Raw genomic sequence first — 57,671 nt, 5'->3', positions numbered from 1 at the left:
AATGTAGTTAAAGCATATGAGGGAGATTGGCAACCGGTTGGAACCGAACAAGAAGGACCTCATACTGTAAATTATTCAGAAGGGTCACAAGATCGAAAAGAGATGACAGATGCTATTCAATCCGCTACAGGATTGGTAGATGGTAATTATCAAGAATGGTGGATAGCAAATGGTGGCGATCAAAAAGTGGTTGCTACTGTTTCGGATTCAAATCAGTCAGAGGTATATCGTGTATATCTATCTTGGAAAGATGGGGAAGGTTGGCAACCTACAAAAATTGAATTATTAAAAGAAAATGACTGGAAAAAATATCAGTAAACGAATGTAAAATGGAGGTAACATTTTTATGACAATCGGCATAATAGGAGCGATGGATGAAGAAATAAGTTTATTACTAGAAAACATGACTAACAAAAGTGAACATACTGTTGCTGGTTGTTTCTTTGTTGAAGGTCAATTACAAGGAAAAAAAGTTGTATTATTAAAATCCGGAATTGGTAAGGTAAATGCGGCAATGGCGACAACCATCATGCATGAAAGATTTTCTCCAACTACTGTTATCAATACTGGTTCAGCGGGTGGATTTTCGGAACAATTAGAAGTTGGGGATGTTGTTATTTCCAATAGAGTTGTACATCATGATGTGGATGTTACTGCATTTGACTATGAGTATGGACAAGTTCCTGGTCAACCACCAATGTTTGAAGCTGATCAAAATTTAGTTCAATCGGCAATAGAAGCCATCAAAGAAATCGGATTGAATTATGCGGAAGGGATTATTGCAACGGGAGATTCTTTCATGGATAATTCTAAAAGGGTAGAACTCGTAAGGGAAAAATTTCCAACAATGATTGCTGCAGAAATGGAAGCTGCTGCAGTTGCTCAAGTATGTTATCAATATGGGAGACCTTTTGTTATCATTCGAGCGTTATCAGATATTGCGGGGAAAGAATCATCTATCTCTTTTGACCAATTCCTTGATAAAGCTGCTAAACATGCTGCTGAATTAATTATGTTAATGATAAAGAGACTGTAAATAAAAAGACTACCATTAATGGGGAGTTCCTTCATATCTTATTGATGGTTAGTCGTATATCGAATCTTTACGGACAGTCGGTCTCCCACCACCTTCTTTTGGGATTGATGTAGGGGGTCTTACTGCCCGTTTAGGTGTGATAAATGTTCAGATTCAACTACATTCAGTGGGGTTGAAAGAAATCCCACTGAATAAGTTTCATTATGTCTTTTAAGAGTTATCTCTTTCTTTTCGATAATACTCATGAAACACTTTCATTAATGCTCTTTTCTCAATTCGGGATACGTAACTTCGTGAAATATTTAATTTTTTTGCAATTTCTCTTTGAGTCATTTCTTTAGTATTGTTTAAGCCATATCGGTAAATGATAACCTCACGCTCACGTTTATCTAGAATAGTAAAATATTCCTGCATTTTTTCAATTTCCATATTTAACTGGATGTACTCAATGATATTCTCGTTTTCTGCCTCTAATATATCTATAAGACTAATCTCGTTTCCTTCTTTATCTTGGCCAATCGGGTCATGTAGGGAGACATCTTTTTTAACCTTTTTTAATGCCCTCAAATGCATTAGAATTTCATTTTCTATACAACGTGCTGCGTATGTTGCTAGTTTAGTACCTTTATTTAATGAAAAACTTTCTACCCCTTTGATTAATCCTATTGTACCGATTGAGATTAGATCCTCTATATCTTCCCCGGTATTTTCAAATTTTTTTACAATATGAGCTACTAGCCGTAAGTTATGCTCAATAAGTTTATTACGTGCAATTTTACTGCCATCTTGCATTTCTTTAATATACTTTAATTCTTCTTCCGGTGGTAAAGGTTGAGGAAAGGCATGATTTTTTACATAGGATACAAAAAAGAGTACTTCCTTAACAAGAAGAGCAAGAACGGTTAATATTCCAGACAAACACATGCACCTCCTAAAGTGGTAAATCCATCGATCTTGCTTGGGTATTTGCCTATATAACATCTTTATGAGGCGGTAGCTTGTTTCGTGCCTGTCCATAGAAATTAAATTAGGAACATTAATTTTGGCTCGATTAAAAAGTTTCCCGCTTGCTTTAGGTTGGGCGGATGTCTTAATCGTTCCTAAACAAACTGGAAAGATTTTAAACCTTTCCATACTTGTAAAAAAAATCCTACCTTATAAATAAGGTAGGATAATAGGAAAAGTTAACAAGAGAATTTCACGTTAAGGATTAACTAGATTTAATTCGTTTAATCTTGTGTGAAAGACTTCTTCTATGGATTTCTTCTTCAATTAAGGAAATGAAGTCAGGGCTTAAATTTAAATCGTTGGCTGTGTAGTATGATTCTAATAGTAGTTCATCAGATAAATGTTCCATTCGCAGCCCTCCTAAAAAATACTTTATTGCGCCATCCTTCAAAAAATACTCTCTTAGCAGATTGTCAAAGTAAAAGTATAAACTTTATAATCTGCATAGGTGTGCATTCGCCCAACCTAATAGCGAATAATAAGTTACTTAACTTTAAGTTAATAATAATTTAACATGTTTCTTAAACTAGGACAAGACGCAACTTATCTACAATGGACTGTAGATAAGTTGTGGGTAATAATGGATTTTTCCTTGTATTACAAAGTGTAACGACTGTTGAAAATGTTAGTAATGTTATCCACAACTCGGAATGTGTTGAAATTTGTCGAACGATTTCTTGATTTTTTATCGAAAAATTGGGTATTTTTCATGAAATTTAGCATATAATTTCTATTTTCTTCAATTATGAAATTTCATCTCCTGTATAAGTGCAACAAAGCATTCGCCAAACTTAATGACGAACGCCAAATTTTTTAATAGCTTTACAAAAAAAGGAATAGTATAGAACTTTTATTATATGGTAAATTATTGTAGGATTAGTGTATTACTTCTTAATTAGCTGTATGAACGTTAACGAGAAGAATTTGAATAAAGCGACGAGCAACAATTATATTTAAAACACGATAAGGAGAAATAAGGTGCTAAGTAGATTTTTACCAAATAAGTATGTAAAAAGTATTTTCGATATCCAACCTGAATCATTAAAAGATAAGGGAATCAAGGGGATTATTACCGACTTAGATAATACATTGGTAGCTTGGGATGTTGAACATGCGACACCTGAAGTAATCGAGTGGTTTAACTTAATGAAGGAACATGATATTAAAATAACGATTATATCAAACAATAATGTCGATCGAGTAAAGGTTTTTTCAGAACCATTAGATACGCCATTTATTTATAGTGCAAGGAAGCCATTAAAGCGAGCATTTAAAAAAGTTCAAAAAAATATGGGCTTAAAAAAAGAAGAGATTGTTGTCATTGGCGATCAAGTTTTAACAGATGTTCTTGGAGGAAATAGTGCAGGTTTATATACTATTTTAGTTGTTCCAATTGTCCAAACTGATGGGAAGATTACAAGGATAAATCGAAAAATTGAACGTATTATATTGAAAAAGTTAAGAAATCAAGGGAAAATCAGCTGGGAGGAATAGAGTTGGAAGAAATATTTTGCCAAGGTTGTGGGGCACAAATTCAAACGATAAGTCCAGACAAACCAGGGTATACGCCAAAATCATCATTAGGGAAAGAAGACATTCTTTGTAAAAGGTGTTTTCGTTTAAAACATTATAATGAAATACAAGATGTTTCCATAACGGATGATGACTTTTTAAAGATGGTTAGTTCTGTTAGGAATGCAAATGGGTTAGTAGTTCATCTTATCGACATTTTTGATGTGAATGGAAGTTTAATCAAGAGTTTACCGCGTATAACGGGTGATAACCCAATTATTTTAGTTGGTAATAAAGTGGATCTTTTACCTAAATCGACGAATCAGCGAAAATTAATACAGTGGCTGAGATCCCAAGCGAAAGATGCTGGGATTAAAGTTTTAGATGTCTTCTTAATTTCCTCCAAAAAAGGCCATGGAATAGGAGAGTTATCAGGTCAGATAGAACATTATCGCAATAACAAAGATGTATTTATTGTTGGAACGACGAATGTAGGAAAGTCAACTTTCATAAACCGTTTGATCAAACAGTCAACTGGAGCTAATGACGTAATTACAACCTCCTATTTTCCTGGAACGACATTAGGTTTTATAGAAATTCCCTTAGATGAGAAAACATCATTAGTTGATACACCTGGAATTGTTAATAGGCAACAAATTTCTCATTACATTTCTGAGGAAGATATGAAAATAATCACACCAAAAAATGAAATAAAACCAAAGGTCTATCAGTTAAATAGTGGACAAACTTTGTTTTTTGGTGGATTAGCTCGATTGGATTTCATAAAGGGTGAAAGACAATCATTTATCTGTTATTTTTCCAATTTATTAGAAATACATCGAACAAAACTGGAAAATGCTAATAACTTATACAGCAAGCATTTAGGGGATTTATTAACTCCACCAAATAGTAAAACGCTAGAAATTTTGCCTGAGCTAACGGAAAGTACGTTTAAAGTAGCTGGAGAAAAAACAGACATCGTATTTCCAGGATTAGGTTGGGTGAGTTTGTCTGGAGAGGGTGCGACTGTTCGAGCGCATAGTCCAAAGGGAGTAGCAGTAACTAAACGAAATTCTTTAATTTAGATATTAAATGATATAGAGGGGCTGGAGGAGAAACAATGTCTTTACAATTTCAACTAATTGGTTATCCAATACAGCATTCATTATCACCATGGATACATGAACGCTTTTTAAGCAAGGCTAACTTACAAGGTACTTATGAAATTAATGAAATAGATCCGCAACATTCGTTTGAAGAAAAAATAATGGAAATGAAAAATAATAAAGAATTAAATGGATTTAATGTTACTGTTCCATATAAACAAAAAATCATACCGTATTTAGATTCGTTAGATAAGAATGCTAAGACACTTGGGGCGGTTAATACCGTTTTAAATAAGGATGGAAAGTGGATAGGTTATAATACAGATTCTACCGGTTATGTTCGTGCTTTAGAAACAAAATATCCAGAATTGACGAAGGAAAGAAAGTCTAAACATGTTTTAATATTAGGAGCCGGCGGAGCAGCTCGTGGCATATATTGTGGTTTAGATTTTGCAGGATATGTTAATATCGATATAGCGAATCGAACAACAGAGAAAGCATGGGAAATCGCAGAGCTAAGAAGTGAATTAACGAATACAGACATATTAACGCTTAAAGAGGCAGAAAATAATTTATTGAAATATGATATTATAATTCAAACAACTTCTGTTGGTATGAAACCTACTACGGAAAACACTATTATTCATTTAAACTCTATAAAGAAAGATGTAATTGTAAGTGATATTGTATATCAGCCAATTAAAACGAAATTCCTTAAGGAAGCTGAAAATTTAGGTGCAAGAATTCATTATGGCCATACAATGCTTTTATACCAAGCCTTATATGCATTTGAAATATGGACAGGTTTAAGTGTAGATATTAATAATATGGATGAAGAATTACAACAAGTTTTGGAAGGAAGATAATATGTTAACAGGAAAACAAAAACGTTTTTTACGATCTGAAGCACACCATCTAAAGCCTATTTTTCAAGTTGGAAAAGATGGGGTTAATGACAACATGATAACGCAAATTGGTGAAGCTTTAGAAAAGAGAGAACTATTAAAAGTTAGTATTTTACAAAATTGCGTGGAAGACAAAAATACAGTTGCCGAACAGTTGGTAGATGGAACTGATTCCGAATTAGTCCAAATCATTGGAAATAATATTGTTTTATATAAAGAGTCAAAGGAAAATAAACAGTTGGAGTTACCATAAATATGAAACGAGTTGGAATTTTAGGTGGAACGTTTAACCCACCTCATTTAGGTCACTTATGGATTGCAGAAGAAGTTCGTATTGCAATGGAATTAGAAGAAATTTGGTTTATTCCAACTTATACACCACCACATAAAGACGAATCAAAAATAGATGCATCAGATCGTTTAAATATGTTGGATCTGGCAATACGTGACAATGAATATTTTAAATTAAACACAATAGAACTGGAAAGAAAAGGGAAGTCATATACCCTTCAAACTATAAAAGAATTAAAGATGAAGTATTCTGACCATGAATTTTGCTTTATCATTGGTGCAGATATGGTGGAATATTTACCAAATTGGTATAAGATAGATGAATTAATTGAATTAATTCGCTTTATTGGTGTGAAGAGATTTGGTTATAAATTGGAAACTTCTTATCCAATTATTACAGTAGATATACCAATGGTGGATATTTCATCTTCCATGATTAGAGAGAGAATTTTTAATGAGAGATCGGTAAAATATATGTTACCAGATCCTGTATATCGTTATATTAGGGAGTATAAATTGTATGAAAATAGATGAAGCAATACGGATAGTAGAGCCTCATTTAACTCAAAAAAGATTCGAACATACACTTAGAGTTAAAGATACGGCAATAAATTTGGCAAAATTATACGATGAATCTATAGAGAAAGCAGAATTAGCAGCTGTTTTTCATGATTATTGTAAGTACAGATCATTAGATGAAATGAAAAGGATTATTAAAACGACATCTTTGCCAAAAGATTTGTTAAATTTCCATCATGAACTATGGCATGGTCCTGTGGCATCCGTTTTAATTGATCAAGAGTATGGAATAGATGATGGTGAAATTAAACAAGCAATCTATTCACATACGACTGGAAGGGCAAATATGAGTAAGTTGGAAATGATTATTTTTCTAGCTGATTATATAGAACCTGGTAGAGATTTTCCTGGGGTTGTCGATGTTCGTGAAACCGCAAAAAAAGATCTAGCTCTAGCTTGCTGGATGGCATCTAAAAATACCATTTCTTTTTTAATGAAAAAAAATGCAACAATATACCCTGATACATTTTATGCATATAATGATTTAACTAAACGTACAAACGGAGGTAATGGAATATATGGAAAGTAATGAAATTGTACAAAAGATTGCAGTAGCATGTGATGATAAACGAGCAGAGGATATTATTGCTTTAGACATGAAGGATGTATCACTTGTTGCTGACTATTTCGTTATTTGTCATGGAAATAATGAAAGACAGGTACAATCAATCGCACGAGAAATTAAAGATAAAATGGATGAAATGGACATTGATGTAAAACGAATGGAAGGGTTCGAACAAGCAAGATGGATTTTAGTAGATATAGGAGATATTGTTTGTCATGTATTCCACAAAGAGGAACGAAACTACTATAATCTTGAACGTTTATGGGGCGATGCGGAAAAATTACCTTTGGAGATTGAACTTAAGGGATAAGATATGGTTTATAAACAAATGGCATATGTATACGATAAATTTATGGCAGATGCACCATATGATGAATGGGTTCATTTTACACAAAGTGTTCTAGGAGATCGTCAAATAAAACGAATTGCTGATTTAGGTTGTGGAACTGGAGAAATCTCAATTAGGTTGAGAGAGCTAGGTTTTGAAATAATTGGAATAGATTATTCAGAAGATATGTTAACGTATGCGGCAAGTAAAGCAAACGAAAAAAACGTTTCTGTCACTTGGTTACATCAAGATCTAACAGAAATGGAAGGTCTAGAAGGTATAGACTTAGCTATAAGTTATTGCGATGTCATAAATTATATTACCGGCAAAGCTCAAATTAAAGAGGTATTCAGGCGAACATATAACAGTTTAAATCAAAGTGGTATGTTTATATTTGACGTTCATTCTATTTTTCAAGTGGAACAAAATTATAAAAATCAAACCTTTGCTGACGTATTAGAAGATATGTCTTATATCTGGTTTTGCTCCGAGGGTGAGAAAACCGGGGAAATGTTTCACGATTTAACTTTTTTTGTCTTAGATAATGGTAAATATGTAAGATTTGATGAGTATCACCATGAGCGGACATATCCTATTTCGTTTTATAAAAAAACACTAAAAGAAGTGGGATTTACCAACGTCAAGGTTTATGCCGATTTTTCTTTAGAACCGGAACATCTACATGACCAATCAGAAAGAATTTTCTTTGTTGCAGAAAAAACATGAGATTTTTAATTAATCTCGTGTTTTTTTAAAGGAAATTTCTATTCGGTGTCGAATATTGTTATGTATATCCCACGTTCTATCCATTCTCATCCTCTAATAATAAAAATAGGATGTGGTTCCACTTGTTAGATCTTCTCAAAAAGAGTTCCTTCTTTATTTTAATTTCCATTGTCATTATTTTTATCTTTTTCTTCTCTAAAGACGAAAGTATACCAAAAGACGAAGAATTAATATCTTCAGCCTCTACGTTAAATAGTGAAATTCCGGTGAAAGAAGTTTTAAATGATTCAGCATCCCAGCAAGATACAATATTTGTAGACGTAAAAGGTGCTGTTGAACAACCGGGAGTTTATGAAATGACTACAGAAAATAGAGTGAAAGATGTTATCGAAAAAGCTGGCGGATTAACCAAGGATGCGGATCAGTCACAAGTTAATCTAGCACAAAAGGTGCACGACGAAATGATTATAATGGTACCGGAACTTCCAGATTTAAATGTAGATTCAGGACAAACCGCGGATACTGTAAGTAGTAATATAGATGGTAAAGTTAGAATTAACTATGCCACACAAGATGAAATTGAAACATTACCAGGCATAGGACCTTCTAAAGCACAAGCAATCATTCAACACCGTGAAGAGTTTGGATTATTTCAAACTGTGGAGGATTTACTTGAAATCTCTGGTATCGGTGAAAAAACGTTAGAAAACATGAAAGATAATATTCAAATTCCGTAATCATTTTTTGAACGACAACCTTTTTAGCAGGTGGTTTTCAAAATGATGATTGACGGGCTTTCGTAACGAAATGTAAACTTAACATGTAATATTACAGATAGAGGGGATATATATGGATAGAATTTCTTGGGATCAATATTTTATGGCTCAAAGTCATCTTCTTTCATTAAGAAGTACATGTACAAGACTAATGGTAGGTGCTACCATTGTACGGGATAAACGTATTATAGCTGGTGGTTATAATGGAAGTGTTTCAGGAGGCGTTCATTGTATTGATGAAGGGTGTCTTGTAGTAGATGGCCATTGTGTAAGAACCGTTCATGCCGAGGCTAATGCACTATTACAATGCGCTAAATTTGGAGTACCTACGGATAACGCAGATATTTATGTAACACATTTTCCTTGTTTGCAATGTTGTAAGCAAATTATACAAAGTGGGATTAAGAATGTTTATTATGCAGAAGATTATCATAATAATGAATATGCAATAACGTTATTTAAAGAAGCTGGCGTTAAGACGAGAAAAGTCGAACTAGACTATTTATTAGTCGACACTAATTTTCAGAAAAAGAATGAATTTGTTTATGAATTAATCCATAAGTTGGAAAGTAATACCGATAGAGACGAGCAAGAAATAACCTTGATAAAAGAACAAGCACAAAGACTGTTTATGAAAAAATAGAATAGGGTGAGCGGATGAAAGGTTACTGGCATATCGTTGCATTTACCGCAATATGTGCTATATTATTTATTCATTATCATCATTTTCTTTTTATTATAGTATTTTTGATCTGGATAGGAATTTTATATTATTTGAAGCGGTTAAGGAAACTCCATGTGATTGTTTCCTTAACCTTCCTCGTATTTTTTCTGCTTCACTACCCGCAAACAAGTACATTACCCTCCGAAGAAGAGACTTCTGTAACCCCTAACCCAATATATGGAGAGATAATAAGTCCCATTGACAAAACCGACAAGAAAGTCGAATTTATCCTTAAAGAATCCATTACAGGAGAGAGAATAGTTGTGATTTATTTTCCTAATGAAAAAGAACAGTTCTCTACTCATTTTTTAAAATATGGTGCAACCTGTATTGTTAATGGAAAGAAAGAAATTCCGAATGAAGGGAGAAACCCAGGAGAATTTGATTACCGGGATTTCTTGAAGAAACAGGGAATTGATGTACAAATAACGTTATCTTCCATGAATCATATTCATTGTGACGGATTTAAATTTCTCGATAAATTATATTCCGTACGTTCCAAGCTCCTTGCTAATATTCAAAATGAATTGACACCGTTTAGTGCTTCGTGGCTAAACTCTCTAGTTCTTGGAGATGATTCATCTTTAGATGATGAATCGGTACAATTGTTTCGTAAATGGGGCCTGTCGCATATTATCGCTATTTCAGGTACACATGTGTCAATCTTACTTACCTTCATGTATTTCGTATTAATTAAATTGTCCATTATAACGAAGGAAAAAGCTCAATGGTTTGTTATTTTTTTTATGCCTATATATGCTATTTTGGCAGGTGGAGAACCATCGATATGGCGTGCTAGTATCATGGCTATTATATTTATTCTTTTCCTTAAAACAAAGGGCAAATATAGTGTCACAGACGTACTAGCAATCGTTTTTATTCTATTGATTGTATGGGATCCTTTATTAATTTATCATGTTGGGTTCCAATTTTCATTTTTAGTTACGTTTAGTATCTTACTCTCCGGAAGATGGCTATCCGCCGATAAAAACCCTTCTATGCAAGCTTTGAAAATAAGTTTTGTCGCACAAATGATCATTTTACCTTTACAATTTAATTATTTTTCCTTTTTTCAACCGTTATCCATTATATTAAATGTTATAATTATTCCTTATTTCTCTTTATTTGTGATCCCATTTATGTATATTTTACTTCCCCTTACATTATTACCCTTCCCTATTGTTAAATTTTTAGATCAAGCTTTTATGTTCATCCATCAATTCGTTTTACAATTTATTTTCTGGTTTGATAAAATTGCCGATACCCCATGGGTAATTGGCACATTTTCTATAAGTATAACTTGTTTATATTTTATTCTCTTTTTAATAATGATGATGGAAGTTGAATGGAATGAATCAATAAAGGGATTTAAAATAGGAATATTAATCACTTTGTTGTTATTTTTACTTGTAGCAAAACCCTATCTATCTCCTGAAGGAAGGGTGACGATGTTGGATATTGGTCAAGGTGACGCTTATATAATTGAATTACCTTATCGAAAAGGTGTCATCATGATAGATGCTGGAGCTACATTTTCCTTCTCTGATGGTACAGTTAGCGAAAATATCTATAAACGAATTATTAAACCATATTTATATTTACAAGGCATTCAAAAAGTAGATGCATTAATTTTAACCCATGAAGATTTAGACCATGTCGGAAGTGCGCCGTTTATCGTGGAGGAGATGGATGTAGATCGAATTTATGTGCATGCTTATTATGAAATAGAAGAGGAACAATGGAAAGATAAGAAAATAGTAAAGGTCAAAGGTTCAGACGTGCTGAATATAAAAGGTCATCCGTTCCATGTCCTTGGACCGTTAAAAAATGCCAATGATCCGAATGAAAATTCTGTCGTATTGTTTACAGAAATTGGGGGTTTAACATGGTTATTTACCGGGGATATGGGGATAGAAACGGAAAAAAATTTAATTAAAAATTATCCCAATTTAAAAGCAGATGTGTTAAAAGTAGGTCATCATGGTAGTAATACATCAACAAGCGCAGAATTTTTAGATCAAATTAATCCCAAGGTTGCTTTAATTTCTGTTGGGAAAAATAACCGTTATGGACATCCATCCGATGAAATCATTCAAAGGATTAAGGATAATGAAACCATTATTTTTCGAACAGATGAGCATGGTGCCGTTCAATATCACTTTAAAGGAAATTCTGGAACATTTTCAACTACTTTGCCATATTATAATAGCGAGTAATGGTTTTAAGCACTGATTTTAAAAAAAGAACAAAGGCGCTGGAGCCGGACGTGGCCTATTCTGAATAATTATCCATATGAAGCAAATTTTGTAATTCCTAAACCATGAAAAAAGAGACTGTTATTCAGTCTCTTTTCCAAACGATACGTTTATTAACCTGCTACTACACTAATAATAACTCCAATTGCAAAAATGGCTACGAAGAAAACAAATGAGCCAACAAATCCCTTGATGGAATCTACAACATCATTACTATGTTTTGATTGTGGATTATTTTCGAATTCGTTCACTTTTACCCCTCCTGTTACCATCATTAGTATAAAATAATAAGTTGAAAAAATCTACTTATCATTATAAAAATTTTCCATATATAACAATTTTAACATAATTATTACTTTATTACTTAAATTAGAAAGACTTTACATCTATATAATTTTTGAGAAGACATATGCTATAAGTGATTGAGCATCATCTTTAAACAAATATCGTTTAACATATAGTTTCTAGAGCTATATGTTAAACGTTGATATAGATTCTGGAGGGAAATTGCTTAAGAATTATGGTCAAAAATATTTCCCTCCATTTACTTCTTGATATAACTTAATATACAATTTACCATATAAGTATTCAAATAAAAACTTAAAAAGTTCAATTTTAGAAAGTAATGGTGTATATAAATGTCATATCTAGAAGTATTAAAAGAACTGAAAACGAACAAAATAGCTCCAGTATATTTGCTATATGGATCAGAGGATTTTTTTATTGAAAATATTAAAAAAGAAATTATCATTCGGGTACTTGGAGAAGATAAGGAAAATTTATCTACCTATGATTTAGAGGAAGTTCCAATTCAAGAAGTAATAGGGGATGTTGAAACATATCCTTTTTTTGGTGAAAAAAAATTAATTATTGCTTCAAACCCGGTATTTTTAAAAGCAAAACCCGATAAGACCCCTTTTGAACATGATTTGGATAGCCTTATAACCTACCTGGAAAATCCAGTTGACTATTCCATTTTTGTAATAATTGCTCCGTATGAAAAAATAGATGAACGAAAAAAAGTTAGTAAAGTACTTAAAAAACACGCTAAATATGTAAATTGTGAAGCCATTAAAGAAAAAGATGTATCAAGTTGGATCCAATCTTTAGCGAGTCAATTTCATATTACAATGGAACGTGATGCAGTAGAGATGATTGAAAACGAATTATCAACTAATTTGCAATTATTGGAAAGTGAACTAAAGAAATTTTCTACATTTGTCGGTGAGGGAGGTCTTGTTACAAAAGAAGTAGTAGAAAATCTCATTTCCCATACATCGAATATTTCCTCTTTAAGATTAGTTGATGCCGTTATAGATAGAAATTTACATAAAGCAATTTCTATTTTTAAAGATTTAGAAAAAATGAATGAAGAACCTATCGCGTTAATTGGGTTACTTGCATTCCAATTTAGAATGATATTACGCGTGAAATTGTTAAAGCAAAAAGGCTATACCCAATTTCAAATGCAGAAGCAGTTAGGGGCTCACCCTTATGTTATTAAGATTGCTTTAAGCAGGGAAAAACAATTTTCGGTTCAAAAATTAGAGAGTATTATAGACAAATTAGCGAATACAGATGCTGTGATGAAACAAGGGAATATGGATAAACAACTTTCGTTTGAACTTCTTTTATATGATTTAATAAATGCTTAACTAAAAAAACGATCCAGATGGATCGTTTTTTTAGTTAAGCAGTAATACTATTTACTTTTTTCACTAAGCGTGATTTTTGACGGTTTCCATTATTTTTATGGATAATCCCTTTTTGTACAGCTTTGTCAATTTGTTTAACAGTAGCTGTAAGTGCTGTTTTTGCAGCATCAATATCTTTAGCTTCTACTAATTTTTCAACATTTTTAATAGCAGTACGCATTTCAGATTTTTGAGATTGGTTAGCTGAACGTTTTTTATTATTAATGTCAACACGTTTAATTGCAGATTTAATATTTGCCATGTATTTCACCTCCTAAATAGGACACGGTAAGACTTTCATTTTTCAAATTTATGTTTATAGAGTCTACCATTTATTACTTGCAGGTTAACATATGATATTTTACCAAAGGAACTCTCTCTTTTCAATAAATTTCTTACATGCGGATAAAATTTTAATAATTATATTAAACAACCCTTCACAAGAAATCGTATTGTTTTTGCTAAATTGTTCATTCTAATAATAAGAAAATGGGAAAGGAATGTCATCGTATGCGAAATAACAATGAACAAGAACAAGTATACCAGGTAAGAACAGATTTAGCTGTTGAAGCGAGAGATATGTATGTAAAGTCGGAGCAAAAAAAGAAACAGAAAAAAAAATCAGAAGAAATAAAAGGCGTAACGTTTAAAGAAAGAGATCAGGAGGGTGTTAAAATATCTTATGTTGATATTGATGAAGAGGGAGCAAAATTAGTAGGTAAGAAACCCGGTTCTTATGTAACTATATATGCTGATGGGGTCAAAAGACAGGATACGAAACGTCAGGAAGTTGCAGCAAAGATCCTTGCTCGTGAACTCGAAACATTAGTAGAAAAAAATGAAATCCCAAGGGATGGAACGGGATTAATTGTTGGCCTTGGTAATTGGAATGTTACACCCGATGCACTTGGACCGATGGCTGTAGAAAAAGCGTTAGTAACGAGTCATTTATTTAGACTTGAATTTGAATCTGTTGCAGAAGGGTATCGTCCAGTAGCTGCTGTAACACCAGGGGTAATGGGGGTTACAGGTATAGAAACAAGTGACATTATTTTTGGTATTGTAGAAAAGTTTCAACCAGATTTTATTATTGCGATTGATGCGTTAGCTTCCAGGTCGATTGAAAGAATTAATGAGACGATACAGCTTTCAGATTCAGGTATCCACCCCGGATCTGGTGTTGGTAATAAACGTAAGGAATTGAGTAAAGAAACTCTAGGAGTTCCGGTAATTGCGGTTGGTGTACCAACAGTAGTAGATGCCGTTACAATAACTAGTGATACGATAGATTTTATTTTAAAACATTTTGGTAGAGAGTGGAATGAAAAAGATAGACCATCTAAAGCATTAGCCCCAGCTGGAATGACATTTGGAGGAAAGGAATTTACGGATGAGGATCTTCCAGATGAACAAAAAAGACAAACCTTTATGGGGATTGTCGGTACTTTATCGGAGGAAGAAAAACGTAAATTAATTCAAGAAGTATTAACTCCACTAGGACATAATCTTATGGTTACCCCAAAAGAAGTAGATGGTTTTATGATTGATATGGCAAATCTTATTGCAGAAGGAATTAACGCTGCATTACATGAAAAAGTAGATGTCACTAATTTCGCCCAGTACTCTAGATGATAAATGATCTCCCTATTATTTTTGATAGAAAGGATACGAAAAGTGTTCTACTTTCTAACTGGTTCTCATAGATTTTACTAGGAGTGCCATTAGAAAGAGGTGGAAGAATGAGTTCCAAAAGTAAATTTCCAAAGAACCGTCCGTTTCGTTTTTATAAAAAAGGTGGATTATATCTAACGAGTGTTATCGTTTTATTTGTGCTAATTGGATTATTAACTACTATTCAACCAGCTTATCGTATATCTTCAGGTACGATAACAAAATGGACAAACGATATAGATGGCTCTGTTTTTCTCCATTTACTTGGAATGGAAAATAGAGCTTTTAATCAGGCTTTTCCGGAAGAGACCCCATTACCTAGTTGGTCATCTTCGTTATTTCAAGTAGCAACAAGTATTAAACCAAAGGATCCGAGAAGCTTATTAGGTAATGAAATTCCTGGTTTCTCCATCTATGATAGTCAAATCTTAATTGCAGGTGAAGGAACAGATTATACAAACCTCCCTTATGAATCTTCTCCTCCATTAGAAGAAGTATTAAAAGATAGAGAGGCAATTGTAGAGACGGAAGAAGATGAGGTAAAAGAAGAGGAGAATTCACAATCAACAGGTGATAGAAAAGTCGTTTATATCTATAACTCACATAACCGAGAATCTTTTCTACCTCATTTACCAGATGTAAACGATCCTGATCAAGCACACCATTCCAAAGTGAATATTACTATGGTAAGTGATAGATTGGCTAAATCTTTAGAGGCAAAAGGAATAGGTGCAGAAGTAGAAGATAAAGATATAGGAAATCTTTTAGATGAAAAAGGAATGGAATACTGGCAATCCTATGAAGCTTCTAGAGGTGTTGTTCAAGAAGCATTTGCTGCTAATAAAGATATACAATTTTCTTTTGATTTACATCGAGATGCATTGAATAGAAAGCACACCACAAAGGAAATGGAAGGAAAAGATTACGCAAGAATTATTTTTGTTGTTGGTGAAGACCACCCTAAATTTGAAAAGAATTTACAGCTAGCAACTGAATTGCATTATTTATTAGAGGAGAAATACCCAGGATTGAGTCGCGGTGTACTAAGAAAAGGTGGATCAGGGACAAATGGAATCTTCAACCAGGACTTATCAGAAAATGCACTATTAATTGAATTTGGTGGACCGGAAAATAATTTAGATGAAATGTATCGTTCAGCCGATGCTTTTGCAGAAGTGTTTAGTAAATATTATTGGGATGCTGAGTCCGTTGAAGGGGATTCTTAAGGGGGAAGTATAAATGGTCCGTGTTCTTATAACGGTGTTACTATTGGCTGTTTTTTTCCTATCTGGAACGTTATATGGGATAAATCAAAGTGGTGAAGAAAAAAGTATGGCATCGAATGAAAATGTAATAAATGGAAATGAAATAGAAGAAAAATTAGTAGAAGAAAAAATAATTACAGAAAAAGATATAGAAACAGTAAAGCAAGAGAATGTGACACCAACAGTAGATCAGGACCTTATGATGATGGAAAACGAATTCCACTTAACCCAGAAAACAGCTTCATTTCTTGAAACAAGTGTTCAGGGGTTTTATGAAGTGGTAGTCGGAATCATGTATCATGTAGCTGACATATTTTTTTGATAAAGCTAAAATGTATGGAGGCTAATGTATGTTCTTGATTGAATATCCCACATTCAATTGCTATAATCAACTTTATTGATTATTCTTGGCAGATAGGAAAGTATAAAACTTTCTTACTGAATAAGTGCAACCAAGGCATTCGCCGAACTAAATAGCGAATGCCAAGTTTTTTAAGAGTCTGATGTTTTAAAAACTGTATGAAGAACCTCTATAGAATTTGTAGGAGTGAGCAATAGAATGGGGAGCAAAAGAAGAAAGGTACGTAATTTTTCAATAATAGCGCATATCGATCATGGAAAATCTACATTGGCTGATAGAATTTTAGAAAACACGCAAACTGTTTCTAAAAGAGAGATGAAGGAACAACTTCTCGATGGGATGGATCTGGAACGTGAGCGTGGTATTACCATTAAATTAAACGCAGTACAGCTTAAATATCTCAGTAAAAATGGAGAAGAATATATTTTTCATTTAATTGATACACCTGGACACGTCGATTTTACTTATGAAGTATCTCGAAGCCTTGCAGCTTGCGAAGGTGCCATTCTTGTAGTCGATGCAGCACAGGGAATTGAAGCACAAACACTTGCTAACGTATATTTAGCAATGGAAAATGATTTAGAAATTATTCCAGTAATCAATAAAATCGACCTACCAAGCGCGGATCCTGATAGAGTTAAACAAGAATTAGAGGATGTTCTTGGAATTGATGGTGACGATGCCATCTTAGCATCAGCAAAAGCTAATATCGGTATTGAGGATATTTTAGAAAGAATTGTAGAAGTAGTTCCAGAACCGGCTGGTGATGAAAATGAACCTCTAAAAGCACTTATATTTGATTCTTTATATGATTCTTACCGTGGTGTAATTGCTTATGTTTGTATAAAAGAAGGGTCCATTAAAGTTGGTGATAAAATAAAAATGATGGCGACAGATAAGGAATATGAAGTAAATGAAGTCGGAGTATTTACACCGAAAGCTACTTCACGTGATGAACTCACAGTAGGGGATGTTGGATTTATAACAGCTTCCATCAAGAGTGTAGGGGATATTCATGTTGGGGATACGATTACCAATGCCAATCGTCCCGCAGAGGAAGCTTTACCTGGGTATCGTCGTTTAAATCCGATGGTATATTGTGGCCTTTATCCTGTTGATTCAAATGATTATAACGATTTAAGAGAAGCATTAGAGCGACTAGAGTTAAATGATTCATCACTTCAATATGAGCCTGAAACGTCACAAGCGTTAGGATTTGGTTTTCGTTGCGGATTCCTAGGATTATTGCATATGGAAATCATCCAAGAGCGTATTGAAAGGGAATTTAATATTAATCTAATTACAACTGCTCCAAGCGTTATTTTCGAAGTAGAGAAGACAGACGGTGAAACGATTTCTGTAGATAACCCATCTGAAATGCCAGATCCACAAAAAATACAAGAAATTAGCGAACCATATGTTAAAGCTACAATAATGGTTCCTAATGATTATGTTGGGGCAGTAATGGAGATTTCCCAGAAAAAACGCGGGAACTTCATCGATATGCAGTATTTAGATGATATTCGTGTCAATGTTATTTACCATATTCCGCTTTCTGAAATAGTGTATGATTTCTTTGATCAATTGAAATCACAAACAAAAGGATATGCATCCTTTGATTACGAGTTAATCGGCTATCAACCATCAAAACTAGTTAAAATGGACATTTTACTTAATGGTGATACGATTGATGCTTTATCCTTTATTGTTCATCATGATTTTGCTTATACTCGTGGGAAACAAATAGTAGATAAATTAAAGGAATTAATTCCGAGACAGCAATTTGAAGTTCCGGTTCAAGCTGCTATCGGGAATAAAATTATTGCACGTTCAACCATTAAAGCAGTAAGAAAAGATGTAACTGCAAAACTTTACGGTGGAGATATCTCACGTAAACGTAAATTGTTGGAGAAACAAAAAGAAGGTAAAAAGCGGATGAAAATGGTCGGTTCCGTTGAAGTACCGCAAGAAGCGTTTATGGCGGTACTCGAAATGGGAGAAGATTAAGGTCTAACGAAGGGGAAAACTTAGGGGACTAGGTTTTCCTTTTTGTCTTTGTTAATTAGGAGATGATAAAAATGGAACAAGAAGTTCAATCCGTATATATTCATATTCCTTTCTGTACGCAAATCTGTCATTATTGTGATTTTGTTAAGTTTTTCTATAATGAAAAGTTGGCAACGGAATATATAGATGCGTTAATAAATGAAATAAATATGAATATCAAAGGGAAATATAATAACGTACGGACATTATATATTGGTGGTGGTACACCTACAGCGCTAAATTATAAGCAATTGAAATTTTTACTTGAGTTTTTAAACAAAAAATTTGACATGGATTCTTGTGAGGAATTTACAATTGAAGTGAATCCAGGAGATATCGATCAAGAAAAGGCAAAATTATTAAAAGAAAATGGTGTTTCCAGAATTTCTTTTGGAGTGCAAGTAATGGACGATCAACTACTAAAGGAAATTGGTAGGGTCCACCGTGTCAAAGATGTTTATAAAACCGTAGATTTGTTCCGCCAATATCATTTTAGCAATATAAGCCTTGATTTGATGTATGCATTACCAAATCAATCAGTCGAACAGTTTCAGCATTCATTAGATTTAGCATTACAATTTGACCTACCGCATTATGCGACTTATGGGTTACAAATTGAACCAAAAACGGTTTTTTATTTAAAACATAAAAAAGGACAACTCAACCGTCCAACCGAAGAAGCCGAAATAGAAATGTATCAGATTCTTAGGAGTACAATGAACGGAAACGGTATTCACCAATATGAGATTAGTAATTTTGCAAAGCCTGGGTTTGAAAGTAAACATAATTTAAATTATTGGAGTAATGACTATTATTATGGCTTTGGTGCAGGCGCGCATGGGTATTTGCCTGGAAGAAGAATAACCAATTTACGTCCTTTGCCAGCTTATGTTAAGAAAGCAATGAAAGATGGACATCCAATTTTAGAAGAAGAACGCATTACGCTTAAGGAAAACATTGAGGAAGAAATATTTTTGGGTCTAAGAAGAATGGAAGGATTAAGTAAAAAACAATTCCAGGCTAAATTTGGGTTCACCTTAGATTTATTATTTAAAGAACAAATAAAAAAGTTTATTAAAATGGATTTATTATACGTAAACAATGAAACACTATATTTAACGGAAAGTGGTCTACTTTTAGCAAATAAAGTATTTGAAGAATTTATGTTAGAAGATTCTGATTTACAACGGATTTATTGACAAAAAATATGGGATTTGATAATTTATTATTAGTATTAGCACTCAAATGATACGAGTGCTAACAGGGGTGATCAAAATGCTAACAGAAAGGCAATTATTAGTATTACAAATAATTATTGATGACTTCATCGAAACTGCCCATCCGGTTGGCTCCCGTGCCCTATCTAAAAAAGGAAGTATTCCATACAGTGCTGCTACAATAAGAAATGATATGGCAGATCTAGAGGATATGGGATTTTTAGAGAAAACACATTCATCCTCAGGGAGAATCCCTTCTGAAAAAGGGTACCGATATTATGTGGATCATCTTATCGCTCCTTTATCGAGTGAACAAAATATTAGGATTATCCGAAACATAATGAAAGAGGGTATTTATGAGTTTGAACAAATTGTTCAAATGTCTGCTGAGGTGTTATCTGAATTAACCAATTATACTTCTATTATTTTAGGTCCAGAATTAAGTGAAACGAAATTAAAACAATTGGAAATATTGCCTTTATCCACCCATACAGCTGTTGCCATTTTAGTGACAGATACGGGGCATGTAGAGCATCGTTCCTTTACAGTCCCAGGGAAAATTGATTTGTCTGATCTAGAAAAAGTAGTTAATATCTTAAATGATCGATTAAAAGGTGTTCCTATCATTCGATTAGAGGAAGTTTTTCAAAAGGAGATAGTTGGTCTTTTAAAACGTTATATAGATGACTTTGGATCTTCTCAGCATTATTTACAGGCTATTATTTCACAAAGTAATCCAGTGAAAGTATATATTGGTGGAAAATCTAATATATTAATGCAACCAGAATTTAATGATGTTGATAAAATAAGATCATTCTATTCCATGATTGAAAATGAAAATGAAATAGCTAATTTATTAAAAAGTAAAAAAGATGGTATCGGTGTTTCCATTGGTAACGAAAATAAGGTTGAAGCAATAAAGGATCTAAGTTTAATAACTGCAACCTATCAACTTGGTAAAGACCAAATGGGGACTATAGCTCTATTAGGACCTACTCGAATGGAGTATAAAAAGGTTATATCACTATTATCAAGTTTATCTAAGGAATTATCAGAAGCTCTTTATAAATGGTATAAGACTTCTGAATAGGATTTTTGCTTAGAATGTGGTAGGGTATACCTGCCACATTCCTTGTGGTTGCTTATGATTATTTAAATATAAAAATAAATTTGTTTTACATTAGTGTGATTTTTGAACAAAAACAGCTGATGGAATCTTAAAAATGGAGGTGGCAATAATGGAAGAAAAGAATAATGCAGTGGATGCAGAATTAGTGGAAGAACAAGATAAACAAGTTGATAATGAACCTGTTGAGACTAACAATGAACAATCTACTAACGAATTAGAAGAAAAAATTAATCTACTACAATCAGAAAAAGAAGAAATATATAATCGACTGTTAAGACTGCAAGCAGAATTTGATAATTATAAGAAACGCACGCTTAAAGAACGTGAAGCAGATAGAAAATATAAAGCTCAAGATTTAGTTCAAGAACTATTACCTGCTATTGATAATTTTGAACGTGCATTACAAGTAGAAGTTACTGAGGAAACAAAAAGCTTAATTGATGGGATTACGATGGTACACAAGCAACTCATAGAAGCATTAAAGTCCCAGGGTGTGGAAATAATTGAGACAGAAGGAAAAGACTTTGATCCGAATCTTCACCATGCTGTCATGCAAGTAGAAGATGACTCTATTGAATCGGATAAAATTGTAGAAGAATTGCAAAGAGGCTATATGTTAAATGATCGGGTGATTCGACCTGCGATGGTAAAGGTAAATAAATAAGCTTCTAGTAGTTAAGGAGGAAATATTACAATGAGCAAAATAATAGGAATTGACTTAGGAACAACAAACTCATGTGTATCTGTTATGGAGGGAGGAGAAGCGGTAGTTATTCCTAACCCTGAGGGAAACCGTACAACTCCATCTGTAGTGGCGTTTAAAAATGGAGAAAGACAAGTTGGGGAAGTTGCAAAACGTCAAGCGATAACGAATCCAAATACTATCCAATCCATTAAACGTCATATGGGAACAGATTATAAAGAAACCATTGAAGGAAAAGATTATACGCCACAAGAGGTTTCAGCTATTATCTTACAACATATTAAATCGTATGCTGAAGATTATATTGGTGAAAAAGTAGATAAAGCGGTTATTACTGTACCAGCGTATTTTAATGATTCTGAACGTCAAGCAACAAAAGATGCTGGTAGAATTGCTGGTCTTGAAGTAGAACGTATTATTAACGAACCAACTGCCGCAGCTTTAGCATATGGTATTGATAAGGATGATCAAGATCAAACAATTTTAGTTTTTGACCTTGGTGGTGGTACATTTGATGTTTCTATCCTTGATATCGGAGATGGAACTTTTGAAGTTGTAGCTACTGCTGGTGATAATCGTCTAGGTGGAGATGATTTCGACCAAGTAATCATTGATTATTTAGTGGAAGAATTTAAGAAGGAAAATGGAATTGACTTATCCCTTGATAAAATGGCTGTTCAACGTCTAAAAGATGCAGCAGAAAAGGCGAAAAAAGATTTATCTGGTGTAACCCAAACGCAAATTTCATTACCATTTATTACAGCTGGAGAAGCTGGACCTTTACACTTGGAAATGAGTCTATCTCGTGCAAAATTTGAAGAATTATCTTCTGAATTAGTAGAGCGTACGATGGTCCCTACTCGCAAAGCTTTATCTGATGCTGGTTATTCAAATAGTGATATTGATAAAGTTATTCTTGTAGGTGGTTCAACTCGTATCCCTGCAGTGCAAGAAGCAATTAAAAATGAGATTGGAAAAGAGCCATCTAAAGGAGTTAACCCTGATGAAGTTGTAGCGTTAGGTGCTGCTATTCAAGGTGGGGTACTTCAAGGTGATGTGAAAGACGTATTATTACTAGATGTTACACCACTTTCACTTGGTATTGAAACAATGGGTGGGGTATTTACGAAATTAATTGAACGTAATACAACAATCCCTACAAGCCATTCACAAGTATTTTCAACTGCTGCAGATAATCAAACTGCTGTTGATATCCATGTGTTGCAAGGTGAACGAGAAATGGCAGCTAATAACAAAACGCTTGGTCGCTTCCAATTAACTGATATTCCACCTGCACCAAGAGGTGTACCTCAAATCGAAGTATCTTTTGATATTGATGCTAATGGTATTGTTAATGTCCGTGCGAAAGATTTAGGAACAAATAAAGAACAGTCTATTACTATCCAATCATCTTCTGGTCTTTCTGATGAAGAAATTGATCGTATGGTAAAAGAAGCAGAAGAAAATGCAGAAGAAGATAAAAAACGTCGTGAAGAAGTAGATCTTCGTAACGAGGCTGATCAACTTGTATTTACAACAGATAAGACATTAAAAGACCTTGGAGATAAAGTTTCTGATAGTGAAAAACAAGAAGCTGAAACTGCTAAGGAAGAGTTGAAAAAAGCTTTAGAAGGAAATGATTTAGAGCAAATTAAAGCGAAGAAAGAATCGTTACAAGAAAAAGTACAACAACTCTCTGTAAAATTATATGAGCAAGCTCAAGCACAAGCGGCTCAAGGTCAAGGTGAACAAACCTCAAATAACGCAGATGACGATGTTGTAGATGCAGATTATCAAGAAGTTGATGATGATAAAGACAATAAGTAATTTGTAATATATTTATTTTAAATAAAAGTCAAAGTCAGGGCTATCTTGGCTTTGACTTTTTTAGGCAGATAGGAAAGTATAGAAACTTTCCCGTTTGGGGCTCCGGTTACACGCCCCACCGTACAGATCTGCATAAGTCCAACTTTGGCATTAGCTAAAGCCTAATAGCGAAGCCAAGTTTTTAAAATAGGATATTTGCCATTATAAGCAAAATGATGATAATATAAAATCTATGCTAAAGTGTGTCGGGAGAGTGAATTACTGTGAGTAAGCGAGATTATTATGAGGTATTAGGAATTGACAAAGGCGCATCAAAAGAAGAAATAAAAAAGGCTTATCGGAAGTTAGCAAGAAAATATCACCCTGATGTAAGTAAAGAAGAAGATGCTGAAGAAAAATTCAAGGAAGTAAAAGAGGCATATGAAGTTTTAAGTGATGAAAATAAACGTGCCCAATATGATCAATTCGGCCATTCGGCGACTAACGGTCAAGGTTTTGGAGGCTTTGGAGGAGCAGAAGACTTTGGTGGTTTTGGTGATATTTTTGATATGTTCTTTGGTGGTGGAAGAAGACGAGATCCTAATGCGCCACAACAAGGAAATGATTTACAGTACTCCGTCGTGTTAGAATTCCATGAAGCCATTTTTGGTAAAGAAATGGATATACGTGTTCCAAAAGAAGAAACTTGCGAAACGTGCCATGGATCAGGGGCAAAACCTGGGACAAAAGTTGAAACTTGTTCCCATTGTCATGGTAGCGGTCAATTGAACCAAGAACAGAATACACCTTTTGGCAGAGTCGTAAACCGCAGAGTTTGTCATTATTGTAATGGTTCTGGGAAGTTGATTAAGGAAAAATGTAATACTTGTGGTGGAAACGGTCGTGTGAAGAAAAATAAAAAAATCCATATCAATATCCCCGCAGGTATAGATGAAGGACAACAAATACGTGTAGCTGGAAAAGGGGAACCAGGAATTAATGGTGGTCCTGCAGGTGACTTATTTGTCGTTATTCATGTTAGGGATCATGACTTCTTTGAACGTGAAGGGGACGACATCCATTGTGAACTACCAATAAATTTTGCTCAAGCAGCGTTAGGCGATGAGTTAGAGGTACCGACTGTACATGGAAAAGTGAAATTAAAAGTACCTGCTGGAACCCAGACAGGAAAGATGTTTCGCCTAAAAGGAAAAGGAGCGCCAAATGTACGTGGACGCGGCCAAGGAGATCAAATTATCAAAGTTAGGGTAGTAACTCCAATGAATTTAACGGAAAAGCAAAAAGACTTAATCAGAGAATTTAATGAATTAGGTGGGAACGATTCAACAGAAGAACAGGATAATTCCATTTTTAAACGTTTTAGAAATGCTTTTAAAAACTAGTTCAATTTATATTGGATTGAATAAGTTTCACTTTATAGAATGGGTGCGTGATCCGTATGAAATGGTCTGAAATAAGTATTCATACAACCAATGAAGCAATAGAACCAATCTCTAACATATTACACGAAACGGGTGCAAGTGGATTAGTCATTGAAGATTCTCAGGATTTTGATGCAATTAGAAATGCGCCATTTGGTGAAGTGTATGAGTTAAATCCAGATGACTATCCAGATGAAGGTGTACGGATTAAAGCTTATTTACCACTAAATAGTTTTTTAATAGAAACAGTTGAGGAAATCAAACAGGCCATTAATAACTTATTAGTTTATGATATTGATATTGGTCCTAATAAAGTAACTATTAGTGAAGTTAAAGAAGAGGACTGGGCTCACGCCTGGAAAAAATATTATCATCCAGTCAAAATCTCTCAAAAAGTCACCATTAAACCAACTTGGGAAGAATATACACCAGTTTCTAGTGATGAAGTCATCATTGAATTGGATCCTGGTATGGCTTTCGGTACAGGAACCCATCCAACAACGGTATTAAGCATTCAGTCTTTGGAGCAGTATGTTAATAAAGATGATACTGTAATTGATGTAGGTAGTGGTTCCGGTGTATTAAGCATAGCCTCTGCTTTATTGGGTGCGAAAGAAGTTTTCGCGTATGATTTAGATGATGTTGCAGTTAAAAGTACAGAAGAAAACGTAAAGTTAAATGGGTTAGAAAATAAAATTACAGCTAAACAAAATAATTTATTAGATAATGTTGATATGAAAGTTGATGTTGTTGTATCTAATATTTTGGCTGAAATTATAGTTCGATTTGTAGAAGAAGCATGGAATAATTTAAAAAAAGGCGGATTTTTTATTACCTCAGGTATTATTCAAAATAAGAAAGAACTGGTTAAAGACAAATTAAAGGAAAAAGGTTTTGAAATTATTGCAATGAATGAAATGGAAGGCTGGATTTCTATTGTTGCTAAAAAGAATAGTTAGCGTTTCTAGGCGGGAAAAGAAAGCTTAAACTTTCTTTCCTGTATAAAGAAGACTTCCATCAATGAGGGGGTTCCACATCCCCCGCTGATGGTTAGTCGCATTGCTCATTTAGGTGGGATAAATGAATTAAAGTATTTTCCGGGCCAATAGCAGATGCCAAGTTTTCTAATAAAGTAGGTGTATAAATGCAACGGTATTTTATTCCGAAAAAAGCATGGTATGACGATAGAATTAGGATTACTGGTGACGATGTACACCATATAACAAGAGTAATGCGTTTTACAGTTGGCGAAAAAATCATTTGTAATGATGAAAATGGCGTAGCTGCCCAATGTGAAATTTTGGAAATCGATAAAGACTTTGTCGTTGTAGCTATACTTCATTGGTTAGAAGAAAATAATGAATTACCAATTGAAGTGACAATTGTTCACGGTATACCAAAAGCTGATAAATTTGAGATTGTGTTACAAAAAGGTACTGAACTTGGCGCACATAAGTATATACCTTTTCAATCGGAAAGATCTATTGTCATATGGGATAAGAAAAAATGGGCTAAAAAGTTACAACGTTTTAATAAAATAGTGAAAGAGGCTAGTGAACAAAGTCACCGTTCCTATGTGCCAACCATAAGTAACCCAATGTCAATAACAGAATTAATTGAGGAAAGTTCGCAATATGATTTAAAAATATTTGCCTATGAGGAAGAAGCTAAAGTAAATAACTATCATACGTTTGGTTCCATTTTGAAACAAATAAATTCGAATCAAAAATTATTGGTTTGTATTGGTCCAGAGGGTGGCTTTTCAGAGGAAGAAGCTAATATATTAAAAGTGAACGATTTTCATCCAATACGATTAGGGCCAAGGATATTACGTACGGAGACGGCACCATTGTATGCGTTATCCGCCATTTCCTACCATTTTGAAGAACAATAAAAAGTCGAAAAGGACGGTAAATATGAATACAAATCTTGCAAAATATATTGATCATACCCTATTAAAACCAGAATCAACAAAAAAACAAATTGATAAAATTATCGAAGAAGCAATACAATATGAGTTTGCTTCTGTATGTATTAATCCTACATGGGTTGCTCATTGTTATGAACGACTAAAGAATACTTCGGTAAAGGTTTGTACAGTTATAGGTTTTCCTCTAGGTGCAACATCTACAGAAACGAAAGTATTTGAAACAATGCAAGCAATTAAAGATGGTGCTACAGAAGTGGATATGGTCATAAACATTGGTGAATTAAAATCGGGAAATTTAGAAAAGGTAAAAAATGATATAGTAGCTGTAGTTCAAGCGACTAAAGGGGATGCTTTGACGAAAGTGATTATCGAAACATCGCTTTTAACGGATGAGGAAAAAATAACGGCATGTAAACTTGCAAAAGAAGCCGGTGCTAACTACGTTAAAACTTCAACGGGTTTTTCGAATGGTGGGGCAACGATTGAGGATATTAGGTTAATGCGTGAAACAGTTGGCCCAGATATGGGGGTAAAAGCATCTGGCGGTGTTCGAGATTTACAAACGATGAAAGCGATGATAGAAGCTGGTGCAACCCGCATCGGTGCTAGCGCCGGTGTGGAGATTTTAAAGGGGAATGAAGGAGTGGATGGATATTAATAAGATTGCCCATCTTACTTAATATTACATTCATACACATGTGAATAATCAGTTGACCTATTAATATTATTATATTATACTTTATAGTGGCATATATGAAATAATACATGTCATTAAATTTTTGGTTCTTTGCTTCGGAGGGAGGGAAATTAGCATGTCAAATACAACTCGCGTTCGTAAAAACGAGTCTCTTGAAGATGCTCTTCGTCGCTTTAAACGTAGTGTGTCAAAAAGTGGTACACTATCAGAATATCGTAAGCGTGAATACTATGAAAAACCTAGCGTTCGCCGTAAGAAAAAATCTGAAGCTGCTAGAAAGCGTAAATATTAAAGAGGGTGCGGACTCATGTCATTACTCGAAAAATTAAACGAAGATATGAAGCAAGCGATGAAGAATAGAGATAAAGAAACGCTAGGCGTCATTCGCATGATAAAAGCTTCAATACAGAATGAATCGATTAAACTTGGAAAAGATACACTAACAGAAGATGAAGATTTAACCATCTTGTCTAGAGAGGTAAAACAAAGAAAAGATTCCCTCCAAGAATTTAAATCTGCTGGACGCGATGATCTTGTTAAAAAAATGGAAACAGAGATTTCTATCGTTCAAAGATATATGCCTGAACAACTTTCTGAGGGAGAGCTCTCAGAAATAATTCAGCAAACGATTCAGGAAGTAAATGCAACAACTAAGAAAGATATGGGGAAAGTCATGAGCGCAGTAATGCCGAAAGTGAAAGGTAAAGCTGACGGTTCCCAGATAAAAGATATTGTTTTAAAATATTTAAATTAAGAAAAAGGTTCTTATCTTTAGATAGGAACCTTTTTTGGCAGTTAGGAAAGAATCAAAATCTTTCTCGTCTACAAAAGTGCAACTATAGTATTCATCTAACCTAATAGCTGATGCCACGATTTCCAATTATATGGGTAAACCCTATATATTCCACCTAAATGGGCAACAAGACTCTCTTCTTAAGCTTCTAGGAAAGAAGGTAAGGTGGTGGATGAAGGAAAACCCCTACTGATGAAAATTTACTTTATATGAAACTTTTTGAAATAGTTTCCGTATTACTTATTAAAGGAGGTGATAATATTTGCGGAATAACTTCATAAAATTATACATAGTTCTGATAGGGATTGTTTTTTCTTTTTCTTTCTTCAACGTACAAGAAGTAGTTCATGCGAATAAAGATGATGGAAGTGGTAAAACAGTTTATGTCATTCCAATCGAACGAGAGGTAGAACGTGGTTTAGAAGCTTTTCTAAAAAGAACAACCAATGAGGCAATGGAATCGGGTGCAGATCATATTATTTTTGAAATTGATACACCTGGTGGAAGAGTTGATTCAGCTGGTCAAATTGGTACAATACTACAGGATTTAAAGGTTCCTACCACTTCGTTTATTATTAATGAAGCATTATCCGCGGGGTCTTACATTGCATTAAATACAGATAAAATTTATTTTGTACCACATGCGACAATGGGAGCGAGTGGGGTAATAAATGGAGATGGTACTGCTGCTGATGAAAAGGCACAGTCAGCTTGGAAAAAAAGAATGGCAGCAGCAGCGGAATCAAAAGGTAGGGATCCAATCTATGCAGAAGCTATGGCCGATTCTAGTATAGATTTGCCAGAGTACGGTGCTCCTGAAGGTTCATTTTTAACGTTGGGGCCAACGGATGCATTGGAAGTAGGTTATGCGGAAGGAATAGTAAACGATAGGGTGGAACTACTCCATCATTTAGGTTTGGATAACGCTACAATTATTGAAACAAATCCTACATTAGCGGAAGAAGTAGCAAGGTTTTTAACGAATCCTATTGTATACTCCATATTACTATCAATAGCAAGTCTTGGTCTTATTGTTGAATTATATTCACCGGGTTTTGGTATTCCTGGTATTATGGGCTTAACAGCATTACTTCTCTTTTTCTATGGACATATCGTTGCTGGGTTAGCAGGAATGGAAGCAATTATATTATTGTTATTAGGTATTGCTCTTATTGTTGCAGAGCTTTTCGTTCCCGGTGGTATACTTGGAATACTTGGTATAGGAGCTATTCTTGTTTCCTTATTCATGTCTGGTTATGATATTGGTCAAATGTCTATAAGTGTTGGAATTGCGTTCTTGGTAGCCGTTATTGCAAGTATCATTTTACTTAGAAGAATAGGTATGGATAAGGGGGTTTTTAGACATATCATTCTTAAGGATAGTACATCCACTGAATTAGGGTATGTTTCCTATTCCAACCGATTGGAGCTTGTAGATAAAGAAGGTATAGCCGTAACTTCCTTAAGACCCTCAGGAATAGCTGATATTGAAGATGAGCGTGTTGATGTTGTTTCAGATGGTAGCTTTATTGACAAAGGAAGTCAAATAAAAGTAGTGAAGGTAGAAGGTGTAAGAGTTGTTGTAAGAGAAAAAAACAATTATTAGGAGGAAATTAGATGTTGATTTACGATTTAATGCCGCTTATAATCATTGCAATTATTATCATTGCGGTAGTTATATTATTTACATTTATTCCAGTAGCACTTTGGATTAGCGCATTAGCAGCTGGGGTAAAAGTTAGTATTTTCACGTTAGTTGGTATGCGTTTACGTCGAGTAGTGCCGAACAGGGTTATTAACCCATTAATTAAAGCTCATAAGGCAGGATTAAATGTGAAAATTAACCAACTAGAGAGTCATTATTTAGCAGGTGGGAATGTTGACCGTGTTGTTAATGCGTTAATTGCTGCACACCGAGCGAATATTGAGCTTAGCTTTGAAAGGGCAGCAGCAATTGATTTAGCAGGTCGTGATGTTCTTGAAGCGGTACAAATGAGTGTTAACCCAGAAGTGATTGAAACTCCTTTTATTTCTGGTATTGCTATTGATGGTATAGAAGTGAAGGCAAAAGCAAGAATAACTGTTCGTGCCAATATTGATCGTTTAGTCGGTGGTGCCGGCGAAGAAACCATCATTGCTCGTGTAGGTGAAGGGGTTGTTAGTACAATCGGTGGTTCTGAAACACATGCAAAAGTACTAGAAAATCCTGACTCTATTTCTCATACTGTATTAGAAAAGGGACTTGATGCTGGAACAGCGTTTGAAATCCTATCCATTGATATTGCAGATGTGGACATCGGTAAAAACATTGGAGCTATTTTACAAACTGACCAGGCTGAAGCAGATAAAAATATTGCACAGGCTAAAGCAGAGGAACGTCGTGCAATGGCAGTAGCTCAAGAACAAGAAATGGTGGCCCGTGTTCAAGAAATGCGTGCTAGAGTAGTAGAAGCGGAAGCAGATGTACCGCTAGCATTAGCAGAAGCACTTCGCTCTGGAAAAATGGGTGTCATGGACTATCTAAATTACCAAAATATCAATGCAGATACTGATATGCGCGATTCTATTGGTAAATTGTCTAAAGAAAATGATGACGATCATGAAAATAATTAATCACTTCCATGTGAAAGGAAGGGTAACATGGATGCAATATTAGATGCGATTTTTAGTAACTTCTTTTTAATTCTAGTTATCCTCTCAGGAATATTTAGTTTTTTTAAAAAGAATGCTGAAGAACAAAAGAAAAATAAAAAGCCTAATAAGCCAAAAACTATACCGAAAACAGTCCAAACTTCTTCAAGGAAGACACAAACAACGAATAAAAGACCTGTTTACACTTCCAAAATGGAAGATACAATGGAAGAATCCGTACAACAGCCTTCTATTGGGGAACAACAAAAAGCCCAAATGGAACGTTTAGCCAAAAAAATTAATACAAATAAAGAAATTGGTCGAACAATAGAACAAGGTCCGAGCTTCTCAAATTCTGAAATATTGAAAACCAAGAAGATCAAGAAACGTTCAGATTTTAATATGCAATTAAAAAGCAATGACCTAGTTCAGGGTATTATTTTGTCCGAAGTATTAGGTTCACCGCGTTCAAAGAAACCTTACCGTTCTGTTATAAAGGAAAGAAAAGTAAAATAAAATAATGAAGAATGCCACCAGCGAAGAAATTATTTATAGCTGGTGGCTTTTTTAATTTCTTGATTAATGGATTAGTTAAGTTCTTAACTATTTATTTGATACATAAGATGGAAATGAGAGGGGGATGCATACGTGAAAAAATTCAGGCAACGTGTCCAATCATTATTAATTAATTCTTTTGCACTTCCTTCTGATGTGATCCTTGAGTTACCTCGGATTACAGTAATTGGACAGATTCACGTGTATATAGAAAATCACCAAGGGTTGGTAACGTATTCTGACACGGAATTAAAATTAAAAGTGAATAAAGGATATGTTCAGATTAAAGGGAATTCATTTGTTTTAAAAATGATGCTACCCGAAGAAATCTTATTAGAAGGCACCATAACGGATATTAAATTTTTATCCAATTAATTTTGTTGTAGCAATAGGAGGAGGAAATGAGACAGGTACAGGGGACTTTTTTTAGCGGGTATGTCACGATTCTAGTTAAAGGAAATTATCCTGAATTATTTTTCCAAGAATGTACAAAAAAAGGGATAACCGTTTGGAATATAAGAAAAGTTGAACAAGATGCTTGTGAAGGTAATGTTAGATTGAAAGATATTAGTCATTTAAGATTAATTATTAGGGGCACACATTATAAATTAACTTTTATTAATAAGAAAGGTTACCCTTTTATCTTCAATAGATTTATTAAGAAAAGACCCCTCTTATTAGCAATCTTTTTAAGTGTCTTATTAGCTTTTTTCTTATCTAATATTCTTTGGAAAGTGGAGATTACCGGTGTACCTAAAGATATTGAAGAAAAAATAATTAAACAATTAGATGAATATGGAATTCATCGAGGTGCTTGGATGTTCTCCATAGACCAACCTAATTTAATTCAGCAAAAATTAGTTGAAGATGTTCCTGAACTCTTATGGGTTGGTGTAAATCAAAGAGGGACAACCTATTCCCTTGAAGGAGTAGAAAAACTAATTGTTAAGGAAGAGGAAAAACAAGGGCCTCGAAATCTTATAGCTACAAAAAAGGGTGTAATAAAAAAAATGTATGTAGCTAAAGGACTTCCGATGGTTCAAGTAAATGATTATGTTGAACCGGGAGATTTACTAGTATCGGGCAAAATTAGTTCGAATGATCAAGAGGAAGAAAGTGAGAAAGAGAAGGAGAAAAAAGTTAATTATGTTGCCGCAGAAGGAGAAATTACTGCTGAGACTTGGTATGAAGTAAAAGTTGCATCCCCCATAGAATATAGTTATGAAGAACTGACAGGCAATAAAGAAACCAAATATTATATTCAAATTGCGGATTTTAAATTTCCGGTTTGGGGTTTCGGAGATCCAGAATATGAACAAATTCATTATGATACGAAAGTAAGTTCGATTAATTTTTTGAAGTGGGAATTGCCGATAAAAATTGTAGATACCGTTCTAAGTGAGAAGGTATCCTATAAAGGAGAAAGAACAAAAGAAGAAGCAATCCAAACAGGAATGGAACAAGCTAGGTCAGAATTATTGTTAAAGTTAGGAAAAGATGCCAAAATAATGTCAGAAAAAGTTTTGCATGAACGTATGGAGAATGGTAAAGTTAAAATGAATATAATATTTACAGTTGAGGAAAATATTGCACGTGTACAACCTATAAAGTGAAACACACTCAGGTGGGGATCTTATCCTGACTGAATGTTAGTTGAACTTATCAGGGCTCTACTGGCTGCCTGTCCCGATAAATGGGGTATTGCGGACAGTTAAGACGTGATAAATCAAGGAGATTAGCTATGGCTGAACATTTAACAGAAATTAATTTGCATGTTGCAGATCCTAATGAAGCATTGGCTTTATTTGGTACTAATGACAAACACTTGAAATTAATAGAAAAGAAACTACAGGTCTCTATTGTATCAAGAGGTGAACTTGTTAGGGTTTCAGGTGATGATTACGCAATTAAGCTTGTGCAAGAAATTTTAACAAGCCTATTAACCATTGTCAGGAAAGGAATTACTATTTCTGAACGTGACATCGTTTATGCTGTTGATTTAGCTAAGGTAGGGAAAATTAATCAATTAGAAACGCTTTTTGAAGATGAAATCACAAAAAATGCAAACGGTAAATCGATTAGAGTTAAAACCCTTGGTCAGAAGAATTACATTTCAGCAATTAAATCTAAAGATTTGGTATTTGGAATTGGTCCAGCTGGAACTGGTAAAACTTATTTAGCTGTTGTTATGGCTGTACATGCATTAAAAAAAGGAGAAGTAAAACGAATTATCCTTACTCGTCCAGCAGTTGAAGCTGGCGAAAGCCTTGGTTTTTTACCAGGGGATTTGAAAGAAAAAGTTGATCCTTATTTACGTCCTTTATATGATGCATTACATGATGTTTTAGGGGCAGAACATACTTTGCGCCTAGTCGAAAGGGAAACGATTGAAATTGCTCCATTAGCGTATATGCGAGGAAGAACATTGGATGATGCATTTGTAATATTAGATGAAGCACAAAATACAACAACGGCACAAATGAAAATGTTCTTAACGAGGTTAGGGTTTGGTTCCAAAATGGTTATTACAGGAGATATCACACAAATTGATTTACCTAAAGGGGCCACATCTGGATTAAAAGTTGCTAAAGACTTATTAACAGATGTCAAAGATATTTCGTTTGTATATTTACAACAATCAGATGTAGTTAGACATCCTTTGGTACAGAAAATAATTGAAGCCTATGAAAAAGCGATTCATGATATACAATAAGATGTAAGACCCTCGCATCCATGGGTCTTATTTCTGTATCATGAATGAATTTAGGGGTGATACAATTGAAAAAGAAATGGTTTCGTTCACTATTTAAAAAGCACACCTCTGGACTTTTCATTATTCCATCGGTAGTCTTGTTAGGTATTTTCTTCTTTTTTATTACATTAGATAATGTAAACACTAAGACATACGATATTACTCGCTTTAGTACAGCAAAAGAAACGATTCGTTCCCCAATTACGATAGAGGATGAAAAAGAAACAGAACGAAAAACAAGGGAGACGGTTCAATCTGTTTCCGATCGATATCTTGTATCTGATGAAGTAACGAAAGAAAGAATTAGTTTTGCAGAAGAAATAAGAGAAGCGATACATACGCTTCATGAAGAAGGCAAAGAAGTTACAGATAATAAACCAATGACAGGACAAGAAAAGGTTCAAAAATTAAATCAATTGTTATCAGAAGATATTTCTATGTCGGTAAAGGACCAAACTTTTTTACAATTAATTGAGGCTTCTAAAGAAGACCGGGAAAAAGGTTTTACATTATTAATCCAAGCTCTCCGTGAAACGTTGAATGATGGAGTGAGAACTGAGAATTTACAAACCGCCATTGCTAATGTTCAGGATAAAATTAAATATTCTACCCTAAACGATAATATTAAAAAACCACTGACGGAACTAACTAAATTTCTTGTAGTGGAAAATTCATTCTTTGACGTGGAACAAACGATGGAAGCAAGGAAGGAAGCTGCAGGAAGTGTTGATCCAGTTATGATTAGGGCTGGAGAAGTTATTGTACGTGAGGGACAAACTATTACTAATCAAATCTATGAGAATCTTGAATTAGTTGGTGTTCTTGACAGTCAGAGGAATATTTTCCCTCTATTAGGTATGTTGTTATTAATTGTTCTTATTTCACTAGTAATCGGTTTTGAAATGTATCGAATGAACAAAGATAATAATTTGGATAATAATAAAATAATTACGATTGTTATCGTTACCGTTATTGGGATTGCCCTAATGAAAATAGTTAGTCTATATACGGAGGAGTATAATGAAATTTTTTATATCGTACCGATTGCGACTAGTGCTTTATTATTAAAACTTTTAATAAATGAACGAATGGCATTTGTAATGGCTATTATTTATGCGATTTTAGCTGGCTTTATTTTCAATGGGAAAATCACGGGATATTTAAATGCGGAAGCGGGTCTTTACATATTAATTTCACAGGTCGCGGGTTTATACTTTCTGATGAATGTGAAAGATAGAACTGCAATTCTAAAGTCTGGGCTAGGGATTATGGTTGTAAATACGATGACCGTACTTCTATTTATATTTTTGTCTTTTGAAAAATATTCCATACAAGATCTTTTTATTCAATTAGGGTTTGCTATGTTTGCTGCATTCTTATCGGCTGTGCTTACGATTGGATTACTTCCATTCTTTGAAGCGGGATTAAATATGCTATCTGATGTGAAATTACTACAACTGTCTAATCCTAATCAACCATTATTAAAAAAGTTATTGACTGAGGCACCAGGTACGTACCATCATTCAGTTATGGTTGCTAATTTAAGTGAAACAGCTTGTGAAGCTATAGGGGCGAATGGTTTATTGGCAAGAGTCGGTGCATACTATCACGATATTGGCAAAACCGTGAAACCTCATTATTTTGTAGAAAATCAATTATCCATTCAAAATCCACATGATTTTATTAGTCCAAAGCAGAGTGCAGAAATCATAATTCGTCATCCGTATGACGGTGCAAACTATTTAAAAAAATATAAAATGCCTAAAGAGATCATAGACATTGCACTACAGCATCATGGAACATCTTTATTAAAATACTTTTATTTTAAAGAAAAGGAAAAAAATAATCATGTGAAAGAACTGGACTTTAGGTACCCTGGTCCAAAACCACAAACGAAAGAAGCAGCGATAATCAATATATGTGATTCAGTGGAGGCAGCAGTCCGTTCATTAAAAGAACCAACGGAAGAAAAAATAGAGGATATTATCACGTCTATTATTCATGATCGTATGTCTGATGGGCAACTAGATGAAAGTCCTCTTACACTAAAGGAACTAAAAATTATTCAACAAACGTTATTCGATACATTAAAAGGAATATTTCATTCCAGAATTCAATATCCAAAAGAGGAGGAAAAATAATGAATATAGATTTTCAAGATAATACGCAGAATATGGACAAAGAGATTATTGATTTACTAGAACGTTTACTTCAATTTGCAGCAGAAAAGGAAAATATAAACGAAGAGGCCGAGATTTCGATTAATTTTGTTACTAATAAAGAAATTCAAGAAATTAATAGAGATTATCGAGGTAAGGATACTCCAACTGATGTTATTTCATTTGCAATGCAGGAGTCCGTTGAAGGCGAATTAGAGATTATCGATGAAGATATGGATATCCCAGAAACGCTTGGTGATATCATTATCTCTATTGAGAAAGCGAAAGAGCAAGCAGAAGAATATAATCATTCTTATGAAAGAGAATTAGGTTTTCTCGCAGTACATGGACTTCTTCATTTACTCGGTTATGATCACATGAATGAACAAGATGAAAAGAAAATGTTTGCAAGGCAAGAAGAAATCCTAGGTGAATTTGGTCTTGAAAGATAAGAAAAAAAAGATTGGTTTTTCGCATGCGTGGAATGGGATTAAGGAAACCGTAAAAAATGAATACAATTTTCGTATTCATTTGGCGGCCACCCTTGTTGTAGTCGTTTGCGGATTTATATTTGAAATTTCATTGTTAGAATGGATGTTTGTGTTTTTCGCGATTGGTTTGGTATTAGTTACTGAAATGATTAACAGTGTAACCGAAGCTATAGTTGATTACATAAAACCGGAATATCACCCGCAAGCCAAATATATAAAAGATGCTGCAGCGGGTGCAGTTCTTATTTCTGTAATTATTGCGGTCATCATTGGTACAATTATTTTTATTCCAAGTTTATATAAGTTATTATGATAATAAGTCCTTTTCTATAGGGCTTATTTTTTAGCGATTAAAAACTAGAAAATTATCCCACCTCAAGCTAAGAAGGTTGGTTGGAGACCAACTGCCCGTAAAGGTCCGAAAAGTACGACTAACCATCAGAGAGGATGAAGAACCCCCACTGATGGAAGTTTTCTTTAGCAGGTAGGAAAGTATAAAAATCTTTCCCGTCTACATAAGTGCAACTAAGGCATTCGCCCAACCTAATAGCGAATGCCAAGTTTTCTAATATAAAGTATGAAAGATTGCACAAGTTATAGTATGATATGTATAAATCTGACGTTCGTGGAGGTTGCAACATGGAAAATAATAATTACAAATCGGGGTTTATTGCTATAATAGGTCGACCAAATGTTGGAAAATCAACATTTTTAAATAAAGTCATTGGACAAAAAATTGCTATTATGAGTGATAAACCGCAAACAACACGAAATAAAATTCAAGGTGTTTTAACTACGAATGATGCACAAATGGTTTTTATTGATACACCGGGAATTCACAAACCAAAACATCGTTTAGGCGACTTTATGGTTCAAGTAGCTGAGAACACACTAAATGAAGTAGATGCAGTTATCTTTATGATTAACGCGAAAGAAGGGTACGGAAGAGGAGATCAATTTATTATGGATTTGCTACAAAAGGCAAAAACTCCCGTGTTTCTAGTTATTAATAAAATTGATTTAATTCATCCAGATGATTTATTCCCTTTAATCGATGAATATAAGGATAAAGTCGACTTTGATGAAATTATTCCCATCTCGGCTTTACAAGGAAATAATGTTACACATTTACTAGATGTATTAAAAGGCCATTTACCTAAGGGACCACAATATTATCCTGAAGAGCAAATTACTGACCACCCAGAAAGGTTTATTATAACGGAATTAATAAGAGAAAAAGTGTTGGAATTAACAAGAGAAGAAATACCTCATTCTATCGCAGTTGTATTGGAAAACCTGGAACAAAGGGAATCAAACGCTGTTTTTATACAAGCAACTATTGTTACGGAAAGGAAAACACAAAAAGGAATCCTTATTGGTAAACAAGGAAGTATGCTAAAAGAAATTGGGAAGAAAGCTCGGAAAGATATCGAAGCCTTACTAGGATCAAAAGTATATCTTGAATTATGGGTGAAAGTTAAGAAGGATTGGCGAAATAAACAAAGTCAATTATATGAATTTGGATTCCGTAAAGATGAGTACTAATTGAATTGGTAAACGCGCGTTCAAAAAGGGCCGAGATCGGCAAAATGCGCTACATGCTATTGCCACGCTAGCCCTACACATAGCGATGAGTCTTGCCAATGAGTATCGTTAGTACCGAAGTGTCATTTTCACCGGTCTTTTTGAACGACCTTATACATGGTAAATTTTAATACTTATGATTGTTTGAGTCTGGGTCAACCTAAGTATACGTTACATTATCACAAACTTACTGAAAGGTGGTTTTTTTCGTGATTGACCTTACATGGAAACTCTTTAAAGAAACTGGAAGTATTGAATCGTATTTATTGTTTAAGGAGCTAGAAAACGACCAGCATGATTCTAATGAATTCGGTCAAATGGAAAACGATAAAGAATCATCGTTAGAATCGAATTTATAATGTAACCTTAGTTTTAGATCCGTTCTCGGCATATCTATTTGGAGATGGTGAATTGATATGCTTGAAAAAATTAATGGAATTATAATGAAATCCAAAGATTATGGCGAAACACATAGAATAGTAACCATTTTTAGTAAGAAGTTTGGAAAAATTACTGCATTGGCCAGAGGTGCAAAAAAGCCAAAAAGTAGAATGGCTGCGGTGACCCAGCCATTCATATTTGCCCAATTTTTTATTTACGTTAACAAAGGTTTAAGTACCATTCAACAGGGCGAAATTATTAATTCAAATCGTTCTATTCGTGAAGATATTATAAAGACGGCCTATACTGCTTATGTTATGGAGTTAACAGATAAAATATTGGAAGATCGACAAGGTGAGCCCTATATTTTTGAGCAATTACAACATACAATGGATTATATTGCAGAAAATGAGGCTTGTGAGATACCTGTTATTATGTATGAAATGAAATTATATAAAAAAGGTGGATTTGCACCAAAGGTAGACAGTTGTGTCAATTGCGGCAGAAAAGAGGAACTTGTTGCTTTTTCTATAAACGAAGGAGGTCTATTATGTTCTCGTTGCAGACATATAGATCCAGAATCAACTTTTCTACCCAAACCATTGCCTAAACTACTATACATTTTTTCCGAAATCGGGTTGGAAAGAGTGAATAATATCTCAGTTAAGGATGAAAATAAAAATATAATGAGACAAATTCTAGATAATTACTATGATCGTTATGGTGGATACTATATCAAGGCAAGAAAATTTTTAAACCAATTGGATTTGTTGAAATAATTCGGTGAAAGTTGACAAGTTTATCATGATACAGTATGATTTGTACATAATTCGATAAAAAAGTGAATCGTGCAGAGATGGAGAGGAGTATCTGTTATCGCCTATTTTAAGCGAGTCCAGGTTGGTGTAAGCTGGATAATAGGGGTACAGAGAAAGGCGCTCCGGAGCATTTTTATAAAGTGGCTCAAACGTTTGAGCAAATAGGGTGGAACCGCGGTGAAAGCCGTCCCTATGTCTTATGAATAAGGCATAGGGACGGCTTTTAATTTTACTAATTTTAGGAGGAATGAATCGATATGAATATCCAGAATATGATATTAACGCTTCAAAAATATTGGTCGAATCAGAATTGTATTTTAATGCAGGCTTATGATGTAGAAAAAGGTGCAGGAACCATGTCTCCAATGACTTTACTTAGAAGTTTAGGGCCAGAGCCTTGGAACGTAGCTTATGTGGAACCATCCAGGAGACCCGATGATGGTCGCTATGGTGAAAATCCAAATAGATTGTACCAACACCATCAATTCCAAGTCATTATGAAACCATCTCCCGATAATATCCAAGAGTTATATTTAGACTCTTTAAAAGCATTAGGTATTAATCCATTAGAACATGATATTCGTTTCGTTGAAGATAATTGGGAAAATCCTACATTAGGTGCTGCTGGTTTAGGATGGGAAGTATGGCTTGATGGAATGGAGATTACCCAGTTCACTTATTTTCAGCAAATTGGCGGTTTAGAAGCAAATCCAGTTGCTGTAGAGTTAACCTATGGGATAGAAAGATTAGCTTCTTACATTCAAAATAAAGAAAACGTATTTGAACTCGAATGGAATAATGGTGTTACGGTTCACGATATTTTTTATCAGCCTGAGTTCGAACATTCTAAATATACGTTTGAAGAATCCAATACAGAAATGTTATTCGATTTGTTTACGATGTATGAGAAAGAAGCAAAAGCAACAATGGAAAAAGGACTTGTCTTTCCAGCTTACGACTATGTACTAAAATGTTCCCATACTTTTAATTTATTAGATGCAAAAGGGGTCATTTCTGTAACGGAACGTACAGGTTATATTTCACGAATTCGTAATTTGGCACGAAAAATTGCGAAAGCATATGTTGCTGAACGTGAACGTCTTGGATTTCCTATGCTAAAGAAGGAGGAGAAATAAATGGCGAAAAATGTATTATTTGAAATTGGTTTAGAGGAATTACCCGCTCGCTTTATTGATGATGCTGAAAAGCAATTATATGAAAAAACAGCAAAATGGTTAACGGATTTACGCATCTCCTCAGATAATATTAAAACATATTCTACCCCAAGAAGATTAGCTGTTTTAGTTCAAAACATGGAAGAATTTCAAGAAAGTGTTGAAGAAGAAGTGAAAGGTCCATCCGAAAGTATCGCAAAAGATTCAGAAGGCAATTGGACGAAAGCAGCTATTGGCTTTACAAAAAGTCAAGGAAAAACGGTAGACGATATTTATTTTAAAGAAGTTAATGGGATCTCTTATATCTACGTGAAAAAACATATTGAAGGTCAAAAAACCTTCGAATTACTTCCAGAATTTAAAAATATAATCACGTCCATTCAGTTTGGAAAGAATATGCGATGGTCTACGCAAACAATGAGATATGCTCGTCCTATTCGTTGGCTTGTTGCACTATACGGTGAGGAAGTGGTTCCGTTTGAGGTGGCGACAGTTAAAACAGGTAATAAAACATTTGGTCACAGGTTCCTAGGAAATGAAATAACTATCCAAGAACCACAACAATATGAATCTTTATTACGTGAAGAATATGTGATTGTGGATTCAAATGAACGTGAACAAATGATACTAGATCAAATAAAGAACATGGAAGAAAAAGAGAATGTTATGATTCCCATTGATAAAGACCTTTTAAATGAGGTACGTAATTTAGTAGAGTATCCTACCGTATTTGTAGGATCATTTGAGGAAGAATACTTAAAATTGCCGTCTGAAGTATTAATTACTTCTATGAAAGAACATCAAAGATATTTTCCTGTCATGTCTAATGACAATGAATTATTAGCAAAATTCATAGGTGTTCGAAACGGGGATAACCAATCCATTTCCACAGTAGTTAAAGGAAATGAAAAGGTACTGCGTGCTAGATTATCAGATGCTGAATTTTTCTATGAAGAAGACCAAAAACAATCTATTGATTTCTATTTAGAGAAATTACAACGTGTTGTTTTCCAAGAAAAATTAGGAACCTATTCGGATAAAGTTAATCGTGTTGTTTCCCTTACAAAAGAGATTTGTAATGAATTGCATCTGGATGAAATAACGATGAATAAAGCAATCAGGGTAGCTGAAATTAGCAAATTTGATTTAATGACGAATATGGTAGATGAATTTACAGAACTTCAAGGAATTATTGGAGAAAAATATGCCACTATTTTTGGTGAAGATGAAGAAATAGCTAAGGCGATAAGAGAACATTATTTACCAAAACAGGCTAACGGAGATTTACCAGAAACTCAAATAGGATCCATTGTTAGTATAGCTGATAAATTAGATACCATTGTAGGTTGTATTTTAATTGGTTTAGTACCAACTGGTTCTCAAGATCCTTATGGTTTACGTCGACAAGCTACAGGAATATTACGGATTTTAAGCGATAAAAAATGGAACATTTCTTTAGAATCTCTTCTAGAAATAGCTAAATCTACCTATAAAAATACTGAAATTGAAATTCATGATAAAGCAGAAGTTACACACACATTAAAAGAGTTTTTCCAACATCGTGCTTCTTATCTATTAAAAGAAAACAATGTTGAGTCTGATGTCATTCAAGCTGTAACAGATAATGGAATTGGTGTTTATGTATTTACAGAGAAAAAAGCAAGAGTACTATCCGAAAAACGAAATGATCCAAACTTCAAATCGATTGAAGAAGCATTAGTGCGAGTACTAAACTTAGCTGGCAAAACGGAAAATATGAATATTGATACAAAGTTGTTTGAAACAGAGTCTGAAAAAGTTTTATTTGAAACGTACCAAAATATTGTTACAGATTACAATCACGCTTTAAACAACTTTGATGCGGATGGGGCGTTATTACAATTAAGTCATTTATCCAATCCAATACATGATTTCTTCGATAACAATATGGTAATGGCTGATGATGACAATGTCCGAAATAATCGTTTGGCATTAGTGAATCATATTGCAAATATGATTAAAAATTACGCTGAATTAACATTAATTGAGTGGAAACAACATCAATAAATAAAGGCGGCAGTGCTCTTACAGGCTAAGAACGCAACGCCTGCCTGTCTTTCTTAAGAAAATATTTAATTTAGACTTTCTTAGTGAATTAATGATAACCTAAATTCCCTTTCTATTTTAAATAGTATATAATTATTCTTATTAGTGTGTTTTTTTATTAGTAAGGTGGTGAAAGGGTGGAATTATCGAAAAGGCAAGAGGAGATTATTGAGATAGTTAAAGAAAATGGCCCAATAACCGGAGAAAATATTGCGGAAAAGTTAAGCTTAACTCGCGCAACATTACGTCCAGACTTAGCCATTTTAACAATGTCCGGATTTCTCGATGCAAGACCGAGAGTAGGTTATTTTTACACAGGCAAAACTGGATTTGAATTATTATCAGAGAAAATAAAGAAATATAAAGTAGCTGAATTTCTACAAATTCCTATTGTCGTAAAAGAAGATGTTTCTGTTTATGATGCAATTTCTACGATGTTTCTAGAAGATGTCGGAACCCTATTTGTACTAAATGAAAAAGGTTGCTTATCTGGTGTTTTGTCTCGAAAGGATTTATTACGCGCAAGCATTGGACAACAAGATCTTAACAGTGTAGCTGTCCACATAATTATGACGAGGATGCCTAACATTACGGTTTGTCGAAAAGATGATTCTTTAATCGATGTTGCGCAGAAACTAATCAATAAACAAATTGATGGAATGCCAGTAGTAAAAGACGATGAAAAAGGCTTAACAGTTGTTGGAAGAGTAACAAAAACAACGATTACAAGAGTTTTTGTTGAGCTCGCTTCAGCAAAAATTGTTTAATTTGTATGAATGGAGAGGTAGTTATGAGTTCCGAACGACTTGTTTATGTTATATCGGATTCTGTTGGGGAAACTGCTGAATTAGTAGTGAAAGCAGGTTTAAGTCAATTTAATAGTCAAGATTATAAAATTTCACGGATTCCGTATGTAGAAGATCAACAAACCATTGACGAAACGTTACAATTAGCCATAGAAAATAATGGCCTAATCGGTTTTACTTTGGTTAATCCAACATTAAGAAATTATTTAAATGATCAAGCAAGAAAGCTAAAAATAGAAGCAATTGATATTATGGGACCCATGATTAGCGCGATGGAACGTGTTTTTAAAAAAGAGCCTAGACTAGAAGCTGGATTAGTTCATAAACTTGATGAAGATTATTTTAAACGAGTAGAGGCAATAGAGTTCGCTGTGAAATATGATGATGGTAGAGATCCACGAGGGATTGCAAGAGCCGACATTATACTCATCGGGGTTTCACGTACTTCCAAAACTCCACTGTCACAATATTTAGCTCATAAAAGATTAAAGGTTGCCAATGTACCAATTGTACCTGAGGTAGATCCGCCAGAAGAATTGTTCGAGGTGGATCCAGCCAAATGCATCGGTTTAAGAATCCGACCAGAAAAACTTAATGAAATTAGAAAAGAACGTTTAAAAGCATTAGGTTTGGGAAATCAAGCAACATATGCAAATATTGATAGAATTTCTCAAGAACTTGACTATTTTAATAAAATAGTGGAAAGAATAGGTTGTAACGTAATAGACGTCTCTAATAAAGCAGTTGAAGAAACTGCAAATGTGATTTTACAAAAGATCCACAAGTAATGATAATAAATAATTGATGAAAAACATTCTACTCACATGGCGGTTGTAGAATGTTTTTCTTCTGATTTAAAAAAAGTTAAAGATTTTTATAGAAATTCTATTGAAATTGTATTATAATAATAATTTGTGTAAAGATATATAGTAATGTTAGTTTACTTAGACATATTCTGAAAAATAAAACATCTATGATAAAGAAGGAATCTTACAAGATTATGTAGAAATATATTATAAGTCAATTAAAGGGATTCCTTATAGATTATTTACTATCCTTTCATTATTCACTCAACTAGGGTAGAAATTTTTTTCTAGTTTTAAGAAAAAAATGTCGAAATATGAAGGGATATTATAATTTTTGTCGAATACTTAAAGTATGGTGGTTCAAATGGCCTATCAAATCCCAGAGGAAATGATTGAGGAAGTTCGTAAGTCTAATGATATTGTGGATGTTATAGGAGAGTATGTACAGTTAAAAAAACAAGGTAAAAACTTTGTTGGTCTCTGTCCATTCCATGGTGAGAAGACACCTTCTTTTTCCGTGACACAAGATAAACAAATTTTCCATTGTTTTGGTTGTGGAAAAGGTGGAAACGTCGTTACGTTTATGATGGAAATGGAGAAGTTTTCCTTTATTGAAGCAATCACCCATTTGGCCGAGCGTTGTGGGATAAATCTTCCTATTACAAGCAGTCAAAACGAGTTTACTATATCCCAAGAAAGTCAAAATATATTAACCGCTTATGATTGGTTAACGAAACTATATCATCATTTATTGAGATATACAAGGGATGGTAAAGAAGGGTATCAATATTTAATTGAAAGAGGAATAAATGATCACGCAATTGATGAATTTCAGTTAGGTTTTGCTACGACTGCAAAAAGTTTTACCGCAGAGTTTTTGAAGAAAAAGGGATTCAATCAAGCTTTACTGGTAAAAGAAGGTTTACTTTCTTTACAAAATGACAATAGTGTAACTGACCGATTTAGAGGAAGAATTATATTTCCTATTCGCAATCACCTAGGCAAAACCGTAGCATTCGGAGGAAGATTACTAGCAGACGGTGGACCAAAATATTTGAACAGTCCGGAAAGTGAGTTATTCCAAAAAGGAAAAATTTTATATAATTTTGATTTAGCAAAGAAACATATTCGTAAGGAAAATGAAGTAATATTATTTGAAGGGTATATGGATGTTATTGCTGCTTATCAGGCAGGAATTAAAAATGTAGTTGCTACATTAGGTACCGCATTAACGGAAACACAGGCTAAATTATTAAAACGATATGTTGATACGGTAGTTGTTTGTTATGACGGGGATAAAGCTGGACTTGAAGCGACATATAAAGCAGTTCGATTACTTCAAAGTGTAGGATGCCAAGTCAAAATAGCTAATTTAAAAGAAGGCTTAGACCCAGATAGTTATATAAAACTTAATGGGGGAGAGGCTTTCCAAAACAAAGTATTGGATACGAGTGAAACCTACTTAAGTTTTTACATGCGATATCTGAAGAAAGATTATAATCTTCATGTGGAAGGAGATCGCATTGATTATATAGAAAAAGTAATAAGGGAAATTTCAACCGTTAATAGTTTGGTCGAAAGAGAATATTATTTAAAGGACCTTCATAATGAATTTAATATCTCTATGGAATCACTTACAGAAGAAGTGGAAATCCAGAGAAGGAGATATAAAGACCAATCTCGAAATAAGGATAATTCATCTGGATACAGTCATAATAATAGAGCAAATATTCAACATAACAACAAGAAACTATTACCGGCATATCAAAATGCCGAAAGAAAGTTATTGGCCTACATGCTCCAAGACGAATTAATTGCTGAAAAAGTTCAGGAAGATTTAGGGGCAAGATTTAATTTAGATATGCATAAAATCATTGCCACTCATTTATATGCTTTTTATGAAGAGGGTCATAAGGCAGATGTTAGTTTATTTATAGAAAGATTGAAAGAACCTGAATTACAAAAGTTAGCATCAGAGATAGCCATGTATCCTACATTGGAGAACATAAGTGATCAAGAAATTAGTGATTATATACGAATTATTAAGGTTCAAAATGATGATTATGTTCATATTCAAACATTAAAAGAGGAACAAAGATTAGCTGAACAACAAAGTGATCCATTAAAAGCTGCCCAAATTGCAATGCAAATTATTGAAATTAAAAAGCAATCGAAACGCACAAATTAATTTTTTCTATGGAATTGGAAGGAGGGGGACTCATGGCTGATAAAGAACAATCACAACAAATTAAAGAAACTGAACAAACTCTTGAGCAAATTAAAGAGGGTTTAATGGAATTAGGAAAAAAACGGGGAACTTTAGCATATGAAGAGGTTGCGGACCGTTTATCTAATTTTGAGATTGAATCAGATCAAATGGATGAGTTCTATGAACAATTGGAAGAACAAGGTGTCGAAGTAATAGGTGAATCTGAAGATGATCCTAATATGAAGGAAATTGCTAAAGAAGAAGAATTCAATGTAGAGGATTTAAGTGTACCTCTTGGAATAAAAATAAATGATCCCGTAAGAATGTATTTGAAAGAAATTGGCCGTGTTAATTTACTTTCCGCAGCAGAAGAGATTGAACTTGCAAACCGCATAGAAGAGGGCGATGAGGAAGCAAAAAGAAGACTAGCTGAAGCTAACTTAAGACTGGTTGTAAGTATCGCTAAGAGATATGTTGGACGTGGAATGTTATTTCTCGATTTAATTCAAGAAGGTAACATGGGTCTGATGAAAGCTGTTGAAAAGTTTGATTATCGAAAAGGTTTTAAATTTAGTACGTATGCTACTTGGTGGATACGTCAGGCCATTACTAGAGCAATTGCGGATCAAGCTAGAACCATTCGTATTCCAGTTCACATGGTTGAAACGATTAATAAATTAATTCGAGTGCAACGTTCGCTTTTACAAGATCTTGGTAGGGAACCAACTCCAGAAGAAATCGGCGAAGAAATGGAACTAGCACCTGATAAAGTCCGAGAGATTCTAAAGATTGCTCAGGAACCTGTTTCATTAGAAACTCCTATTGGAGAAGAAGATGATTCCCATTTAGGTGATTTTATTGAAGATCAGGAAGCTATTTCGCCATCAGATCATGCTGCATATGAACTTCTTAAAGAACAATTAGAAGATGTTCTTGATACGCTTACGGATAGAGAAGAGAATGTTTTACGACTTCGTTTTGGTCTTGATGATGGACGTACTCGAACACTTGAAGAAGTAGGAAAAGTTTTTGGTGTTACTCGAGAACGTATCCGTCAAATTGAGGCTAAGGCTTTACGTAAACTTAGACACCCTAGCCGCAGTAAGCGACTAAAAGACTTTATGGACTAAATAGTTGTAGTCATTGGAAACGACTTTAGTTTTCAATGGCTCTTCTCTTTGTTAATTTTGTTTTTTCAGGGAAGGACTTTATATGCCTGACAACAATCGTATCAATATCATTGTTAATGAAATAAATTATTGGAAGCGTAATAAATTGCTGCCCGATACATACTGCGATTACCTTTTAGCATTGTATACGAAGGGAGAGAGCGATGATTTTTCTAAATCAAGCTCGTTTCAAACGGTGATTCCAATTTTGCAACTCGTACTATGTACGTTACTGTTACCGTTTTCTTTTCTTGTGATATATTTTACGAGATTTGAAGATGTTTTGCAACTCACGATTTTATTTCTTTTTCTTATTTACGCAATATGGTGTTTTAAATCCTTAAAGAAACATACAAACAATTTGTCTCATGTAGCTCTCGTAAACGCTTTATTTATTATGCTTTTGTTTAGTATTCATTTAGGAAAAACTTTGGCAAGTGGTAATTTTTTTGTCTATATTACAATTTTATTAAATTTTATTTGTTGGTTCTTTTTGGGTTATATAAAACAGTTAAAGTATTTAAAATATGCAAGTATTATTGGCCTGATTTTTGCCATTTTATATTATTTTATAAAATTTATTATCTAAATTCTTTAAACTTAGATGATTTTCGAGTAAACTATATATAGCCTTAATAAAAACCATTAAAAACTTGGCATTCGCCAAGTATTTGGTGAATGTCATAGTTGCACTTATGTAGATAGGAGTTTTTTTAACTTTCTGTTTACTAAAGAAAAAAGGGGATTACATAAGGAGGAAACGTAATGAAAAAGAACCCAGTCATACCATACGCAATTATTGCTGTAGTAGGGGTACTAGCTATCATTATTATTTCATTTATTGGGGTGAATCAACGAGAAGCGATTCAACAGGCAGAAGAAGGCGGAGAACAAGCTGTTGAAGAAGGAGAAGCATCAACGGATCCTGAAGAAATCTTTTCTGCTAACTGTTCTTCATGCCACGGTGCAGATTTATCCGGTGGAGCAGGTCCGGAGTTAACGACAATTGGGTCTAAATACAGTGCTGATGAAATTTCAGAAATTATCCAAAATGGTACAGATGGAGGAATGCCTCCATTTGGTGGATCACTTGCCCCAGAGGAAATAGAATTACTATCTGATTGGCTTAGTGAAAAACAATAATAATAAAGTTAAGCTTTCTGTTATAATCAGAAAGCTTTTCTTTTTGCTTGTTTGGAAAGTATAATAATGATTAAATTTAAAAGTCTGGACTAGCTTGGAAGGAGAGAACCATGACAATTACGATAAATTTATCCAGTCGATTAACTGAAGTAGCAAACTTTATTAATAAAGGTGCAAAATTTGCAGATATTGGTTCAGATCATGCTTATTTACCTTGTTATATATGCCTAAAAGACAAAACAGCTCGTGCCATTGCTGGAGAAATAAATGAAGGACCTTTTAATAGTGCGAAGAATATGGTAAGTGCTACTAAACTCAATGATGTTATTGAAGTGCGATTAGGGAATGGTTTGGAGATCATAACACAAGATGATAACATTGATCATGTTGTTATTGCTGGAATGGGTGGATCCTTAATTAAAACGATTTTAGAAGAAGGTAAGAAAAAACTTACTGATGTTAAACGTATCATTGCCCAGCCCAATATCGATGCTAGAAATGTACGGCGATGGTTTGTAAGTAATAATTTTAAAATTATAAATGAATCCATTATAGAAGAAAACGGCCATATTTATGAAATAATTGTTGCTGAACAAACAAAATCTTTACAAATGGACATACTTAATGAAAAAGAACTATTATTTGGTCCAATATTATTAAGAAACAAAAAAAGTGAATTTTATAAGAAGTGGCAGCATGAATATGAAAAAATGCAACAAGTTGTAGCACAAATGAAAAGTGCAAAGGTACGTAACACTGAAAAAATAGTACAGTTTGAAAAAGAATTAGTATGGATGGAGGAGGAACTATAAGATGAAAAAGCATCCAATTAATAATTCTAATGTTTTTCAATTAATGGAGAAATGGGCACCCAAACATTTAGCATATGATTGGGACAATGTTGGATTACAAGTAGGTTCGTATCATCAAAATGTGAATAAAATAATGGTTACATTAGATGTATTAGAAACAGTTGTTGATGAGGCGATCCAGAAAGGGGTAAATTTAATTATTGCCCATCATCCCTTATTATTTAAACCTATCAAGCAAATTAATTTTGACTCCCCACAAGGAAGATTGATCAGAAAATTGATTGATCATCAAATTACGGTATACGCGGCTCACACTAATCTAGATGCTGCTGTTGGCGGTGTAAATGATATGCTTTGCCAATCAATTGGAATACAATCCACAAGTAATTTGCTAGATACATTCACACAGCGTTTACTTAAGATAGTTGTATATGTTCCAAAGACCCATGAAGAGGAAATTAGAAATGCCCTATCTGATAGCGGCGCAGGACATATTGGGAATTATAGTCATTGTACTTTCCAAACAAAAGGTGAAGGAACATTTAAACCATTGGAGGGGACAAATCCTTATATTGGTACAACTAATCAATTAGAGTTAGTAGATGAAGTTCGAATCGAAACTATTCTGCCCGAAGAGAAACTTAATAAAGTCATTTCGTCCATATTAAAGGCTCATCCATATGAGGAGCCAGCATACGATATATATCCTCTAAAAAACAGTGGAAAACGTTTTGGGATTGGTCGCGTTGGTCTGTTACCTCAAAAAATAACCCTTGAAAAGTTATGTTCTCAAATTAAAAAATCTCTTAATATCTCAGGATTAAGGGTTACTGGTGATTTACAGAAAGAAGTTAAGAAGGTTGCGGTGTTAGGTGGAAGTGGAGAGAAATATATCCATACAGCTAAACAAAAAGGTGCGGATGTTTATATTACTGGAGATATGTCTTTCCATACAGCACAGGATGCTTGGCAAATGGGGTTATCTGTCATTGATGCTGGCCATTATATAGAAAATATTATGAAAAAACATACTGTGGATTATTTAAAAAATGAATTAAAACATCATCCTTCTGTAGAAATTCTTATGTCTGAAACAAACACCGATCCCTTTCAGTTTGTTTAGGAAGATAAAAACTTTCTTATCCTGTAATAGTACAACTAAGGCATTTGCTAATAGCAAAGTATCAAAAAAAGGAGCATTTATTATATGACAGAAAATCAATTTGAACAATTAGATTTGAAACCTAATATACTTGAAGTCATCCATCATTTAAAATTTAAGAAGCCTACTGAAATTCAGGAGAAAATTATTCCAAACATTATAAAAGGAAATAGTGTTATAGGTCAATCGAGAACAGGATCTGGTAAGACCCATGCCTATTTACTACCCCTATTTAATCAATTAGATAGTACAAAAAGGGAAGTACAATTTGTCATTACTGCCCCTACTAGAGAATTGGCAATGCAAATTTATGATGAAGTGAAGAAAATCATCCAATTTTCTAATAAAGAAGGAGAATTGGTAGCTAAGTTATTAGTAGGTGGAACAGACAAACAAAAAATGATGGAAAAATTAAAGCAGCCTCCACATATTATCGTAGGAACGCCTGGGAGAATTTTAGATTTAGTTAAAGAAGAGGCGCTTTCGATATATTCCGCAAAATCCTTTGTTATAGATGAGGCGGATTTAATGCTAGATCTAGGGTTTATTAACGATGTAGACCAACTTTTGGTACGAGCAAAAAGGGATATCCAATTATTGGTATTTTCAGCTACAATCCCTGTACGATTACAGCACTTTTTTAAAAAGTATTTAGAAAATCCGATTTATGTCAAAATAAATGATCATTTTTCACCGGAAACAATGGAGCATTTATTAATTGCGGTTAAGCATAAAGAAAAAGCGGATATTATTTTGGAAATTTCAAAAGCAATCAATCCTTATATTAGCATTATTTTTACGAATGGTAAGAAACAAGCAGATGAACTTGCATCTGAACTGCAAGAAAAAGGTATAGACGTAGGGATTATTCATGGTGGTTTAACACCTAGAGAAAGAAAACGAGTACTTAAAGATATCCAAAATCTTCGGTACCAATACATTGTTGCCACTGATCTGGCTGCAAGAGGAATTGATATTAAGGGTGTTAGTCATGTTATTAACGCAGACCTACCGAAAGAAGAAGAATTTTATATTCATAGGGTTGGAAGAACCGCAAGAGCAGGTATGGAAGGTACGGCTATAAGTTTATACCAAGAAGCCGACTTAAAACTAATCCAAAAACTTGAAGATAAAGGTCTTTCATTCCAATATGTGGATGTTAAAAATGGCGAATGGACGAAAGCTAAATCATGGAATGACCGTCAATTAAGAAAGAATACAACCACTGATCTTGAAAAAGAAGCTTGGAAAAGGGTTCCGAAAGTTAAAAAAGTAAAACCCGGCTATAAGAAAAAACTAAAAAAGCAGCAAGTCTCTATAAAAAAACAATTGCAAAAAAATACGAAGCATAAAAAATAGAAATAAACAGAGATGAAATGAAGAGGGAGAGTGTATCAATATTGTTAAAAATTGGATCACATGTATCAATGAATGGTAAAAAAATGTTATTAGGTTCAAGTGAAGAAGCTACATCCTATGGAGCAAATACCTTTATGATTTATACAGGTGCACCCCAAAATACGCGAAGGAAACCAATAGAAGAGTTGAATATTGAGGCTGGTCGAGAACATATGGAAAAGAATGGTCTCACTGATATCATCGTACATGCGCCTTATATTATAAATATTGGAAATACGACAAAACCAGCAACTTTTGAACTTGGTGTTAACTTCTTAAGAAGTGAAATCGAACGTACAGAGGCTATTGGAGCGAAACAAATTGTTCTACACCCCGGTGCACATGTAGGAGCGGGGGTTGATAATGGAATTAAAAAGATCATCGAGGGGTTAAATGAGGTTCTTGAAAAAAATAATGATGTAGAGATTGCTTTAGAAACTATGGCCGGTAAAGGAACTGAAATTGGACGTACATTCGATGAAATTGCTCAAATTATCGATGGGGTTACCTTGAATGAAAAATTATCCGTTTGTATGGATACTTGTCATATTCACGACGCCGGATATGATATTGTAAATGATTTTGATGGGGTTTTAAATGAATTTGATAAAATCATCGGTGTGGAAAGAATAAAAGTTGTACATGTAAATGATAGTAAAAATGAGAAAGGAGCTCATAAAGACCGCCATGAAAATATTGGTTTCGGCCATATTGGATTTAAAGCGTTACATGATATTATCCACCACCCCCAGTTTCAAGAGTTGCCTAAAATATTAGAAACTCCGTATGTTGGTGAAGATAAGAAAAATAAAAAGGCTCCATATCGATTTGAAATTGAAATGATTAAAAATGGCCATTTTGAAGAAAACTTGAAGGAAAAAATACAAAATAGTTAATAAAAATAGGGGTAACCTAAGGTTAGCCCTATTTTTATTCAAATAAATATTCTAATCCATAAGACTTAATAAGTTCATTAAGTAATTTTCTTGCTGCCCTTGCTGTTTCTATATCAGTAATATTTGCTAATTCCCTAAACATCGTTTCTCGATCATCGTGTTTAAATGGATCACCATTATAATGTTTTAAATAGTGGGATATCTGCTTAGCCTGTTCCTTTGAAATAGAGAAACCGTACTGATGAGAGTGATCTAATAAATCGTTATAACTTATTTGTTTAAGCTTCCTCCGTACTAATTCTTTGATGATAATGGACATTTTCGTACCTCCTTTAAAAAGAACCTGTTGTACTATATATGCATTCATTAAGATAAAATAAACTTGTATTATGAAATAAAACTACCTTTTAACTATGTTTCCACAAACTAACATTATAAACTTGAGGGGATTCCATACACTATAAATGCACCTCGACTAAAAAAGGAGGTCATTACCCATGGCGGATTATAAAGATATAGAAAATGCTCCAAGACGCGGTGAAGAGGCTAAAAATCAGGATTTTGTTGAAATAGAACCTGATAGCTCTAGAAATGAGGAATTTGCTGCAGAGTTTACAGCCGATGATTATGCTGTAAATGATAATGACGATGCTGATGTAAATAGTATGTATGGATGGATTGGTCTAGCTTTATCGATTATTTCCTTCTTTGTTTGGCCAATCGTTCTAGGTGCAGCAGGTATCATTTTAGGGTTTGTCTCTAGAGCCCGTGGTGCTGATACTTTAGGAAATATTGCAATTGCTGCAGGAGCAATTTCTATATTAGTAACCTTATTTATATTGCCTTTCGTTTAGATTAAAAATGGAGACTAAATACAGTCTCCATTTTTATTTATATAGCGGAAAATAATAGTAATTCTCTGGCTCCATGGAATTTGGATCTATATTGGGATTCAATTCTTGAAAATCATTTATAATTTTTTCAAAAGGTACTTTTATTTTTCCTTCATTTAAATCTTTAATAATAGATAATACAGTGTCCCCCCATTCAACTTTTACTTTTATTATCGTGTATTGACTATCCTTTGTTATAAAAGTTTCTATATCTTGGTACTGATTAATCATATCATCTCCTAACGATAAATCTTTATATATACTTGCTACTAGCAGTATAATGAACATATATAGAATTAATCGTTTGGAAAAGGACATATTTAATTTCTCCTTTTTTAATACCTAAGAAAACTGTTTTTCGTTGTCTGCCTGAGAGCTTGGATTTTTAAAATGAAACTTAATCTCAATTTTTTCGTATAATAAATATAAAGGAGGGGTGTAATTGGAAATTTTTGAATTAGTATGGATTGGCTTTGTTTTAACAGGTATAGGGTCATTGTTTTTAATCGGTGAAGTGTTAGTAAATGCTAGAGGAATTTTTGGTTTATTGGGAATTGGTTTTATTACCATTTATTTTGGTGCGTATGTTGTAGAAACAAGTTTCTTTATAATTATGCTTATTTTATACTTTTTAGGACTAATACTAATCATTATTGATGGAAAAATTCTAAATGATGGTACATTAGCGACTATTGGTGTAGCCATTATGCTAGTTTCCGTTGCTTTAGTAGCACCTTCATTTACCTCGGGGTTGTACGCTGTACTTGGAGTAATTTTAGGTACTGCAGGCTCTTTTTTATTCTTAAAAGTCTTTAAGAAGCGGGAAATGTGGACAAAAATAGCTTTAAAGGATCAATTAACAAGTGAGGAAGGATATAACTCCTTGAACAAGGAATATGAAAAACTTTTAGGTCAAAGTGGAATCACCAAAACAGATTTACGCCCTGTTGGAACAATCGAAGTAAATAAAAAGGATTATAGCGCGGTATCTAACGGACAATGGATCGAGAAAAATACCCATATACAAGTAATTCAGGTTGATGGGACAAAAATATTAGTTGAAAAAATCAAATCGTAACAACGTAAAAGACTGTAAGTTAAGAGTCCTAAAGAGAAGTGTATTTGGGATCTTGACATAACAGTCTTTTTTATTGTTATTTTTGAAGGTAGAGTAATAATTCGTTTTTGTTGATGATTGTAAATTTAATGTAAAATTATGACGAAATATCTTTACAAGGAATTAACCTAACCTTAAGATAGAGTAGGGTTTTTTAATTAATGATAATCGGATGAAAGGATGTAATATCATTGGATGTAGATATTCAGACACTACTCTTTGAATTTTTTGGTGGACTTGGGATCTTCCTTTTAGGTATTAAATTTATGGGAGATGGTTTACAAAAGTCTGCAGGTGATCGATTAAGAGATATACTTGATCGATTTACAAGTAATCCTTTCCTTGGCGTGCTTGCCGGAATGGTTGTAACGATGTTAATTCAAAGTAGTTCAGGTACGACCGTATTAACAGTAGGGCTTGTTAATGCAGGTTTTATGACATTAAGACAAGCAATTGGTGTTATTATGGGAGCGAATATTGGAACAACTATTACCGCTTTTATTATTGGTATTGATATTGGTGAATATGCTTTACCAATTCTTGCAGTAGGTGCATTTTTAATCTTTTTCTTTAAGAAACCAATTATTACTGCACTAGGACAAGCTCTTTTTGGTTTTGGTGCTTTGTTTTATGGCTTAGAGTTAATGAGTAGTGGTATGAAACCCTTACGTTCACTTGAGGCTTTTCATGAATTAACAGTAAGTATGAGTGATAATCCAATTCTTGGTGTTATCATCGGAACAGTCTTTACATTAATCGTACAAAGCTCAAGTGCAACGGTTGGTATTTTACAAGGACTATTTTCTGAAGGAGCTATAGCTTTAGACGCAGCTATTCCTGTTTTATTTGGTGATAATATTGGAACAACAATTACTGCGGTGTTAGCAGCAATCGGCGCTTCTGTTGCGGCAAGACGAGCAGCGTTGACTCACGTAATTTTTAATGTGATGGGTTCTATTATTTTTCTTATATTATTAATTCCATTTGTAGCTTTTGTATCATTCTTACAGACAAAATTAAATTTGAATCCAGAAATGACGATTGCATTTGCACACGGAAGCTTTAATGTTATGAACACGATTATACAATTTCCGTTTATAGCTGGATTGGCATGGATTGTTACGAAAATAATCCCGGGTAAAGATACGACTATTGAATATAAACCAAAATTCTTGGATCCGATTTTCATTGAGAGATCTTCTGCTTTAGCTTTAGATCAAGCGAAAAAGGAAATAGCCCGAATGGGAGAATATGCTTGTAAAGGTCTAGAAGAATCCAATCGATATTTAACTACAAGTTCTCAAAAACATTCAGATATGGCTATGCAAATTGAGGGAGCCATAAATAACCTAGATCGTAATATTACAGAATATTTAGTGACGGTATCAGGAAGATCTCTATCTGAACAGGAAAGTGAAAAACATACAGCATTAATGAACTCCGTCCGTGATATTGAACGAATAGGGGATCACTTTGAAAATTTAATTGAGTTGGTGGATTACAAAATTTCTAATAAAGTCCAAATTTCAGATAAGGCGATGGGTGAGTTAAACACTATGTTTGACTTAACTAATATGACTGTTAAACAAGCTGTAGATGCTTTAAGTGAGTCTGATAGAGAGAAAGCCTTAGAAGTTGTTCAACGAGAAGAAGAAATTGATAAGATGGAAAGAGATTATCGTAAGCGACATATTATTCGTATGAATGAAGGGCTTTGCAGTGGTTCAGCAGGTATAGTATTTGTTGATATCATAAGTAATTTAGAGCGTATTGGTGACCACGCAGTGAACATTGCTGAGTATGTTTTAGGTCATCATGATTAAAATAAAAGAGAAGGGATAAAACCTTCTCTTTTTTAATTGCAAATAAGAATAAAAGGTGATATTATAATAGACGTTGTTTATGTTTGTCGAGATTAATAAATAGTGTTGACAAACGAAAAAATACATGGTAAATTTTATATCGTTGTTAAATATTAACATTTCACTATTCCACAGTAGCTCAGTGGTAGAGCAATCGGCTGTTAACCGATCGGTCGTAGGTTCGAATCCTACCTGTGGAGCC

At 33.9% G+C, this 57,671-nt stretch carries 60 protein-coding genes, 1 tRNA gene and 1 other annotated feature (1 of these 62 running past the window's edge); of the genes, 55 read left to right on the top strand and 6 right to left on the bottom strand.

Annotated features, from left to right (window positions below; all coding sequences use genetic code 11):
* Positions 1-318, top strand: the final stretch of a protein-coding gene (locus KM885_RS01715; protein WP_047183763.1) for a YrrS family protein. It extends 348 nt beyond the left edge of the window; the window shows 318 of its 666 coding nt (coding positions 349-666); the start codon falls outside the window, past its left edge; it ends in the stop codon at positions 316-318.
* 28 nt (positions 319-346) lie between these two features.
* The gene (mtnN, locus tag KM885_RS01710) at positions 347-1,036 is read left to right on the top strand and encodes a 5'-methylthioadenosine/S-adenosylhomocysteine nucleosidase (RefSeq protein WP_060667920.1); all 690 of its coding nucleotides are present in this window, start codon (positions 347-349) and stop codon (positions 1,034-1,036) included.
* A 210-nt stretch (positions 1,037-1,246) separates the two neighbouring features.
* Here mtnN and sigK read toward each other — a convergent pair whose 3' ends face one another.
* Together sigK and sda are read right to left on the bottom strand one after the other, a co-directional pair.
* Positions 1,247-1,954 carry an RNA polymerase sporulation sigma factor SigK gene (gene sigK, locus KM885_RS01705; RefSeq protein ID WP_047183765.1) on the bottom strand — a complete coding sequence of 236 codons (708 nt, stop codon included), beginning with the start codon at positions 1,952-1,954 and terminating at the stop codon, positions 1,247-1,249.
* 292 nt (positions 1,955-2,246) lie between these two features.
* Positions 2,247-2,393 (bottom strand): sporulation histidine kinase inhibitor Sda, encoded by a 147-nt coding sequence (gene sda, locus KM885_RS01700; RefSeq protein WP_047183766.1) that lies wholly within the window; start codon positions 2,391-2,393, stop codon positions 2,247-2,249.
* A gap of 629 nt (positions 2,394-3,022) precedes the next feature.
* On the opposite strand from sda, the gene KM885_RS01695 reads away from it, so the two are divergent.
* From KM885_RS01695 to KM885_RS01645, 11 genes are all read left to right on the top strand, one after another.
* Positions 3,023-3,538: a YqeG family HAD IIIA-type phosphatase gene (locus tag KM885_RS01695; protein ID WP_047183767.1), complete on the top strand. Its 516-nt coding sequence runs from the start codon at positions 3,023-3,025 to the stop codon at positions 3,536-3,538.
* Positions 3,539-3,540: 2 nt separating this feature from the next.
* Complete coding sequence (gene yqeH / locus KM885_RS01690; RefSeq protein WP_204797681.1) at positions 3,541-4,641, top strand: ribosome biogenesis GTPase YqeH; 1,101 nt, start codon at positions 3,541-3,543, stop codon at positions 4,639-4,641.
* Positions 4,642-4,676: 35 nt separating this feature from the next.
* Entirely contained in the window at positions 4,677-5,528 is an 852-nt protein-coding gene (gene aroE, locus KM885_RS01685; RefSeq protein WP_060669196.1) for a shikimate dehydrogenase, read from the top strand.
* A 1-nt stretch (position 5,529) separates the two neighbouring features.
* Positions 5,530-5,820, top strand: a complete 291-nt coding sequence (yhbY, locus tag KM885_RS01680; protein WP_060669195.1) for a ribosome assembly RNA-binding protein YhbY — start codon at positions 5,530-5,532, stop codon at positions 5,818-5,820.
* Positions 5,821-5,822: 2 nt separating this feature from the next.
* On the top strand, positions 5,823-6,392 hold the full coding sequence (locus tag KM885_RS01675) for a nicotinate-nucleotide adenylyltransferase (protein ID WP_204797680.1): 570 nt from the start codon (positions 5,823-5,825) through the stop codon (positions 6,390-6,392).
* Positions 6,379-6,966 (top strand): bis(5'-nucleosyl)-tetraphosphatase (symmetrical) YqeK, encoded by a 588-nt coding sequence (gene yqeK, locus KM885_RS01670; RefSeq protein WP_204797679.1) that lies wholly within the window; start codon positions 6,379-6,381, stop codon positions 6,964-6,966. Before KM885_RS01675 ends, yqeK begins: the two co-directional genes overlap by 14 nt.
* Positions 6,956-7,312 (top strand): ribosome silencing factor, encoded by a 357-nt coding sequence (gene rsfS, locus KM885_RS01665; RefSeq protein ID WP_047183773.1) that lies wholly within the window; start codon positions 6,956-6,958, stop codon positions 7,310-7,312. Before yqeK ends, rsfS begins: the two co-directional genes overlap by 11 nt.
* Positions 7,313-7,315: 3 nt before the next feature.
* Positions 7,316-8,056, top strand: a complete 741-nt coding sequence (locus KM885_RS01660) for a class I SAM-dependent DNA methyltransferase (RefSeq protein WP_216883472.1) — start codon at positions 7,316-7,318, stop codon at positions 8,054-8,056.
* Positions 8,057-8,178: 122 nt separating this feature from the next.
* On the top strand, positions 8,179-8,793 hold the full coding sequence (locus KM885_RS01655; RefSeq protein ID WP_216883471.1) for a helix-hairpin-helix domain-containing protein: 615 nt from the start codon (positions 8,179-8,181) through the stop codon (positions 8,791-8,793).
* Positions 8,794-8,905: 112 nt separating this feature from the next.
* Positions 8,906-9,475, top strand: coding sequence for a ComE operon protein 2 (locus KM885_RS01650; protein WP_060669192.1), 570 nt, complete (start codon positions 8,906-8,908; stop codon positions 9,473-9,475).
* A gap of 14 nt (positions 9,476-9,489) precedes the next feature.
* Entirely contained in the window at positions 9,490-11,772 is a 2,283-nt protein-coding gene (locus tag KM885_RS01645) for a DNA internalization-related competence protein ComEC/Rec2 (protein WP_216883470.1), read from the top strand.
* Between the two features lie 152 nt (positions 11,773-11,924).
* Here the strand turns inward: KM885_RS01645 and KM885_RS01640 are convergent, their stop codons facing one another.
* The gene (locus tag KM885_RS01640; RefSeq protein ID WP_047183778.1) at positions 11,925-12,062 is read right to left on the bottom strand and encodes a YqzM family protein; all 138 of its coding nucleotides are present in this window, start codon (positions 12,060-12,062) and stop codon (positions 11,925-11,927) included.
* 387 nt (positions 12,063-12,449) lie between these two features.
* Between KM885_RS01640 and holA the strand changes: the two genes are divergently transcribed.
* On the top strand, positions 12,450-13,466 hold the full coding sequence (gene holA, locus KM885_RS01635; protein WP_216883469.1) for a DNA polymerase III subunit delta: 1,017 nt from the start codon (positions 12,450-12,452) through the stop codon (positions 13,464-13,466).
* Positions 13,467-13,500: 34 nt separating this feature from the next.
* Here the strand turns inward: holA and rpsT are convergent, their stop codons facing one another.
* On the bottom strand, positions 13,501-13,767 hold the full coding sequence (rpsT, locus tag KM885_RS01630; protein WP_060668327.1) for a 30S ribosomal protein S20: 267 nt from the start codon (positions 13,765-13,767) through the stop codon (positions 13,501-13,503).
* 248 nt (positions 13,768-14,015) lie between these two features.
* Here rpsT and gpr point away from each other — a divergent pair, with 248 nt between their 5' ends.
* From gpr to KM885_RS01445, 37 genes are all read left to right on the top strand, one after another.
* Positions 14,016-15,137 (top strand): GPR endopeptidase, encoded by a 1,122-nt coding sequence (gpr, locus tag KM885_RS01625; protein ID WP_216883468.1) that lies wholly within the window; start codon positions 14,016-14,018, stop codon positions 15,135-15,137.
* A gap of 107 nt (positions 15,138-15,244) precedes the next feature.
* Entirely contained in the window at positions 15,245-16,402 is a 1,158-nt protein-coding gene (spoIIP, locus tag KM885_RS01620) for a stage II sporulation protein P (protein WP_204798684.1), read from the top strand.
* A 13-nt stretch (positions 16,403-16,415) separates the two neighbouring features.
* Entirely contained in the window at positions 16,416-16,763 is a 348-nt protein-coding gene (locus KM885_RS01615; RefSeq protein ID WP_060668329.1) for a hypothetical protein, read from the top strand.
* A gap of 237 nt (positions 16,764-17,000) precedes the next feature.
* The gene (gene lepA / locus KM885_RS01610; protein WP_047183784.1) at positions 17,001-18,809 is read left to right on the top strand and encodes a translation elongation factor 4; all 1,809 of its coding nucleotides are present in this window, start codon (positions 17,001-17,003) and stop codon (positions 18,807-18,809) included.
* A 71-nt stretch (positions 18,810-18,880) separates the two neighbouring features.
* Positions 18,881-20,047: a radical SAM family heme chaperone HemW gene (gene hemW, locus KM885_RS01605; RefSeq protein ID WP_047183785.1), complete on the top strand. Its 1,167-nt coding sequence runs from the start codon at positions 18,881-18,883 to the stop codon at positions 20,045-20,047.
* Positions 20,048-20,123: 76 nt separating this feature from the next.
* Complete coding sequence (hrcA, locus tag KM885_RS01600; protein ID WP_047183786.1) at positions 20,124-21,155, top strand: heat-inducible transcriptional repressor HrcA; 1,032 nt, start codon at positions 20,124-20,126, stop codon at positions 21,153-21,155.
* 148 nt (positions 21,156-21,303) lie between these two features.
* Entirely contained in the window at positions 21,304-21,858 is a 555-nt protein-coding gene (grpE, locus tag KM885_RS01595; protein ID WP_047183787.1) for a nucleotide exchange factor GrpE, read from the top strand.
* Between the two features lie 30 nt (positions 21,859-21,888).
* Positions 21,889-23,724: a molecular chaperone DnaK gene (gene dnaK, locus KM885_RS01590; protein WP_047183788.1), complete on the top strand. Its 1,836-nt coding sequence runs from the start codon at positions 21,889-21,891 to the stop codon at positions 23,722-23,724.
* Positions 23,725-23,987: 263 nt separating this feature from the next.
* Positions 23,988-25,106: a molecular chaperone DnaJ gene (gene dnaJ, locus KM885_RS01585; protein ID WP_204798687.1), complete on the top strand. Its 1,119-nt coding sequence runs from the start codon at positions 23,988-23,990 to the stop codon at positions 25,104-25,106.
* Positions 25,107-25,162: 56 nt separating this feature from the next.
* A complete protein-coding gene (prmA, locus tag KM885_RS01580; RefSeq protein WP_204798688.1) occupies positions 25,163-26,104 on the top strand; it encodes a 50S ribosomal protein L11 methyltransferase in 942 nt (313 codons plus the stop codon).
* A 185-nt stretch (positions 26,105-26,289) separates the two neighbouring features.
* Complete coding sequence (locus KM885_RS01575) at positions 26,290-27,039, top strand: 16S rRNA (uracil(1498)-N(3))-methyltransferase (RefSeq protein WP_047183791.1); 750 nt, start codon at positions 26,290-26,292, stop codon at positions 27,037-27,039.
* 22 nt (positions 27,040-27,061) lie between these two features.
* Positions 27,062-27,733: a deoxyribose-phosphate aldolase gene (gene deoC, locus KM885_RS01570; protein ID WP_047183792.1), complete on the top strand. Its 672-nt coding sequence runs from the start codon at positions 27,062-27,064 to the stop codon at positions 27,731-27,733.
* Between the two features lie 154 nt (positions 27,734-27,887).
* Positions 27,888-28,064: a 30S ribosomal protein S21 gene (gene rpsU, locus KM885_RS01565; protein WP_047183793.1), complete on the top strand. Its 177-nt coding sequence runs from the start codon at positions 27,888-27,890 to the stop codon at positions 28,062-28,064.
* Positions 28,065-28,079: 15 nt separating this feature from the next.
* The gene (locus KM885_RS01560; RefSeq protein WP_047183794.1) at positions 28,080-28,526 is read left to right on the top strand and encodes a GatB/YqeY domain-containing protein; all 447 of its coding nucleotides are present in this window, start codon (positions 28,080-28,082) and stop codon (positions 28,524-28,526) included.
* Positions 28,527-28,827: 301 nt separating this feature from the next.
* Positions 28,828-30,171 (top strand): NfeD family protein, encoded by a 1,344-nt coding sequence (locus KM885_RS01555; protein ID WP_244986878.1) that lies wholly within the window; start codon positions 28,828-28,830, stop codon positions 30,169-30,171.
* A gap of 11 nt (positions 30,172-30,182) precedes the next feature.
* Positions 30,183-31,178, top strand: a complete 996-nt coding sequence (gene floA / locus KM885_RS01550) for a flotillin-like protein FloA (protein ID WP_047183795.1) — start codon at positions 30,183-30,185, stop codon at positions 31,176-31,178.
* A 27-nt stretch (positions 31,179-31,205) separates the two neighbouring features.
* The gene (locus KM885_RS01545) at positions 31,206-31,712 is read left to right on the top strand and encodes a hypothetical protein (RefSeq protein WP_047183796.1); all 507 of its coding nucleotides are present in this window, start codon (positions 31,206-31,208) and stop codon (positions 31,710-31,712) included.
* A 132-nt stretch (positions 31,713-31,844) separates the two neighbouring features.
* On the top strand, positions 31,845-32,126 hold the full coding sequence (gene yqfC / locus KM885_RS01540; RefSeq protein ID WP_047183797.1) for a sporulation protein YqfC: 282 nt from the start codon (positions 31,845-31,847) through the stop codon (positions 32,124-32,126).
* 26 nt (positions 32,127-32,152) lie between these two features.
* On the top strand, positions 32,153-33,364 hold the full coding sequence (gene yqfD, locus KM885_RS01535; RefSeq protein ID WP_047183798.1) for a sporulation protein YqfD: 1,212 nt from the start codon (positions 32,153-32,155) through the stop codon (positions 33,362-33,364).
* Between the two features lie 128 nt (positions 33,365-33,492).
* Positions 33,493-34,464 carry a PhoH family protein gene (locus KM885_RS01530; RefSeq protein WP_047183799.1) on the top strand — a complete coding sequence of 324 codons (972 nt, stop codon included), beginning with the start codon at positions 33,493-33,495 and terminating at the stop codon, positions 34,462-34,464.
* Positions 34,465-34,520: 56 nt separating this feature from the next.
* A complete protein-coding gene (locus KM885_RS01525) occupies positions 34,521-36,644 on the top strand; it encodes an HD family phosphohydrolase (RefSeq protein ID WP_379566764.1) in 2,124 nt (707 codons plus the stop codon).
* The gene (gene ybeY / locus KM885_RS01520; RefSeq protein ID WP_047183800.1) at positions 36,644-37,114 is read left to right on the top strand and encodes an rRNA maturation RNase YbeY; all 471 of its coding nucleotides are present in this window, start codon (positions 36,644-36,646) and stop codon (positions 37,112-37,114) included. Before KM885_RS01525 ends, ybeY begins: the two co-directional genes overlap by 1 nt.
* Positions 37,104-37,466, top strand: a complete 363-nt coding sequence (locus KM885_RS01515) for a diacylglycerol kinase family protein (protein WP_047183801.1) — start codon at positions 37,104-37,106, stop codon at positions 37,464-37,466. Before ybeY ends, KM885_RS01515 begins: the two co-directional genes overlap by 11 nt.
* Positions 37,467-37,792: 326 nt before the next feature.
* Entirely contained in the window at positions 37,793-38,698 is a 906-nt protein-coding gene (era, locus tag KM885_RS01510) for a GTPase Era (RefSeq protein WP_216883467.1), read from the top strand.
* Between the two features lie 248 nt (positions 38,699-38,946).
* Positions 38,947-39,096 carry a YqzL family protein gene (locus tag KM885_RS01505; RefSeq protein ID WP_083452541.1) on the top strand — a complete coding sequence of 50 codons (150 nt, stop codon included), beginning with the start codon at positions 38,947-38,949 and terminating at the stop codon, positions 39,094-39,096.
* Positions 39,097-39,153: 57 nt separating this feature from the next.
* Positions 39,154-39,897, top strand: coding sequence for a DNA repair protein RecO (gene recO, locus KM885_RS01500; protein ID WP_047183803.1), 744 nt, complete (start codon positions 39,154-39,156; stop codon positions 39,895-39,897).
* A gap of 65 nt (positions 39,898-39,962) precedes the next feature.
* Positions 39,963-40,131 (top strand) — a binding site (T-box leader).
* Between the two features lie 62 nt (positions 40,132-40,193).
* The gene (gene glyQ, locus KM885_RS01495; RefSeq protein WP_060668337.1) at positions 40,194-41,072 is read left to right on the top strand and encodes a glycine--tRNA ligase subunit alpha; all 879 of its coding nucleotides are present in this window, start codon (positions 40,194-40,196) and stop codon (positions 41,070-41,072) included.
* A complete protein-coding gene (gene glyS, locus KM885_RS01490) occupies positions 41,073-43,157 on the top strand; it encodes a glycine--tRNA ligase subunit beta (protein WP_204798718.1) in 2,085 nt (694 codons plus the stop codon). It begins immediately after the preceding gene.
* A 176-nt stretch (positions 43,158-43,333) separates the two neighbouring features.
* Entirely contained in the window at positions 43,334-43,963 is a 630-nt protein-coding gene (gene ccpN / locus KM885_RS01485) for a transcriptional regulator CcpN (protein ID WP_047183806.1), read from the top strand.
* Positions 43,964-43,986: 23 nt separating this feature from the next.
* Entirely contained in the window at positions 43,987-44,790 is an 804-nt protein-coding gene (locus tag KM885_RS01480; RefSeq protein WP_047183807.1) for a pyruvate, water dikinase regulatory protein, read from the top strand.
* 382 nt (positions 44,791-45,172) lie between these two features.
* Positions 45,173-46,996 (top strand): DNA primase, encoded by a 1,824-nt coding sequence (gene dnaG / locus KM885_RS01475; protein ID WP_060668339.1) that lies wholly within the window; start codon positions 45,173-45,175, stop codon positions 46,994-46,996.
* A 32-nt stretch (positions 46,997-47,028) separates the two neighbouring features.
* Positions 47,029-48,147 (top strand): RNA polymerase sigma factor RpoD, encoded by a 1,119-nt coding sequence (rpoD, locus tag KM885_RS01470; RefSeq protein WP_047183809.1) that lies wholly within the window; start codon positions 47,029-47,031, stop codon positions 48,145-48,147.
* An 804-nt stretch (positions 48,148-48,951) separates the two neighbouring features.
* Positions 48,952-49,329 carry a cytochrome c550 gene (gene cccA / locus KM885_RS01465; RefSeq protein ID WP_047183810.1) on the top strand — a complete coding sequence of 126 codons (378 nt, stop codon included), beginning with the start codon at positions 48,952-48,954 and terminating at the stop codon, positions 49,327-49,329.
* A gap of 110 nt (positions 49,330-49,439) precedes the next feature.
* Positions 49,440-50,141 (top strand): tRNA (adenine(22)-N(1))-methyltransferase, encoded by a 702-nt coding sequence (locus KM885_RS01460; RefSeq protein ID WP_052771611.1) that lies wholly within the window; start codon positions 49,440-49,442, stop codon positions 50,139-50,141.
* A 1-nt stretch (position 50,142) separates the two neighbouring features.
* The gene (locus KM885_RS01455) at positions 50,143-51,264 is read left to right on the top strand and encodes a Nif3-like dinuclear metal center hexameric protein (protein ID WP_216883466.1); all 1,122 of its coding nucleotides are present in this window, start codon (positions 50,143-50,145) and stop codon (positions 51,262-51,264) included.
* Positions 51,265-51,348: 84 nt separating this feature from the next.
* A complete protein-coding gene (locus KM885_RS01450) occupies positions 51,349-52,662 on the top strand; it encodes a DEAD/DEAH box helicase (RefSeq protein ID WP_216883465.1) in 1,314 nt (437 codons plus the stop codon).
* A 41-nt stretch (positions 52,663-52,703) separates the two neighbouring features.
* Complete coding sequence (locus KM885_RS01445) at positions 52,704-53,597, top strand: deoxyribonuclease IV (protein ID WP_216883464.1); 894 nt, start codon at positions 52,704-52,706, stop codon at positions 53,595-53,597.
* A gap of 34 nt (positions 53,598-53,631) precedes the next feature.
* Here KM885_RS01445 and KM885_RS01440 read toward each other — a convergent pair whose 3' ends face one another.
* A complete protein-coding gene (locus KM885_RS01440; protein WP_216883463.1) occupies positions 53,632-53,916 on the bottom strand; it encodes a DUF2624 domain-containing protein in 285 nt (94 codons plus the stop codon).
* A 178-nt stretch (positions 53,917-54,094) separates the two neighbouring features.
* Here KM885_RS01440 and KM885_RS01435 point away from each other — a divergent pair, with 178 nt between their 5' ends.
* On the top strand, positions 54,095-54,451 hold the full coding sequence (locus tag KM885_RS01435; protein ID WP_047183815.1) for a hypothetical protein: 357 nt from the start codon (positions 54,095-54,097) through the stop codon (positions 54,449-54,451).
* Positions 54,452-54,484: 33 nt separating this feature from the next.
* Here the strand turns inward: KM885_RS01435 and KM885_RS01430 are convergent, their stop codons facing one another.
* Positions 54,485-54,808 carry a hypothetical protein gene (locus tag KM885_RS01430; RefSeq protein WP_204798719.1) on the bottom strand — a complete coding sequence of 108 codons (324 nt, stop codon included), beginning with the start codon at positions 54,806-54,808 and terminating at the stop codon, positions 54,485-54,487.
* Between the two features lie 124 nt (positions 54,809-54,932).
* Between KM885_RS01430 and KM885_RS01425 the strand changes: the two genes are divergently transcribed.
* The 3 genes from KM885_RS01425 (at position 54,933) to KM885_RS01415 (ending at position 57,669) form a co-directional block, all read left to right on the top strand.
* Positions 54,933-55,568, top strand: coding sequence for an NfeD family protein (locus KM885_RS01425; RefSeq protein WP_204798720.1), 636 nt, complete (start codon positions 54,933-54,935; stop codon positions 55,566-55,568).
* Between the two features lie 230 nt (positions 55,569-55,798).
* On the top strand, positions 55,799-57,430 hold the full coding sequence (locus KM885_RS01420) for a Na/Pi cotransporter family protein (protein ID WP_216883462.1): 1,632 nt from the start codon (positions 55,799-55,801) through the stop codon (positions 57,428-57,430).
* A 167-nt stretch (positions 57,431-57,597) separates the two neighbouring features.
* Positions 57,598-57,669, top strand: a tRNA-Asn gene (locus KM885_RS01415).
* Positions 57,670-57,671: the final 2 nt, after the last annotated feature.

This window comes from Oceanobacillus caeni, assembly GCF_019037185.1.
Taxonomy (GTDB): domain Bacteria; phylum Bacillota; class Bacilli; order Bacillales; family Amphibacillaceae; genus Oceanobacillus; species Oceanobacillus caeni.
This window is presented reverse-complemented; position numbering and strand designations above follow the sequence as displayed.

Coding starts and splice junctions, on each gene's coding strand:
- hemW (WP_047183785.1), top strand. CDS start 18,881: ATGGAACAAGAAGTTCAATCCGTATATATTCATATTCCTTTCTGTACG.
- KM885_RS01530 (WP_047183799.1), top strand. CDS start 33,493: ATGGCTGAACATTTAACAGAAATTAATTTGCATGTTGCAGATCCTAAT.
- aroE (WP_060669196.1), top strand. CDS start 4,677: ATGTCTTTACAATTTCAACTAATTGGTTATCCAATACAGCATTCATTA.
- ybeY (WP_047183800.1), top strand. CDS start 36,644: ATGAATATAGATTTTCAAGATAATACGCAGAATATGGACAAAGAGATT.
- rpoD (WP_047183809.1), top strand. CDS start 47,029: ATGGCTGATAAAGAACAATCACAACAAATTAAAGAAACTGAACAAACT.
- lepA (WP_047183784.1), top strand. CDS start 17,001: ATGGGGAGCAAAAGAAGAAAGGTACGTAATTTTTCAATAATAGCGCAT.
- yqfD (WP_047183798.1), top strand. CDS start 32,153: ATGAGACAGGTACAGGGGACTTTTTTTAGCGGGTATGTCACGATTCTA.
- dnaG (WP_060668339.1), top strand. CDS start 45,173: ATGGCCTATCAAATCCCAGAGGAAATGATTGAGGAAGTTCGTAAGTCT.
- rpsU (WP_047183793.1), top strand. CDS start 27,888: ATGTCAAATACAACTCGCGTTCGTAAAAACGAGTCTCTTGAAGATGCT.
- era (WP_216883467.1), top strand. CDS start 37,793: ATGGAAAATAATAATTACAAATCGGGGTTTATTGCTATAATAGGTCGA.
- KM885_RS01615 (WP_060668329.1), top strand. CDS start 16,416: ATGGTCCGTGTTCTTATAACGGTGTTACTATTGGCTGTTTTTTTCCTA.
- KM885_RS01435 (WP_047183815.1), top strand. CDS start 54,095: ATGGCGGATTATAAAGATATAGAAAATGCTCCAAGACGCGGTGAAGAG.
- mtnN (WP_060667920.1), top strand. CDS start 347: ATGACAATCGGCATAATAGGAGCGATGGATGAAGAAATAAGTTTATTA.
- hrcA (WP_047183786.1), top strand. CDS start 20,124: ATGCTAACAGAAAGGCAATTATTAGTATTACAAATAATTATTGATGAC.
- glyS (WP_204798718.1), top strand. CDS start 41,073: ATGGCGAAAAATGTATTATTTGAAATTGGTTTAGAGGAATTACCCGCT.
- grpE (WP_047183787.1), top strand. CDS start 21,304: ATGGAAGAAAAGAATAATGCAGTGGATGCAGAATTAGTGGAAGAACAA.
- KM885_RS01480 (WP_047183807.1), top strand. CDS start 43,987: ATGAGTTCCGAACGACTTGTTTATGTTATATCGGATTCTGTTGGGGAA.
- rpsT (WP_060668327.1), bottom strand. CDS start 13,767: ATGGCAAATATTAAATCTGCAATTAAACGTGTTGACATTAATAATAAA.
- KM885_RS01440 (WP_216883463.1), bottom strand. CDS start 53,916: ATGTCCATTATCATCAAAGAATTAGTACGGAGGAAGCTTAAACAAATA.
- floA (WP_047183795.1), top strand. CDS start 30,183: ATGTTGATTTACGATTTAATGCCGCTTATAATCATTGCAATTATTATC.
- yhbY (WP_060669195.1), top strand. CDS start 5,530: ATGTTAACAGGAAAACAAAAACGTTTTTTACGATCTGAAGCACACCAT.
- rsfS (WP_047183773.1), top strand. CDS start 6,956: ATGGAAAGTAATGAAATTGTACAAAAGATTGCAGTAGCATGTGATGAT.
- KM885_RS01675 (WP_204797680.1), top strand. CDS start 5,823: ATGAAACGAGTTGGAATTTTAGGTGGAACGTTTAACCCACCTCATTTA.
- KM885_RS01450 (WP_216883465.1), top strand. CDS start 51,349: ATGACAGAAAATCAATTTGAACAATTAGATTTGAAACCTAATATACTT.
- recO (WP_047183803.1), top strand. CDS start 39,154: ATGCTTGAAAAAATTAATGGAATTATAATGAAATCCAAAGATTATGGC.
- holA (WP_216883469.1), top strand. CDS start 12,450: ATGTCATATCTAGAAGTATTAAAAGAACTGAAAACGAACAAAATAGCT.
- KM885_RS01560 (WP_047183794.1), top strand. CDS start 28,080: ATGTCATTACTCGAAAAATTAAACGAAGATATGAAGCAAGCGATGAAG.
- KM885_RS01645 (WP_216883470.1), top strand. CDS start 9,490: ATGAAAGGTTACTGGCATATCGTTGCATTTACCGCAATATGTGCTATA.
- prmA (WP_204798688.1), top strand. CDS start 25,163: ATGAAATGGTCTGAAATAAGTATTCATACAACCAATGAAGCAATAGAA.
- dnaK (WP_047183788.1), top strand. CDS start 21,889: ATGAGCAAAATAATAGGAATTGACTTAGGAACAACAAACTCATGTGTA.
- gpr (WP_216883468.1), top strand. CDS start 14,016: ATGCGAAATAACAATGAACAAGAACAAGTATACCAGGTAAGAACAGAT.
- glyQ (WP_060668337.1), top strand. CDS start 40,194: ATGAATATCCAGAATATGATATTAACGCTTCAAAAATATTGGTCGAAT.
- KM885_RS01460 (WP_052771611.1), top strand. CDS start 49,440: ATGACAATTACGATAAATTTATCCAGTCGATTAACTGAAGTAGCAAAC.
- KM885_RS01455 (WP_216883466.1), top strand. CDS start 50,143: ATGAAAAAGCATCCAATTAATAATTCTAATGTTTTTCAATTAATGGAG.
- KM885_RS01660 (WP_216883472.1), top strand. CDS start 7,316: ATGGTTTATAAACAAATGGCATATGTATACGATAAATTTATGGCAGAT.
- spoIIP (WP_204798684.1), top strand. CDS start 15,245: ATGAGTTCCAAAAGTAAATTTCCAAAGAACCGTCCGTTTCGTTTTTAT.
- yqeK (WP_204797679.1), top strand. CDS start 6,379: ATGAAAATAGATGAAGCAATACGGATAGTAGAGCCTCATTTAACTCAA.
- KM885_RS01545 (WP_047183796.1), top strand. CDS start 31,206: ATGGATGCAATATTAGATGCGATTTTTAGTAACTTCTTTTTAATTCTA.
- deoC (WP_047183792.1), top strand. CDS start 27,062: ATGAATACAAATCTTGCAAAATATATTGATCATACCCTATTAAAACCA.
- KM885_RS01575 (WP_047183791.1), top strand. CDS start 26,290: ATGCAACGGTATTTTATTCCGAAAAAAGCATGGTATGACGATAGAATT.
- cccA (WP_047183810.1), top strand. CDS start 48,952: ATGAAAAAGAACCCAGTCATACCATACGCAATTATTGCTGTAGTAGGG.
- KM885_RS01430 (WP_204798719.1), bottom strand. CDS start 54,808: ATGTCCTTTTCCAAACGATTAATTCTATATATGTTCATTATACTGCTA.
- sda (WP_047183766.1), bottom strand. CDS start 2,393: ATGGAACATTTATCTGATGAACTACTATTAGAATCATACTACACAGCC.
- KM885_RS01650 (WP_060669192.1), top strand. CDS start 8,906: ATGGATAGAATTTCTTGGGATCAATATTTTATGGCTCAAAGTCATCTT.